Source organism: Psychrobacter sp., from assembly GCF_041554015.1.
Lineage (GTDB): Bacteria > Pseudomonadota > Gammaproteobacteria > Pseudomonadales > Moraxellaceae > Psychrobacter.
In genome coordinates, this window is sequence record NZ_JBFFMS010000009.1 from 1 (window position 1) to 57,671 (window position 57,671).

Consider the following 57,671-nt stretch of genomic DNA (forward strand, 5'->3'; position numbering starts at 1 on the left):
CTATACTTATTAAAATTTCTGTTAATATAAAATAATAATTTTAAAAAATAAGTTTACAGCAACTTATTATTAATATTCCATACGGAATTAAATTACTAACATGATATAATGTATTAAATAATTTAGAGCCTTGCTAGAATAGCTGAGAAATAATACAAAATATTTAATTAAAATCAATATTTATCTGCATTAAAGTATACCATCGTAGATAGTTGACCCAACGCCAAACCTTAGTATCGAATTTACGTTCCCCTGCAACTACCTGCTCAAACTCCCTTAAAAAATCCTCTTTATTGATAAAAGGAATGTCTGGCGCATCGTTTATCCAAGTCTCAATAGCGTCACTCATACGTACTAACCATTCTGCTTCTGGAGTTTCAAAACCAATCTTATCCTTTCTGTCCAAATGGCTATCGGGAACTATGCCACGCATAGCTTCACGAAAGACATGCTTGGTTACACCTTTGTTGGAGATCAAATACTCCTCAGGTAGGCTTAATAAAAACTCAGCCATAGGCAACGTTAGGAAAGGAACACGGCTTTCAATAGAGAAAGCCATTGAGTTACGATCACCGTGACGCAATAATGAAGGAAGACCCTTGCTTTTAATAGCATCAGCCAAAGCTTCTCTAACTCGCTTTCCTTTGTTATCATCAGATAGATTCGCTCTAGCGATTTCGAGATTAACACCTCTATGCGCTAGGTAATCTAACTTTAACCCTGATAAATAAATATCACGACCAGCAGTTTTTTGAGCCAGATTATATAACCAATCAGGAAGTTTTAGACCTGCAAGGTTCTTCCATGCAGTATTATAACTCCTCCCAGGAAAGGTAGCCCAATTCCTCAAAAAAGAGTTTGCTTTAATTAAATTGCCAGTTTCTAAAATACTTAATAGCCTTCTACCTGGATAGCCATTGTAACCAGCTAGCAATTCATCTGCACCTTGACCATCTAAAGTGACTGTTATACCACTTTCTTTTGCTAACTTAAATACACGATATTGTGCATAGATACTTGTACCGCCAAAAGGCTCACCCTGCATCAGTAACATATTATCTAAATCTTTTTGCATTTCTGCTGAGTCTGAAACGACTTTATGTTCTATTGCTTTAACATCTGTGTTAATTAGATCCACCCATATTTCCTCAGAGATACGACTATCAGAGGCAATATAACTAAATGTATGAATTGGTATATTTGGTTCAAGATGACGAACTGCACACACAACAGCTGAAGAGTCTACGCCACCCGAAAGAGCGATACCTAATGGGACATCACTACGTAAATGTAGCTTTACACTATCTAAAAATAGTGTGCGTAATTTATCTTTTGCTTCATTAAAACTAAGCGTAGAAGTGTAACTTAGATCGGGGTGCCACCAAGTTTTAGGTTCAGTCATATTGCCAGTAGTTAGATTAAACTCCAAATAATGCCCTGGCATTACATGTTTGACTCCTTCAACAAACGTAATCTCAGTAGAGTCATAATCACCATGTACTAAATAATCATAAGCTCTTTGCAAATTAGGCTCGAAAGTAGTATTACGAAGTTTAAGTAATCCACGTATGTCAGAACCAAAGAAAACTTTTTTATCTTGGGGTGAGGTATAGAAAAAAGGCTTAATGCCAAAAGCATCTCTAACTAGAACTAATTTTTTAGCAGCCTTGTCAAACATAACAAATGAAAACATGCCAATGAATTTGGGTAAAGCTTCTAACCCCCAAGCTATCCAAGCATTTAAAAGCACCTCGGTATCAGAGTCAGTATTAAAATCAAATCCTAATATCAATAACTCATTTCGCAATTCTTTATAATTATAAATTTCACCATTGAAAACAAGGTGATAACGACCACATTTTGATATGAATGGTTGAGAAGCTTCATCACTTAAATCAATAATTGAAAGACGAGCATGACCTAAACCAACATAATAACTTTCAGATTGCTGCACAATAGTTAATTGCTTATCTGGTCCACGATACTTAATAGTATCAAGAGCATCAACTAAAAGTGCCTCATAATTACTTTCTGAAATAAATCCTAGAAATCCACACATCAATAATGCACCTTAATTTATGTATATAACTATCTATTTTAAGATATTTTTTTTATATTAGTGTTATGAGCTAATACGTTTTCATATAAGTTAAAAATTTGACTAGCTATAGCTTTTCTTGAGAATCGCTCCTCAAAATCTTCACGTATTATTTTCGGGTCGTAAGCTTCTAAGTTATTAGACATTTCGCGCATAGTGTTACTTAGGTCTTGTATATTACCAATATCAACAAGCTTTCCATTATTTTCATTTACTATAGATTCTGGCCCCCCACACCTAGTAGCAATTATTGGCTTTCCACATGCGATGGCTTCAGCGTAAACAACACCAAATGTTTCATGTCGCGAAGGCATTACATAAATATGGCATTGTTGAAAAAGATTTGGTACATCTACTCTATTTATATGGCCCAGCCATTTTATAAGCTTACATATACCTAATTCTTTGGCTTGAGCTTGATAAGTATGTAACATGGGACCTGACCCCCCTATGCGAAATTCAAAATGTTCTGCTGACGGATTCCATAAAGCAATAGCTTCAAGAAGATGATCGATTCCCTTTTGTGCGGTGATGCCACAAAGCGTGAAGAAAATAGTCTTTTTGGAAGTAGGCTTTTCTAAATTAAAGATTCGCTCATCAACTAGGTTAGGAATAACTTGGGGTCTTAAATAGCCAAATGATGCTATTCTATCTGCCAAGGATTTGCTTACAGCTATAGTAGTAGAAGCTTGATTAAAAGCTTGACTAATTTCAGGTATTGGGTAGTCGTTTTTCATTAAACTTGGAAAAGGAAAAGGACCCATATGTTCTGTAATGATATATGGTACATTGAACTCTCTAGATAAAATCGAAGCAATATAACCGGCCGGATAACTAACATGAGCATGTATTAAATCAATTTTTCCAAATTTTTTCTGTATTAGATCAAAGTTACGATGATTGACTTCAATTAATTGCTGAATTCCACCTAAAGGTAAACTTTTACTCCAATTCAATTTGGCATTAAATACTTCGTAAACATTATTCCGTTTGTTAATCAGATTTTTACGCTCAGTCCAAGCCCACCAAATCTTCTTAGGCCATTGCCAAGTTTCACGAACCGATAAAGCAGAAAATTCATGACCCCACTTGCTAACGAACAAGTTCACTTCTGGCTTAATAGCTACAATAGCTTCAGCTTGCTCTTGAGTGAAAATACCTGATAACGGGCTAGCTTTGTTCGGATACCAAGATGGAATAATCAATACATTCATAATTAATCTTTTAATTTGTACCAAGCTAAAGCTTGATATGAGGTTGTTTGAATAACTTCAAATACTACAAATAGTATTAGCCCTAAAAAAATATCATTCGTTAAAAATCCATAGTACAAACTTGCAGATCGCGTGATAAGCGAAAAAACACTAAATATTAGATTAAACTTATGCAATCCTAAAACTAAATAAGTCCCAGAGGTTGGAGATGAAACAAACATAAATAAAACCATAATAGCCAAAACAGAGGAGATACGACCAGCTTCTGACCAATTAGCGCCTAGTACTAAATTAAAAATATCATCGCCAAAAAATAAGATTATTGAGAGTGGAGGTATGCCTAAAACTAATAATATGGACCATGTTCTTATTAGTAAGCTTCTCGCTTCTTTTTTATTCGCTATAGCTATTGCGAAACGTTGTAGAAAAACCTGTCCAATAGCACTACCTATTAAGCTCATAGGCATCATTAGAAGCTTCCATGCCATACTAAATTGGCCCGCTAGTGCTTGTCCAAACCATATCGCAATAAGCAAAACAGGAAGCTGTAATGTTATAACATCAATTGCAGATGCAGGGAGTAAGTATTTTGGAACATCCCTATATTTATTCGCAACGAATTTTAAATATTTTTTATCCCAAATTTTTATTGCTGTACGGCCCAGTAGAAATGAGATCATACCAATTATCACAACGCCTAATATTTGCGACAAAATTAAACCGTTAGAATAGCCATTTAATGAAAACATTATTGCTAAGCCAGCTATTAAAAAACTTTGTGCTGATCTAACAAGAGCCATATAACTGTAGAGTTTATTTCTATTTAGCCAGTTCTGATTAATTGTAATTACTGAAAACACACCACCTAGTAGTAATGCTAGAGTATAAAAGATATTTTTACCATCTATACCTACTAAATTATAAATACTTACTGGTATTAATATACTAACAAGCGTAAAAAATAACGAAAATACTACAGCTAGCAATAAGCTTAATAAAACCAGTATTGCTGCTTCTTTTTCTTTTTTTGGAATTAGAATAGCTGTCTCATAACGCAAAGTTACAATTGTTGCTGTTATTCCTGAGATAGCGGAGAAAGTAGCTAGTAAACCAAAATCTTCAGGATCATAAAGACGCGATAAAATTGGTGTAGTCACAATCATGATTATTTGAGCAATAGCTGTCCCAATAGTTAAAACTATAACACTATGACTATAGCTACCTTTAGTGAACTTACTTGTTATTCTATCTACTTGAGTCTTAATCTGCAAAAACATAAATTTAGCTCTTCTTCATAAAACAACTCTATTTTAACTAGATATTATTGCTTTACAGATTTCTTTTTGGTTCTCGTATGTTATATAAGGATGCATAGGCAAACTCATTACCCGCTCAGCGACCGCATCACCTACTGGTAGTATTGCATTGCTATTCGCAACGGCAGGCTGTTTATTCAATGGAATAGGATAGTGTACGGCTGTAGGTATGCCTTGCTCTTTCAGCTTAGCTTGTATCTCGTCACGATTATCAACTTGAATCGTATATTGCGCCCACGCACTCTGATTGTATGCTTCGATAAAGGGCATCGTAGTAATACCAACATCAGTAAAAAGCTGATTGTACGTCTCCGCCACACGCTGACGTGCTTGCATCTCATCATCCAAGATTTCAAGCTTAGGAAGTAGTATCGCTGCTTGTAAGGTATCTAGCCGACTATTCACACCAATTCGGATATGGTGATAACGGCGATCTTGACCATGACGTGCTATTTGGCGTATTGCGGTCGCCAGCGTGTCATCATTGGTAAAGATAGCACCACCATCACCGTAGCAACCTAGCGGCTTACTAGGGAAAAAGCTGGTACAGGCAACTGTCGTTAAATTACAAGATTTTTTACCTTTATAGCTAGCGCCAAAGCTTTGTGCAGCGTCTTCAATGACCGGAATATTATGTTTCGCTGCGATAGCATTAATAGTGTCAAAATCTGCACACTGACCATAGAGGCTAACCCCAATAATGGCTTTGGTACGCAGCGTGATAGCTGTTTCAAGTTGCTTGACATCTAGATTATAAGTCTTTGGATTGATATCTACATAGATAGGTTTGGCACCTAGTACCGCGACCGTCTCTGCTGTCGCAATATAAGTAAATCCTGGCGTGATGACTTCGTCTCCAGGACCGATACCAAATGCCATTTGGGCGATTTGTAGCGCATCAGTACCATTGGCACAAGTAATACAGTACTTAGCACCTGTATATGCCGCTAGCTTTTCTTCAAGCTCATGTACTTCAGGACCTAAAATATACTGACCATGAGCTAATACCTTTTGGATATTGGCATTTAGTTTGTCTTTTATTCTGTCTTGTTGTGCGACCAGATCAATAAACTGCATAATAATCACCTGCTTGCGTTGAATTTTTCTTGTATGGAAGTCATGGTATGTTCATCAAGTCCGCTTTTCTCAACGCCTCTATCATTCTTTCCTATTTTCTTTGCTGGGTTGCCAGCATATATAGAGAAAGGCTCAACAACCAGCTTTTTAGTTATAACTGCCCCCATACCAATCATACAATAAGGCCAAATCTTTTGACGCTGATGAACAATACAGCCCATACCTAAGTTAGAGCCCTCCATGACCTCTACATGGCCTCCAAGCATTACGTGGCTAGATAGCGTGACTTTGTTCCCAATAATGACATCATGCGCCACATAAGCACCTTTCATCAAAAAACAGTCACTTCCAATATATGTGTTCCTGATAGTTCCAGCATCAATAGTCACATTTCCAGTAACTTTTGTACCTGAACCTATATGAACGGTATAAGGCGTTTCAGGAAACACAGATTTATCTTCGGGTGGATAGCCTATAATACAGTTAGGCCCTATATAAACATCATCTTCAATGACAACATCATCATGAATGACTGCTGAAGGATGTATGTGCACATTATTGTTCATCTTACTATCCTATCAATAGTTTTTTGACATTCGGATGTAGTCTAGACTCATCTGTAGTAGAATCTTTGGCATAACGGATATTTTCAACCGTTTTCACACCAAACCGTGCATCTTCTAAGCCATAGCCACGCCCTGCGAGGATTTCCTGATAAGAAATAGTATGCAAATCAGTAAAACCACCTGAAAACTCTATCTCATCCCCTTCAATATCAATGGAGCGATAAGTAGGTTGCTTTCCTTTAACACTTTCAGGTAAATCATTGGCATCAATCGACAAGAACCAACGTACACGAGCTTTGTCATACTCTAAATAGCCACCAGCTTTAGTCTCATCTGTATAGTAGACTTCACTCTCTACTAAATCACCGAATATAAAATGTAGCATGTCGAAGAAGTGCACGCCAATGTTCGTCGCTATACCGAAAGATTTATTTAAGTCACCTTTCCAACTTTCCAGATACCACTTACCTCTAGAAGTAATATACGTCAGCTCTACTTCATACTTTTCAGCACGATTTTCATTAGCGATTTTATCTTTTAATTCCAATATCGCATCATGATGACGAAGCTGTAGTATGTTATAGACTTTATGCCCTGTTTCTTTTTCAACAGCTATTAACTCATCAAGAGCCGCTTCAGTAGGTACCAATGGTTTTTCACATATCACATCTGCCCCCATTCTAAGACCAGCAGCAATATGCGAATAATGCAGATAATTGGGAGAACAAATTGAAACGATGTCAATTTTTTTGTCAGTATCGCGCTTAAGCTGATAACAATAATCGCTAAAACGTTCAAACTCTGTAAAGAACTCACTACTAGGAGAGATACTATCGATAATACCAACAGAATCATTGATATCATAAGCGACAGATAACTCATTATCAGTTTCTTTGATAGCTTTCATATGACGTGGAGCGATATAACCAGCTGCGCCTATCAGTGCAAATTTTTTCATTGTAATGTCCTTAAGTTTTTATAAGCGAATATCTGTTTCGCCTTCTTGGAATACATGCTTAACGTCGTAGACAACATGATTTGGTTTAGCTAACGCTCTAATTGCATCCACACCCATCTGCTTATATTTACTATGATCAACTGCAACCACGACGCCATCATAATAGCCCTTTTGCAATTCATCGATCAATTCAATACTGTAATGGTCACTTACTTCTTGCTTATCCGCCCAATCATCATAGACATCAACATTAATATTAAAGCTGTTTAGCTCTTTGATAATATCAATGACTTTGGTATTACGGGTATCAGGACAATCGCCTTTAAAGGTAAAACCAAGTACTAATACTTTTGCTTCATCGATGTGTATTTTACTACGCGCCAGTTTTTTGACCATTTGTGTAGCCACATACTGCCCCATACCGTCATTGATACGTCTACCAGCGAGAATAACTTCTGGTCGATAACCAACTTCTTGGGCTTTATGAGTCAGATAATAGGGATCCACACTAATACAGTGCCCACCAACCAAACCTGGCTTAAATTTAAGAAAATTCCATTTGCTACCTGCAGCATCCAATACCGCTTGCGTATCTATACCAATGATATTAAAGATTTTAGCAAACTCATTAACGATAGCGATATTTAAGTCGCGCTGCGTATTTTCAATGACCTTTGCAGCTTCAGCAACTTTAATGGATGTTGCGCGATAAGTACCAGCCGTAATAATAGAAGCATAAAGACTATCAATCAAATCAGCCGCCTCTGGTGTTGAGCCTGAAGTAATCTTAGTAATTTTAGTTAAGGTATTTACCTTATCTCCTGGATTGATACGTTCTGGGCTATATCCAACATGAAAGTCTTGATTAAATGTCAAACCAGATATTCTTTCTATGATAGGGATACAAACTTCTTCTGTCGCACCAGGATAAACCGTAGATTCGTAAACCACGATATCGCCAGCTTTTATGACTTTTCCTACCGCTTCCGAAGCACTTTCTAACGGCGTGAGATCTGGCGCGTTATTCTCATCAATCGGCGTCGGTACGGTGACAATGTAGAAGTTATAATCAGTAATATCATTTAATTCAGTAGTGAATTTTAATGAGCTAGCGGATTTGAGCTCTTCACTATTTACTTCAAGCGTCACATCAAAGCCATCTCTTAACTCTTGCACACGTTTAGTATTAATATCGAAACCAATCACTGGGCGATGCTTACCAAACTCAACCGCTAATGGCAAACCAACATAGCCAAGCCCAATAACTGCGATTTTTATATTCTTAATATCTAGCATAATTTTCCTTTGTTCTTCTAACTAATTTCAGTTGAAGAGTAGTATTTAGAGTGCTTATTAACAGCTATGCAGCTTTAGTTCCTTCTTTATATCCATCTACAAACTGTCTAAACTGCTGCTTTAGCCAAACAACATCAAATTGTTTTTGCTTTTCAGTCAGCTCAAACAGTACTGCTTCAATATCAGCTAATGGGAAGCTATGCTCTATCGCTTGCATGATAAGAGGATGATCAGTAGATTCAACATTATCTTCACCGATGATCAGCTCTTCATAGAGCTTTTCGCCAGCTCTGAGGCCAGTAAAAATTACCTCTATATCACCATTTGGATGTGCAGAATCCTTAACATCAAAACCACTTAAATGTATCATTCTATGCGCAAGATCAACAATCTTGACGGGCTCACCCATATCTAATACAAAGACTTCACCGCCAGATGCCATCGCGCCTGCTTGAATCACTAAATTCGCCGCCTCTGGGATGGTCATAAAGTAGCGAGTAACATCAGGATGGGTTACGGTGATAGGCAGACCTTTTTGGATTTGTTTGGTAAACACTGGTACGACAGAACCAGATGAACCCAATACATTGCCAAAGCGCACCATACTGATACAGGTTTGGCTATTTGTCTGACTTAGCGCTTGACAGACTAACTCTGCCAAGCGCTTGGAAGCACCCATAACATTGGTCGGGCGCACTGCTTTATCGGTCGAGATTAAAACAAACGTCTCAACATTTGCTTTGATGGCAGCGCGGGCACAATGATAGGTACCTTTGGTATTATTGATAACACCCTCAAAAGGATTATGCTCTACCATCGGGACGTGTTTATAAGCAGCCGCATGGTAGACTGTCTGTATACTATATAGCTTAAATATTCTTAGCAAATTGTCTTCATTTGTCACACTACCGATGACAGCGACAATTTCAAGGTTTTGATAAATGGGATCATTGGCTTGTTTTGCTATTAGCTCCTGATGAATACTGTAGAGTGCAAATTCAGATAGCTCATAAAGTACGATACATTTTGGCTGGTTCTTGATTACTTGCCGACATAATTCGCTACCAATAGAGCCACCAGCGCCCGTCACTAGTATGCACTTATCTTTAATATTCATCTGCAGTAGCTTTGCGTCTGGCTCGACGGTTTGCCTATCTAATACATCTAAGATATCGACTTTACGCATGCTGCTGACAGTGACTTTTTCATCAGCAATTTCTTCTAAGCTTGGTAGCTCTTTTATTTTAATAGCAATACCAGATAATTTATCGATAATCTGCCTTTTTTGCCCACGGCTTATAGAAGGAATCGCCAAAAAAACCTGCGCAATATCAAGCTCATCGACCAAACTGACCAACCTATCAGCAGGATAAATCTTTTTACCAAGTAAATAAGCGCCGGTGAGCTGCGGATCATCGTCAATATAGGCCACGACATTATACTTATGGGAGTTTTTCAGACCCTCTAACAGCTCTTTTCCTGCTTCCCCTGCCCCATAAATAACGACGTTATCATAGTCATCATACTTATGCTGTAGCCTTTGACCTTGCCATCTTGCTAGCAGCTCTCTAATCGTTAAGCGGCTATTCCATAGCCATATAAAAAACAGAAACAAATATAATATCGGCACTGCACGAGGGATGCCAGGTAGCAATTTAAAATATAAAACGGTTTGGGCAATGATGATGAGCACAAAGAAAAGCTGTAAGACGCTACCCATCATCGCATCAAAGAACCCTCTTGCCACGCCATTGTAAAACCCAATAGCATATAGGCATAATACGGGAACTAATGCACTGATACTTAATAACCACAAACTCACATTATGGTCTAGATATCCGTAGCGCGCAGCAATAGCAAAGAATAGACAAACCACTGACATAATAAAATCAGCTGTCATCAGTATACTGCGCTTGATACTTCGGGGTAGACCCAACAATATACTGGCAGTACGCTCGGCAAAATTATCAGACTGTACAGAAGAGACTTTATTTTTTTTCGTGATAGTTTTTGAATCTATTGGCATAACAGGCAACTATTTTGTTTAAATACTAATAAGCAAAGTAATATAATTTGATCTAAATACATCAGTTATTATTGCCATAAGCATAGCTATAGTGATAACTATATTTGCTCAAAATGCCTTGTTGTACATCATTTAAGACAATGCCATCTACTTTAATATTGGCTTTATTCATCTGATTGACAGCATATACCAATTGTCCCTCTATAGAGTCATCATATCGTGTCACCATCAGCACTTTATCAGCATGCTGCGCTAATATCATGGCGTCAGAGGCTGCTAATATCGGTGGTGAGTCGATAACGATATAATCATAATGAAGATTTAACTCTTTCATTAAGTGATCGAAGCTACCATTGGCTAATAGCGAAGCCGGATTGCGCGGATGTTCGCCCCGAGGCATAAAGTCAATATTATCAATACCTGTTGCATGGATAAAGCTTGCTAGATAACCAGACTCTTGGACAACATCGACTTTTACTAGCTGAGTCGTATCTCTCGATAGATGAGTCGTATCTTGGGTTAAATAATCGGCCAAACCGTTGTGTTGGTCCATATTAAATACTTTATGCAACTCACCCAGACGCATATCCGCATCTATGATTAAAGTTTTTTTATCCAACTGCGCAAATACTTCTGTTAAGTTAGACGAGATAAAAGACTTACCGACCCCCGGACTTTCACCAGTAATCAAGATAACTTTGGCACGCTGACCAGCTCGCCCTTTGCTTGGCATCCCAAACATCAGATTGGTTCTTAAACTCTTAATGGCTTCATAACTTAAGCTATTATTGTCCGCATAAGCGAGTAGCCGATTGGGTGATTTTTTCTTACCAAACCTTGTAAGCACTGGAGAACGAGGAATGGTTGCAATCACAGGTACACCTGTCTTAGCCTCAAGACGCTCAGGGTCTTTGACCACATTTCGAAGCATATTTTTAATAAGCACTAGCATCGTACCAAGCATCGTACCTAATAAAGTAGCCAATACCCAAATCAGCAGTTTTTTCGGCGCAATCGCTTTGAAGGTATTAATCGGTAGATCAATAATACGTGCATAACCAATTTGCCCAGCTCGAACAATTTTTAACTGTTCATAGTTTTTTAGTAAAGTTAAATATATTTCTCTATTAATAGCGGTATCAGCAGAGAGCTGTAAAAACTCTCTTTGTATTTCGGGCAACCCTAAAATAGTATCATCTATATCTTGCTTTCTATCGTTAAGCACTTTGAGCTGTTCATTGATCTGGATAACCAATGGATGCTCTTCGGTATAGTACGTAGTCAAATCAGCTTTTTTAAGCTTAAGCTCATTCAGCTGGACATCGATTTGCGAGTTTTCTGTTAACAATAACTCAGCTTCTTTACTAACATCAATCGTGCCATATTTTTTACGGAATCTATTAAATACTTCTTCAGACTCTTCCAATTTTTTCTTTAAAGTTGGAATCTGAGTTTCCATAAAATTAATAGTTTGAGTGGTTTCCTCAGAGCCGCGCGATTGGTTTTGATCTACATAAGATACAATAATTTGTTTTAATATTGATGTCACTTGCTGCTGATTAGGGCCTGTCATCGACATCTCAATGATGCCAGTTTGCTTACCTTTTTCAACTACAGAAAGCGCATTATTAATATCATTTGTTGTATTATGTAATGACTGCTTAGTAATATGAATAGGATATCCATCGGCTGGCAGATCATTTACTGTAATATGAATTTGGCCTTCTGTGCCTCTAAACTGATGCGCTTGACCAATCTTACCTTTAAAATCATCAAAGCCATTACTTAAGACAAACCCTGTCGCAGAGCGCGTTAAGGTAAATGTTTGATTTAGATAATCTTGTGAGACATTAAACTGACTGACTTGTATTTGACCGTCTTCTGTTTTAAGTGAAACCCCTTCAGGTTTATTGATCTGGGTAGGATTACTCCCTCTGGTCACCCGATCCATAAACCCAATATTAGGATCAGAAAGCTTAATACGCAGATGCAATAAATTGACAACGGGCTCTAATATCATACGAGATCTAATGAGCTCTGCCTCTGTTTGGGCTTTACTAGCTTCTGATCCTATTAGCTCAGAGATATCTGAGCCTAACGCTGAAATACCCTTTGACTGCTCATCTATTTGGATCAATGCATCTGATTGAAAAGTAGGGTTTACATACCGACTATACAAGATACCGACTATCAAACCCAAAACAGCAAAAAAGATGATTGTTTTCCAGCCACGCAAAATGGCAAAAAGTAGCGCCATTAAGTCGATTTCATCATTGTCTTCTTTAGCGGCAGAGTTTGATACATTCTTTGAATCTGTATTCATAACGGTATATTCATCACTTAAGGTAATCGTTTAGTATTGATCTTTTATAATAATTATTTATTTTCAGCAGTCATTTAGCTAATTTTGTCGGCCCATTGTTTTATACCTTCAACAATATCCTGATGTGCAGTCTCGAATGCACTCAGCTCATGCTGATAAGGATCGGCAATGTCTTTATTCATCCAATGACCAAGCTTAAAGGTTTTACCGCGGCAAAAAGGCCAGCGCTCTTCAATCCACTTGGTTTGACCGTCTGACATAGTAAAAATAAGATCCACTTTTTTCGCCAGTTGCTCATCAATTTGCTTCGCAATATGACTGGTAATATCAATCTGCTGCTTTGCCATAATTTCTATGGCTGCAGGATCAGCAGCATGCCCAACCAAAGCACCCACCCCAGCAGAGTCAATCGTTTTATTAGGAAAACGTTGCTTTAGAAGGGCTTCTGCCATTGGACTACGACAAATATTACCCACACATACAACAAGAATATGATCAAATGCCATGATAGTTATTACCTATTATTTATAAGCCCGAAAGAACACTAACTGCAGAAGTTGATGGTAATAACGCACTGATAACACGATTCCAACGCGTTAAGCCAGTAGGATCTACATAGATAATATCGTTGGCACGCATCTCAAAACGATTGGCAAGCGCAAAACTGGTAATCGTCTGCATATCCACATAGTAAATATCGGTTGTTCTTGTATTGAGGTTATCGCGGACGACATATACTTTAGCAGCATTTGCGGTATTAGAATCAAGACCTTTTGATTCGCCCAATACCTGTGCCAAACTAATGCCCTGCTCGCGGATAGGTACCGGCTCTACCTTGCCAAATTCTCCTAGAACATAGACTTTGTTACGGTCTTGACTATTAACGTGGATTGAATCGCCATCTTGAAGATAGATTTGGTTGGCAGAACTGCCTAGTTGACGTAAAGATTGTAAGCCAAGATTGTAGCTTACACCTCTACGGTTAAACACGATATTGTTTGAATCAGCGGTCGGTGTTGCACCACCAGCCATAGAAATCGCACTGTATAACGAAACTGGTGCATCATTAATTGCAAATTCACCAGGCTGCTTAACTTCACCATCAATAAAAAACTTGTTACCACGGTAGTTAACAATCTTAACTTGTGGATCTGAATATTTAAGATAACGCTGTAACTGTTTTTGTAAATTGGCCGTAAATTGCGGCACACTCATACCACTGGCTTTAATACGTCCAACCAGTGGAAATTGAACAAATCCTTGCTGATCAACAGGAAAGCCTGATGCATAAGGATTACTACTATCTCCAGAGGCAGCAGGAGCTATGTTAGGATAGCCAGTAAGTACAATACTTAAAATATCTCCTTCAGAGATACGATATTCTGCTCGACTAGAGTTCCTTATTAGCTGATTTAAATTGCTGCTTGGCAGTACTGCTTGTTTTGGAGGTAACGTCGCTAGGTTTAGCGGCTGAATATTAAAATGCAGACCATTTTCAGCGATAAATGTACCACTTGGTGGCAGCTCACCTGCTTGCAGCCCAGCATTGATACTAGAGCACCCTGAAACCATACTAACTATCAATAGACACGTTATACCTAGTAACTTTGATGGATTAAAAAACATAAAAAGACCTTTATAAATCATAGATATAAGGAGTGTCTAGCATTGCAGAATCAGACAGCCATACTAAAAAGATACATCATGTATAAAAAAACAAAACCATAATAACATAGGTGGTTAAATTTTGAACCAAAATGATATGTTTTCAATAAAAATCTCGTTTAACTGATGAACAGTATATATGGCAAATTCCTTATACTCATTAGTATTTGCAGCATATTCATTGGCCATATAGATTATAAAAAAACATCTTCTCAATTATTTGAATAAGCGATTTGGGTCGACAAATGATATGAAAATTATTCAACTTATATAGATATGAAATTAAGAATAATCGTAACATAATCTCTATCACTGTTATAAATAGCGTATAATATGCAGTCCAATTTTATACATTGAGAAATGTAAAGCCACCGATTCAAGGAAATCGTTATGAAAGATGAAAAATTACAGAAAGCACTGGCCCGTATGGGACTTGGTTCGCGTCGTCAGATGGAAGAAGTGATTAAGGCAGGTCGTGTCACGGTCAATAATGGTCCAGCGACTATCGGTGATCGCGTTGAGCAAGGCGATGAGATTCGTGTTGATGGTCGTCAGATCAAATATACCGCTGAAAATGAAAAACGTCGCCGTGTTTTGGCTTATTATAAGCCTGAAGGTGAGGTCTGCTCAGCGAATGATCCAGAAGGTCGTCCGACTGTATTTGAGCGTTTGCCAAAGCTCACTCATGACCGCTGGGTAATGGTTGGACGTTTGGATATTAATTCGACAGGTCTATTATTATTTACCAACGATGGCGAGATGGCGCATCGCTTGATGCATCCATCTAGCGAAGTCACTCGTGAATATGCCGTACGTGTATTGGGTGAAGTTACCCCAGATATGGCACGCGCGATGACCACAGGTGTCATGTTAGAAGATGGTTTGGCCAAATTCGATGATATCAAAGAAGGCGGCGGCGAAGGGGTGAACAAGTGGCATCATGTGCAGCTTAAAGAAGGTCGTAACCGAGAAGTTCGTCGTTTATTTGAATCTCAAGGTCTTAAAGTCAGCCGCCTGTTACGTACGAGCTATGGCAATATTGCACTACCAAAAGAGCTACGTACAGGTCGCTTTTTAGAGCTTGATAGAAAAGATATTAACACCTTAACAGACCTAGTGAACTTGCGCCCGCGTTATGTTACAGGTCTACATGGCGCTGCTAAAGAAAAGCAAGAGCGTATCAAGAATAAACCGCTAAAAGCACGTCGTACTACTGACAGTCGTAGCGATAACCGCAGTGGTAGCGACAATCGTAATAGTAGTGCCAAACCAAAAACTAGTGGTAGTCCTGCTAGTCGCGGCACCCGTAATACTCGTGACCGCAGCGATAAGCGCTAATCTGTTTTAGATTTAGTGTCATCAATAAAAAGCTGCCAATGATATATAATCATTGGCAGCTTTTTATTGACTGGTATTAGTTCATATTTTCTAATGACTGACATCTTAGCGATTATGACTATCCATATAGCGCTTCATCACCCGCATATCTTGTAATTGCTGCTGCTCTAGTTGCTCTGACAAACTGTTTAAACGCTGTTCAATAGTATCTAATACCTCTTGCAGCAACTTGCCGGCCTCATCCCGTGATTGATTATTAACGCTTTTAGCATTTGACTTGATAATTGTCAGTTGATAATAACTGCTGAGTAGTTCAGGCAACCGTGTCTGTAGCATTTTATGCAATACGAACTGTGCTTCGCTAATTGCAGGCGTCTTTTCTTGTGATTTTAGCTCTAGCTGATAGCAATAATAATTGGCTACCTTTTCATCGATACACTGCAGCTGGCGCAGCTGACTATCGGCTAAAGTATTAAGATGCTTTTTATTAAGATCTAGTCGTTGCCAGCTAATGCTTGCTAGCGATAATGGTGCATTGACATCTTGATAAACAAGTACGCCTGGCGTAATGCCAACCGCTTTATGAAAAGCATGCCAGCCTTTTCTACCTAGATAGAAGATGCTCACTGACGTTATGATACCAACGCCTATTAATACACTCATAGCCATTTACTCTTAATTGTTCAGCCGTCATGGATTCTCTTAATTATTCACGACTGTCTATCTAATCTCTTTATCAACCATATCGTCCGCAAGATTTTCAATTATCTCTATTTTATCAGCATGGTCAAGTAACTGCGTCTCTGTATCTATGTCAGGGTTGTCAAAACGCTGCTGTAGATATCGATTGGTTGCTAAGAGCTTTTGTCCATCTTGATGGTATGAAGCATTAAGTAATGCATCAAACTGGGTATTGATAGTGGCCAATATGTCCAACAGTGCTTCTTTGCCCGTGACATCAGAATGTTTAATTTTTGTGGTATCAGCAAGCGCGCTATCCCCCACATCTAAGTCATGTAAGCGGCGATAATCGGCTACTGCCTGCGGTACATGTTTATCCATCAGATTTTGAATGGTGATATAGGTTTCACTCACTGTATCTTTATCATCTATCTTGCCATCATTATTGGTATCACCATACATAAGGCGTAGCTTTTCACCTTTTGCATTAATTTGGCTAAGGGCAGCTTTGACGTCAGCAGGCAAGCTTTTCTCAGGAATATAACCCAATTGCGGCAGCGCTTTATAGGCTAGCATTTTAGGTGCGGTTACTTTTTTGATGCCACGGTAGCCTAAATACAGACCCGCTGCGGGGAGTACCCCATATAAAACAAACATGACAAGCATGGCAGTGATTTGGGTCATAACATCCTCCTTCCTATCCAATCTTATTCATTGGCAAATTTATTATTGTTCTAGATAATACTTAAGGGTTATTAAACAAAAAAATAGGGCTCTATTAAAGCCCTATATTGTTAGTCGCTGCTAAATAATATGGATATATTATCTGACAACGTGGAGCTTGCCTCTAATTTTGTGTACGGCTTTTGACATAACGATGGGTTGAGGCCAGACGATTCATCACTATTTGATGCAGCTCCTCTAACAATTCATCAAGCTCATAATCAATCTCTAAAAACAGATCTGTGAGCATATCACCTGCGGTCATTTTACCCTGTACCACATTGTTCTTCGTGCGATGGGGACTAAAGCGCTGCAACTGCTCGTAATGATGTAAGGCTTCAGGGATACTCTCTGATATCAGCTTATCAATGACAAATTGACGCTCATTATGTTGCTGCTGCTGCTCCTCATTAAGCTCGCTACTCCATTCACGGTAACGTTTTAATTTGCCATTGATTCTATCTAAAATAGCAACTGCTTCAATGGGCATGGCATTTAGCGTGGCGTCATCAACCACATTCACAAGCTCAGTCATAATCGGACAGCGTCCATGTTTAAGATACCATAAGGTATCTGGGTCAAAAGGTGGTCTGTTACTCGGTCGCATGTGGGCACGATTGGACAAATAACGATCAGTCAATGGGGTTGGCGTGCGAATATCAGACACTTGCGCTAAGGCATCACAAATACGCTCGGTACGCTGTGGCTCACTGAGGGTAGAGCTGTTATCTGTAGAGGCATTAGCGGATTGATGGTTATTTTTGCTAGCCGTATTTGTGGTAGTCGTAAGTTTATTGGCAGCCGCCTGCTGAGCATTTTTGGCAGCAGCAGCTGGCATATCATCTTGTGCTTGCCCAAATGACTGTAGCATTCTTGTCAAACTTATGACCATGACTTACTGTGCTCCTCGCCCATTTACCGATTGCATTCGACCATTCAATCCCTTATCTTAACAGCTTTTTGCGGCGCTGCCAGTAAGCAAACGTCAGCGTTTCCTAAAGGTTAAAATCATCATTATGAATATCGCCGATTACAGTTCTGGTTTTTTACTTGGCTTATCCCTGATTATCGCTATTGGTTCACAAAACGCCTTTGTCCTTAAACAAGGGTTAAAACGCGAGCACATATTTTTTGTCTGCCTATTCTGCGCAGTCAGTGATGCGTTATTGATTTCAGCGGGGGTGGGTGGTTTTGGGGCAGTAACGGCACGCTACCCGCAAGTGGTCAATATGGCAAAGGTCGCAGGCGTCATATTCTTATTGGGTTATGGACTACAAAGCTTATATGCCAGTGTACGTTTCTCGCATGCGCTCACGGTCGACGGACACGTCGTCACCAGTCTAAAAAAGGCGTTGTTGCTATGCTTTGGTTTTACGTGGCTCAATCCACATGTCTACTTAGATACCTTGGTGCTGGTCGGTATGGTTTCAACGGGTGCGAGTAGTAAGCTTGCATTTACAGTCGGAGCAGTCAGCGCTTCATTCTTTTTCTTTTTTGCGCTCGGCTATGGTGCACGGTTACTCAAGCCCTTATTTGCCAAACCAAAAGCGTGGAATATCCTTGATGCTTTGGTCGGCATATTGATGCTCTATTTGGCTTGGCATTTATACCAAAGCTAAACTACAAATTTCTACTTAAGAGCCTTTAAGTAAAATAAATACGCTACTTAAAAAACAGAAAACCCAAATCCTTTTAAAAGTATTTGGGTTTTTGAGCAATGATATAGCTGTTACAGTCTGAATATAATATAAAAACTAAATCAAATTAGGGAATAAGGTGCGCAGACCATTAACGATAATCTCGATAGAAACTGCCGCCAGCAACATCCCCATGATTCGACTCATAATATTAAGCCCTGTATCACCCAATAAGCGGCTGATACGACCGGCTGCCATCAATGCTAAGTAGCAAAATAGACTGATAAACAAACCTGCAATGAGGATGGCCGATACTTGCAAAATACCGGAAACTTGTGAGGAATAAATAATGACGGTTGAGATACCACCCGGTCCAATCATCATCGGAATAGCAATCGGTACCACCGCTGCTGCCATCGTTGGCGGCGCACCTTGCAGATGGTCGACATCGAAGTTTTCTTGGTCGGGCTTAACCGGATTGCCCTCGCCATTCATCATATTCAAGGCGATTAAAAATACCAAGATACCACCGGCTAGCTGAAACGAGCCGATTGAAATACCCAAAACTTTAAGCAGGGTTTCGCCTGCTAAAGTGAAGAAACTGATGGTGATAAAAATTGTCAGACAAGCAACGCGCGCCACTTTACGTCGATTATTCATCGAATAACCACGCGTTGAATCTAAAAACAACGTCAATGCGCTAAAGGGGTTAATCAGTACCATAAAGGCCAGGATTATCTTAATAATTTCAGTATTCACTGAGCGCTCGCTTGTCTATTAGTCAAATCGGGCAAAAATAGGGTCATCGTGCAAGTGCATCAATGACCTAATAGTCGGTAGCAGCGGCATTGTAGCATAGGCAGATAAGCCAATTAAATCATTAACTTCGCTTAATTCTCACGTCTTACCAAATCCATAGCATATCGATACAAATCTGACCTTTCAATAGAAGCTTAACCCTTTATCTAACCCTCTCAAAACAAGTCTATGCATAGCATAAACATTGAGACTAGGCACTAAAATCCAAACCTATATCTAATGCGCTAGTGCTATGCGTCAAATAACCCATTGCGATAAAATCAACACCCGTTTGTGCAACAGCTTGTACGGTTTCAGGGATAATACCGCCTGATGCCTCGGTCTTAGCGCGACCTTGACACATGGCGACCGCCTTCGACAGTATCTCAGGCGACATATTATCTAATAGCACCAAACTCACACCAGCATCAAGCGCTTGCTTTAACTGCTCAAGGGTATCGACCTCAACTTCGATCGGAATCAGATGTCCAGCAAATTCTTGGGCTTTCTTAATCGCTGTTTTGATATCACCTACGATGGCAATATGATTGTCTTTAATTAAAATCGCATCGTCCAAGCCCAAACGATGATTGCGTCCGCCGCCGCAGCGTACCGCATATTTTTGTACGATACGTAGGCCTGGAATGGTTTTACGGGTACAGGTAATTTGCGCCGGATATTCTGCAACGCTATCGACAATCTTCTTTGTATCGGTCGCAATACCGCTAAGATGGGTCATAAAGTTAAGCGCCGTACGCTCTGCGGTCAGCAAATTTCGCGCATTGCCGCGCACAGTGGCTAAAACTGTACCAGCTTCGACCCGTTCACCATCATGCACTTGCGCGACAAACTCTATCTCTCCATCAATCAAAGCAAAAGATAAGCGTGCTAAATCCATACCGCATATGACGCCAGATTGGCGCGCTCTGATTTGCAACTGTGCTTGCATATCAGCTGGAATGGTCGCTTGTGAGGTAATATCACCGCGTCTGCACAGATCTTCTGTTAATGCTGCTTCGACCAAGGGTTTAAGTAATACCTCAGCCAATGCTGGCTCTCGTCTGATTGTCATTATTAGCCCTTATTATGCGTATCGTCTAGAAAATCTTATTTAAACTCAAAATGAGCATAAATATAACGTAAAGTTAATAGGCTCGCAAGGAAATATAACAGATTGAAAGTTTCAATAAGTTTATAGGTTCTGAATAACTTCTAAAAGTGATAATGACTTTGCATCTATTTACGCTTTGGCAATTTGCTATCCATCAGTAAACTTTGCAGTTCAATATCATGGCGAAAACGATAAAGCTTGGCTGGACGACCACGCTGAGCGCTGCTACTCTGCCCGGTTTCTAGTACCAGATTCTGTGACTCTAGCAGCCGGCGAAAGTTTTGCTTATGTAAGCGCACACCCGATAGTGCTTCAACGCTTTGTTGTAACTGCGATAAAGTAAAGACATCTGGCATCAAACCAAAAATCAGCGGTCGATATTCAATTTTTGCACGCAGTCGTGAAATAGCCATCGCAATCACGCGGCGATGGTCATAATACATCGGCGCGCCTATCAGCTGCGACCAGTTATCAGGCAACTTAAACGCTTCAGTCGCTTCCCCATTACCAGATTGAGTGTTGGACAAATAACTTGCTGGATAGGTCGGTGCTTCTACAATAAGACCTGCTTCATAGAGCATCTCATAGCGCAGAAGCACATGTTCTGCAATCCACTCTCTACTCTCGTATTCTTCGTTAAGTATCGGTTGCTTATTGCTCTTTGTATTTGAAAGCAGGCTTTTATTCTTAGAAGGACTATTAAAAACCGTCTCGCTAACACCCCAACATAAACCAATACGCTGACGGCGACGCTGCTGCACATCAGGATCTTTTGTATCATCTGCCCAGCGTAATAATGCTGGTACGATATAGTCCATAATGATAGTTGGCATACCATCTATGTGATTTTCCCATGGAAAATAATCATACCAATCACGCCATAATGCTTGGCTTTGTAGCTGCGTTTGTGTTTCTTGTACCAATCCTAGATAGCTGACATAGACCAGCGCATGGCCATCATTATTACGCCTATTGGTATCGACAAAGGTATATAGCTGTTCCAAATAACCAAGTGGCTGCTGCGTTTGCTCTTCAACCCATTGACGCACGCCCGCTTGTAGTGAGCGATGCAATGGCATAAGTGGGCCATTGGGCAACAGCTTACCTTGGTCAACAGTTAAAACGCGCGCCGTATGCTCAGTAATCGCAACCAGTACTGCGACGACCTCAGTCGTGCCGCTACCCTGCTGATGAGCGTGTGAATAAGATAACGTCATGACGTTAGTGATTACCTTTTATTTTAATTGTTAAATATAGCTCAAATAATAAGCCACTGACCATATGCTCAGTATAGCTTGAATAGATGGTTATCATAGTTTGCAGTTGTAATTATACAAAATGTGTTCTACAGAAATAATAAACGTATAAAAAATTTCTTGTATTTATGCTCAAAATGAGCATAATTAAAACAGTGTATTTTTTAGCGCTATTTACTTGACTTACTTTTAGCGGCAATTGATGTGTCGTTATTGCATGAAAGGTTTGCACTTATGAAAACGTATCCGTATGACGCGCCGATTATGAGTACTGATAATCGCATTGCTACTCAAATGAATATTGAATATGCCAAAGCAAAGATGCCAGCAGATTTGCCGCGTAGTGAGCGATTGAAAGTTGAAGAAAACATTAAGCAGCTATTGAAGGATAATAACGCCGTCTTAGTGGCGCATTATTATGTCGATCCCTTTATTCAAGATTTGGCCTTGGCAACGGGCGGCTGTGTTGGTGATTCGCTTGAGATGGCGCGCTTTGGCCAGGCGCATAGTGCGCAGACACTGGTCGTAGCAGGTGTGCGCTTTATGGGTGAGTCAGCAAAGATACTTAGTATGGAAAAAACTGTCCTGATGCCAGACTTGGAGGCGGAATGTTCACTTGACTTGGGCTGCCCTGCCGATGAGTTTTCTGCCTTTTGTGATGCGCATCCCGAGCGTACCGTGGTGGTTTATGCTAATACCAGTGCGGCAGTAAAAGCACGAGCCGATTGGGTGGTCACCTCCTCAGTCGGCATTGATATCGTTCGTCATTTGCATGAACAAGGTGAGCCTATCATTTGGGGTCCTGATAGACACTTAGGTAAATACATTGCCCGTGAGACTGGAGCAGATATGCTGCTCTGGCAAGGCTCATGTATGGTACATAATGAGTTTAAAGCCACTGAGCTTATGCAACTAAAAGAACAGCATCCTAATGCAAAAGTATTGGTACATCCTGAATCTCCTGACAGTGTGGTGGCACTTGCTGACGTGGTTGGCTCGACCAGTAAGCTGCTGCAATCCACCTATGAGATGGATGCCGATACCTTTATTGTCGCAACGGACTTGGGTATCTTGCATGAGATGCAAAAGCGCTCACCGAACAAGCGTTTTTTGGCTGCGCCTACCGCTGGTGAAAGTGCCAGCTGCAAAAGCTGTGCGTTTTGTCCATGGATGGCGATGAATGCTCTACAAGGTATCGAGCAGTGCCTGATCCATAATAGCGGTGAAGTACTAATGACGCCTGAGCTGGCAGCCGCAGCTAGAAAGCCACTACAACGTATGCTTGATTTTGCAGAATCACAAAAACAGCGCGTAGCAGCAAGTGGCGATATCGTCAAAGACCGCGCGCTATTCGCCAATGTTGGGGCGGCGTAATATGAGCGCGATCTGCTCAAATGCTAAAGGCAACCGTGCTGTGTCTCAAAGCCCTGATGCTGTCGTAGAGACAGAGGTACTTATTATTGGCGCTGGCCTTGCAGGATTGAGTACTGCTCTTGCCTTGCCTAAGTCGCTGCATATTACGATATTAAGTAAAGCAGCACTGGACGTTTGCTCAAGCCATTATGCCCAAGGCGGTATCGCCGCAAGCTTAGATAAAGATGATTCGGTAGCTGACCATATCAGCGATACCCTTATCGCTGGTGCAGGATTATGTGCAGCGGATAACACTGCCAGCATCTTAAACGCAGGGCAGCAAGCGGTTCAATGGCTATGTGAGCAAGGCGTACCCTTTACCCAGATTACGCAAGAAAGTAAAGGTAAAAACCACAGTGCAAAACCTGTCACTGAACTACGAACTGACGATTTGCATCTAACCAAGGAAGGTGGTCATGGTTGTAGACGTGTTGCTCATGCTGATGATGCTACAGGTCGCTATATCATGGAAGCCTTGACTATAAACGCGCAAGCTGCTTCTAATATCACTATCTTGCCCTACCATGAAGCGCTAAATATTATAAAAAACAGCGACGGGCGATGCCAAGGCGCGCTGGTTTTTGACCATGTTAATCAGTGCCAAACTACCTTTCATAGCCGAGCGGTGGTACTAGCCAGTGGCGGCTTAGGGCAATTGTTTAAGCGTGCTAGCGCCCCCAATGTCTGTGTCGGTGATGGCGTCATCATGGCATGGCAGGCAGGTTGCCGCTTGGCAAATTTGGAATTTATTCAATTTCATCCGACGGGACTGGCACTGGGTGATAGCAGCTTTTTGATATCAGAAGCGCTGCGCGGCGAAGGTGGTCGGCTTTATTGTCCAAAGACTAGCAACCGCTTTATGCTAGATATTGATGCGCGTGCAGAACTGGCACCACGAGACATCGTTGCTCGTGCTATCGCTGAGCAAGCTAGTATAAATGGTCTTGGCTATGTACATCTGGATATCAGTCACCTGCCAGCGACATTCTTGTGCGAGCACTTTCCGCAGATTTATCAGACGCTATTGGCGCTTGGTATTGATATGACCAAAGAGCCTATTCCGGTTGCTCCTACGGCTCACTATAGCTGTGGTGGGGTGGTTACTGATGCTAATGGCGCAACCGATATAGCAGGTCTGTATGCTGCTGGTGAAGTCGCTTATACAGGCTTACATGGAGCAAACCGTTTGGCCAGTAATTCACTGTTGGAATGCGTGGTCGTTGGGCGTAATATCGCTACTGACTTACCGCGCTATTTAAAAGCAGTAGAGCATCTAGAAACTAACGCTATTTATAGGAACATAAATAAGATCATAGATTTACCAACATTTCCCATTTGGGCAGCCCCAACGCTTAAAGACAGTCACTCTATTACGCTCCCCTCTTTTACTGATGTGCCCTCTACTTCATATCACTATGATAAAGCGGATAGCAATATAGATATGACCAATCAAGCTCGCAAAATAACTACAGAGCTAAAAACGTTAATGACCTCATATATGGGTATTACTCGTGATGCTCAGTCATTAGAACAAGCGTTTGTACAAATACAGCAATGGCAACAGTGGCTTAAAAAAACTGAGCTTCATCAGACTAATGCACCCACTTCAGATGAAGTTATAACAGCTGATAGCCTAGTAGTTTTTCAACTGGCCAAACAATTGCAATTAGCAACTTTGATCATTCAGTCTGCTTATCAGCGCCTTGAAAGTCGCGGTGGCCATTATCGAACAGACTATCCTAATTTAGCCGCAACGCCCCGTATCAGTGTGATTGAGCCATTAGCAAACCAAGCTATTTGCCCATTAAGTAGTCTCAGTAACCTCACGTCAGACATGCAAAAGCATCATGAATCTGTCAAATATAAGCAAGCGGGATAGCTGCGTTATATTCAATTAATATCGCGCTGCTGTTCAGCACATAGGGATACTCATAAAAGACGCTTAGAACAGCAGCAATTCAATGAATTTTATCTGCTTATGTCAGTATTGTTACTCTGATATGTTACAATCTTCGACTTCTTAAAAACCCCTTCTAAAAAGACTTTGTTAAAACGCCTTTTAAAAAATGCCGCGAGCCCTTTACCATGCAAAGCTTAGTTACCCTTGTCTTGGTTTTAATGCCAATGTTTATTGGCTTTGCCATTCCATCCAATCCTACCCTCACCAAAGTTGCCGATAAAGGCTTGTCTTATTTGGTCTTTATTATTTTGGGCCTTATCGGTATTGAGCTGGCGCAAGTTGAGGGCCTTGGCAGTCAAGTAGGTGAGATTGCGCTATATGTCACGATATTATCGATACTGACCATCGGATCGGGTTTATTTGGCTTGATGCTGTTTGACCGTTTGCGTCCGTGGCATGCCAAAAAGCCTAGTATTAAATCTAAAGAGCATCGCGTCAGTATTCGCGGCAGCCTGACTCAAGTCATCTGCGTGGTAATAGGTTTTGTGATTGGTTATTTCTTGCCAGCCGACTATATACCGCCTGAAAACACCATGACCGTCATGTTAATGATACTCATATTATTGGTTGGTATTGGATTAAAGGGCTCAGGTATCACCTTAAAGGAAGTGCTGCTCAATAAGCGCGGCGTTGAAATGAGCATTATTTTTACGTTATCGGTATTGGTTGGCGGACTTATTTTTGCGCTGATGTTTAGTGATGTCTCTTGGACAAAAGGCTTGGCACTGGCATCAGGGTTTGGCTGGTATTCGCTATCAGCGATTGTGATGACCGATGCTTATGGGGCGATTTGGGGTAGTGTGGCGTTGTTTAATGACTTAATACGTGAGTTCTTTGCATTGATATTTATACCCGTCTTTATGCGTAAATATCCATCAGCCTCAGTTGGACTTGGTGGTGCAACCAGTTTAGATTTTACGTTGCCAATCATTCAGCAATCAGGTGGTCTAAAAGTCGTGCCATTAGCAATCAGCTTTGGTTTTATTATTAATATCGTCGCACCAGTGCTAATGGTATTGTTTTCGTCTTTGGGGTAAGGTTAAATTTTTGCGGTTTATCAGAATTTGCCATTATTCAAATAGCTCGCAATGCTTGGCGTATTTACCATATCTTTGAACATCAGACTTATATTTAAGACTCATTAAATCATTAACTGAACTACTTGCCATCAACGTTGCGCGGCGCTGTTTTGCCTCAAGACCTTTCATATTAAGTGCTTTAAAACTAGGATTTATATAATCTGTCTCTCTAACCAATAATTTATTTGAACACTCATAAGTACGGATACGCTTAGCATCAATATGATGCTGCAAGACTAATGTATCTTTGATACTAAGGGCGCGATTGCGTGATAAAGAATGAAAACCAAGCGTCGCTAAATCTTCATCAATTTCATTTGTGGCTGCATGACCGAAAATAAAAACACTGGCTTCTGGATACTCATTGATTTTTTCTGCTATTTTCACAAATTCTGCATTATAAATATCAGGTAATTGACTGCTCATTAATGGAAAAAACCCAGCAAACTCCATTTCCAGTGCATCACCTCCCTCAATTATTATTTGACAGCCTTTAGCATCAACCACTACGTTAGATGGCGTTTCAGGGCATTCGTCTATAGCATCAAGCACACCGTCACCATCTGAATCAATCTCTACTTGCATCGTCCTGATGTTTTCATGTTGAGGTAACTCTTTAGACAGCGCAGTTACAGTGGTTTGGCAGCCAGCTAACGCTATAGATATTGCTAACAGCAATAAAGTGCTACAGTTTTTCATTCGCATTGTTACCCTCTTTGAATACCTTCAAAAACAACTTTACATTTATATTGAGTTGATAGCTATTAGACCTCTTGCAAAAGTAGTTGTAAGACACAACGTATATTATTGAACTCTACTTACTTAATAGATATGCCAAACATAGATAAGCTACTCAAACAAAGTGACGCTGGTTTTAAACGCTACACTGGCATTCATAAAGCCACCTTTTAAGACATGCTTGAGGCCATGCAAGAGCATGAAGCATCTAAGACCAAATCAGGTAGACCAAGTGTGCTCAGTCTTAAGGAGCAGATACTACTAGCCCTGACTTATTGGCGTGAATACCGCACGCTTTATCATATCAGTATGGACTTTGGTATTCATGAGTCTTCTGCTAGCCGTATCATTCGTAAAGTAGAAGACACACTGATTGACTCTGGCAAGTTTGAATTGCCTAAAAAGCTGCCTAGTCGTGTCGATGAGGACATCAATTGGTCAGTCGTCATTGTCGATGCCACCGAAACCCCAATTGAGCGTCCAAAAAAAACCAAAGAGACTACTACAGCGGCAAGAAAAAACAACACACCTTAAAAGCGCAGGTTATCGTCCATTGGCAAACTGGTTTGATACTTGATGTGCAAACCTGTAAAGGGTCAATCCACGATTTTAAGCTGTATAAAGATACTTGTCCTGACTGGTTACCTGAGAACACTAACTATCTAGCAGACAGTGGTTATCAAGGGTTAGCAAAGCTACATAACCAAACTTTCATACCATTTAAGAAACCTCGTGGTGGTCAGTTATTGGAGATATGCAAACAGGCCAATCACTATCTGGCAAAGTTCCGTATTGTGGTTGAGCACAAAATAGGCTTAATCAAGTTGTTTAAAATCGTGGCTCATAAATATCGCAACCGTCGTCAGCGCTATGATCTTAGAATGAAGCTGTTTGCTGGTATCATTAATTCCGAGCTTAACCTATGAGTTTTGCAAGAGGTCTATTTATCAAAAAATACTATTTAAAACTCAACGCAGATGCCTGTTTTTAAATTGATAGGATAGTCATTATCAGGCTCAGTTAATAAACCATAGACCCGACGATTAAAAGCTCTGCCCTCCTCAGTATCATTAGGAGCGATGGGCGCTTTAGTCTCACAATTTAAAGTCATTAATCGATTAGATTCTATACCATGCTTTAATAGAAGATGGTTTTTGATTATCAGTGCTCTATTTTTAGGTAATGAGTTTAACTCTTTACTAATTTCATCCTCTGAAATATGCCCCTCAATCTTAAAAATAGCGGTATCATACTCTTTCATTCTTGCCGCTACTTTATCCAGTTCAACCTGATATTTAGATGTTAGCTCACTACTACCTTTAGCAAAAAAGGCACGGTATTCCATTTGCAAACCCGTTCCAATAGTGGTGAGAGGACAACCATACTCCTCCGTCACCACACCCTTAGGAGTATTCGGGCAATTATCTATAATGTCAGGGACACTATCATTGTCTGTATCTGCAAGTGGCTCTATCATGGCTTTAGGTGTGTTATATGACTCTTTGCGGCTTAAGTCTTTTATTGGTACAGACTGGCAGGAAGCTAATGTAAAACTAGCTATTACCACGCCTATCATCATCCATGAATGAGTTTTCATACACCATCCTTAGTTCATATAAAACGTTCAGTTTAAACCCTCAAACCCCGCTCGCCTGCTTGGCAAACAGGCGCATCAGCGGTTTAATTTTACCCACGCGGTACATGCCTTCATTACGAAGTTGCTGAATCGGACGCATCTGCGCAAGCGAGCCTGCAAACAGCCAGTTAAGCGCAGAAAAGCTGTGCATCATCAGACTATTATGCGGTCGACGCAGACGCTCATAGCTACGTAAGGTTTGATTGGTACCCCAAAGCGACCCGCCACTACGGTTATAATCATGCGCCAATTGTTTGCTTAATGCTTTTACATCGAGCATACCTAGATTGAGACCTTGTCCAGCAAGCGGATGTACACCATGCGCGGCGTCACCAATTAATACTAAGTTATCCGCGACATAAGTCTTTGCTTGCTGCGCCGCTAACGGAAAGCTGGCGATTGATTCAATCTGCTGGATAGCGCCAAGCTCATAATGACTGGCAGCAGCGAGTTTATCAGCGATATAGCGCGGTGTTTCTTCTATCAAAGCCAATGCTTGGTTGCGTGGCAGTGTCCATACAATCGACTGCCAATGTTGCGGGTTGGCTTTATCTTCATCAGTGATATCAGCGAGCGGCAATAATGCCAATGTACCTGTCGGTAGCATAGCTTGACGAGCAGTTGCTAGATGCGGCTTTTCAGTTTGAATGGCGCAGCAAATCGCCGTTTGACTATAATCGAGCACATCAAGCTCAATGCCTGCCTGCTTACGCACGAATGAGCCACGACCATCAGCACCAACCAATAAATTTGCATCAATGACGGTATCGTTATCTAAAGTCACGCGATAACCTTGTGTCGCACCCAGCCAGTCCATATCGACAACCTTTTGCCCATCGATGACGGTTAGATACTGCCTGACATCAGGCGCTGTTAAACGCTGCCATAAGGCATATTCAATAACTACTGGCTCAACCATACTACCGAGTAAGTTTGGTGACAAATTTTGATTACTTTTATCACTGCTATTGTCATCATCCTTACTATCGCCAAACAGCAGCTCGCCCCTACCATTTAGCTGCCAAACCTGCATTTGACAATAATCAGCCTTACGCTCTGACGCTGCTATCTTTTGCCAAGCACCAACCTCTTCTAACAAATTAATGCTGGCAAGACTCAGCGCATACACGCGCGCATCCCGCTTGCCAAGGATTTGCTGCCAATCAGCCTCATCACGCTTTGGGCGCGCGTCGATGAGCGTCACCGGCTTATTATCTTGTGCCAGTTTTAGCGCAAGGGTTGCACCGACGATACCGCCGCCAATAATCAGCGTGTGGTTATTTTTCATAAAATATCCTTTGTGTCGCTATTTGAATGATCCGCTGATATTTTTAATAATTAGCAGCATTTAGATTTTTGAAGTTTTTTGATGGCTTAGCAATACTAAGATTTTAGACCCATCGCATAATTGGCAATTAACGGCTTAATATTCGGGAATCTATCAAAGGCAACTAAGGCGACATTACGCGCCAGTTTTATCACTGGGTTAGGATGCGTAAAGCCATGTACCACCGCATCACAAAAACGTATGACCCGCTTTTGGTCGGTTTGACGGGCTTTTTCATAGCGTTTTAGCAGGGTTGGATCACCGATATCTTCACCTTTAAGTACTTGCGCGCTCATCATTTGTGCCAATACATGGGCATCACGCATACACAGATTAAAACCTTGTCCTGCGACCGGATGCAAGGTGTGCGCGGCATTACCCATAATGACGCAGCGACCATCGACTTGCTTATTTGCCAATACTCGCGTCAATGGATAAGCGCCGCGGCGACCAGCGGTCTTAAACGTGCCAGCACGCTCGCCAAATGCCTGCTGCAAAGTCGCTAAGAAATGCGCATCATCTTCTAAGTATTGCGTCTCTTCACCCGTTGGGCAGACCCAAACGACCGAGCGTCTATAACCAGCCTGATAGTCATCATTGCCATCACCTTCTGGGTCAGTTAATGGCAATACTGCCAGTGGTCCTGCTGGGCTAAAACGCTCAATCGCGTTATGCTCATGAGGTTTATCGGTTTCTACCACGCCGACGATAGCCGTTTGCTTATAATCGTAAGTGCTGATGCCAATATCTAATAACTGACGCACGGTAGAATCGCGACCGTCACAGGCAACCAAAACGCTGGCTTGCAATTGCTGCTCATGCTCTTCTTCACCGTAATAGCTAAAGCTTAGCGTCACGCTGTCGCTTTGTTGGTCAAGGGCTATCACATTGGCGTTATCAATCAAGGTGATCAGCGGCTCTTGTTGGGCTGCCAACAATAGCTTGCGACCAAGCCAAGCGTTTTCCATCACTTGCCCAAATGACTCAACCTGCTCATCGGCTTTATTTAACTGCGCGCGCCCAAAACTGCCCTGCTCACTAATCTGTACCGCATCAATGCGGCAGGCATGGCTTTGCAGCTCATCCCACAGCCCAATCTCTTGATAAATCTGTACCGTACGCCGTGACAGCGCGGTATTGCGACTGTCTAGATAATGACTACGTGTGCGGTCATCGTTTGGACTGATGGTTGGATAGCTGTTTTTCTCTAGCAGCGTACTGGCGATACCGTGATGCGCTAGTAATAACGCAAACGATAAACCCACATGACCGCCACCAGCGATCAGTAATTGCTGTTCAGTCATCGCAGCGTGGTGAGCATGATTAGATTTTGGCAAATTTTCTTTGGTCGTTTGCATCGTTATTATTCCTAATTATTTCTATAGCTGCCCATTTAGCAGGCTTTTATATATGATGAGTACTTATACAAAATATTATAATGTTAAAAACATCCTATGCTCTTTTTCCGATTTAAGAGCCGTTTTTATACTGCTATTATCTAAGCCATAGATTACCACAAATCCCCTATCATTCTGTGGTCTTGACAGTATCTATACTGGCGATAGATAGTTGCTAGGATGTATAGTCAGCTCAATAGAAAAAAGCGATAGTGAAAACAGAGTGAATTTTTGTAGCCTCTAGCGTTTATTGATTATCGTTGCAATCACCATACAAAAACAAAGCGCTGCCTAACTTGATATGGCTTGAAATTTAAAATCTATCTACCATAATGAAGGTAGGTTATTCATTAAACTTACTACCAAACTTATTACCAATTAAACCAACCGTTATTTTCTATTATCTAAAAGCCGTACATTAAAAGCTATAAATTACTTATAACTACTTTATCTCTGAAGCCCGACTGTCTATGCAGCATAGAAGCAATAACCATAGCAGCGGGCTACCAATACAAGGATAATCGCTTGACTGATTCCATGAGCCGCCGTATCAAATTTGAATCCTTGACCCCAGCACAGCTCAAAACCGTGCTGGGCGAATACAACAACCACATGAAATACATTCAACAACGTCTTGATATTAAAATCAGCCAGCGCCAAGGAGACTTCTGCCTGAGTGGCGACATATTAGGGGTCGAGCGCGGCGAACGTATTATTTATAAAATGGTCGATGAAGCGCAAAATACTAAAGACATCAGCGCAGAAGAGCTGCATCTTATCATCCAATCTAGTCTCGCTCGCGATGAGGACATCGAAGAGGACGAAGCGCTATCGGCAGAGGACGAAGAAGATGTAAACGCGCCAAGCGATTTTACGCCCATTAGTCTGCGTACCCGTAAAGGTAACATCATTCCACGCGGTGGCAATCAGCAGCGTTATGTCAGAGATATTTTATCCTCTGATGTGTCGTTTGGTATTGGACCTGCCGGTACTGGTAAGACTTACCTTGCGGTTGCCTGTGCGGTCGATATGATTGAACGTAATGAGATTGAACGTATTTTACTCGTCCGCCCTGCGGTAGAAGCTGGTGAAAAACTGGGCTTCTTACCCGGTGATTTAACGCAAAAAATTGACCCTTATTTGCGCCCTTTATATGATGCGCTATATGAGATGATTGGGTTTGAGAAAGTCGGTAAAATGATTGAAAAACAAATTATTGAGATCGCCCCGCTTGCTTATATGCGTGGTCGTACGCTAAATAACTCCTTTGTGATTTTGGATGAAGCGCAAAATACCACGCCTGAACAAATGAAAATGTTTTTGACGCGCTTAGGTTTTGGCTCGCGGGCGGTCGTTACGGGTGATATTACGCAGGTCGATTTACCACGCGGTAGCAAGTCAGGATTGGCGCAAGCGATGGAGATCTTAAGTGGTATCGAAGAGATACGTATCACAAAATTTGACTCAAAAGACGTCGTGCGCCATCAGTTAGTACAAAAAATCGTCGAGGCTTATGATGTTTTTGATGATGAACAATTGGCTTTGCAAGAAAAACGCAAGTTTGAGCGGCTTAAAGAGCAAGAGCGCAAACAGACCATGACGGATGCGGCGGCCAAACTCTAATCTTTCTTAATACACTTAAAAAAGAAACCGGATTTGATATCCGGTTTTTTACTGTTAGATATTTTTTATTGATATAAAAAAGGATTAAAGCATGAGCCAAAACAGCAGTCATAATACTCATAACACTATTGATGATAATTTGACTAACGCTTTTAACAATAGTGACAGCCTAGACGCGCTTGATATCAGTGCAGCAGACAGTATCCATGACGATATATTGCAGACGTTTTATAATCGCGAAAATGTAGCGAAAATTATGATGGCGACACTCGATTATATCGACAAGCAGGTAAAAGAGGGTGTGATACTGCCCTATTTTGACGATATCGATGCTGAGCAGTGGCAAGAAAAGACCAAGGCGCTGGATATTTACATTACGGACGAGGATGAAGGTCGCGAGCTAAATTTAGAAGCACGTCGAAAGGATTATGCAACCAATATCCTCTCATATCCAAGTGACTTACCAGCAGCGATCATCGGACTGATGCCCACATTGCCCCTCGGCGAGCTTATTATTTGTCATGCGGTTATGCTACGTGAAGCGACTGAGCAAAATAAAGAAGCGTTGCAGCATATCAGCCACTTATTAATACATGGTATCTTGCATCTACTTGGTTTTGACCATGAACTTGGGCAAGTAGAGCAAGATGAGATGGAGCGCTTTGAGATTGAAATTTTGTCAGGGCTCAATATCCCAAATCCCTATTATTAATCATTAGCCACTAATCATTAATCTTTTTTTGTCAGCAGTTTTTGGGCTTGATCCATCTGATTAATCATCTGGTCAAGTCCTTTTACATGGACATTGCGCTGCGGGAAGGGAATATCAATCTGATTATCATCCAGCGCATATTTAAACTGCTCAAGTAATTCGCACTGCATTGACCACCAATCATCATTGGTGGTCCAGACATTTAAGGTCAAATCAACGGAGTTATCGCCTAAGTTGGTGACGCGGATAACCGGTGCCGGATCCGTAAATGCCTTTGGATTGCTGATGGCTAAATTTAGCATGACATCCTTGGCAGTCTTGATATCAGCATCATAACCGATACCAACGGTGATATCGACGCGGCGATTGGGCAATGAAGTATAATTGGTAACTGCTGAAGTGGTGATATCGCTATTGGGAATGATGACATCATGATTGTTAATCGTCGTTAGATGGGTATTCACCAAAGTAATCTCTGTCACGGTACCGGTGTAACTGCTGATTTGCACATAGTCGCCGCGTACAAATGGGCGAAAAGTGACAATCATAATGCCCGCTGCAAAGTTTGACAGCTGATCTTTAAGCGACAAACCTATTGCAACCGCTGCACCGCCTAGGATAGCAACGACAGAGGTGGTCTGCACGCCAACTTTACTCAAGGCTGCCAAAACGACCACAACCAATAGCACACCATAAATCAAGCGGCCTACAAAGCTAGCGACCGTCTCATCTAAACGGCCACGTAACATCATACCGTGAGCAAAGGTGACGGCTTTTTTGGCAAGCCAGCGCCCTATGATAAATATCAGCAGCGCTAGTGCAACTTTGGCCGCAATACTCAAAGCGTTATTGGTTAGCGTAGCAACATTAAGGGTAAAACCTAAAAATTCCATATAAACTCTTTATTCTATATCAGGGTTTCATCTGTTTAATACTTTAAGATACAGGGCTACTGGTGCTAATACGTCACCTCTACCGTATCACTATAACGATAGGTACGTATCAGACGCAGCTCAACGATGTCTTTCATGTCCGCGGTAAATTTGCCAAATGGCGCGGCTTGCCTGACTGACTGTTTGGCTGCTTCATCTAAGATAGTTGAATTTGAGCTCTCAAGCAAACGGATGGCTTTGATATTACCGTTATTGGCGATAATGGCCATTAAACGCACTTCGCCCGTGATACCTTGTGCCCGTGCTTGGGCAGGATATTGCAGATTACCAACGCGTTCGACGTGTTCACGAAAAGTATTAATATAAACTGCTGCAGCACCATGTGTCGTTGAGTTACTGTCCATGGTCACAACTTTTGACTTGGTGGCATAGGTTTGTTGACGCTGAGACAATTGAGCTTCCAAAGTAGCGATTTGCTTACGTAGGCGCTCTTCTTGCACTCTCATATCATCTTGCGCTTGCTTACTATCTTTGTCAGACTCTACGCTTGCATGACGCCAGCTTAGCGTGGTACGTAGGTAGCTTTCTTGATAGCGCTGCTGGCGTACTTGGCGCTGCAAGCGAATCACATCTTGCGTCTCACTCATTTGCTCAGCTGATAACGGGCTGCTTTGGTCAGTTTCTTGACGCAATTGCTCTTGCACCGTACCGCCGCCTTGTTGTGATGCATTGGCAATAAACTGCGCATCTTCATTGGGCTGCATATTGTCCGTTAGCGCTTTGGCAACGTCTTGCATCAATCCGGCAGGATCTTGTCCCATCGAAAAACTGACGCCAAAAATTGTCACCGCATGCACGCTAACTGCAATGACAATCGCCATCGGCAAGCTGATATTGCGCTTGGGTGCTTGCGCTGAAAAATGGTAGCTTTGTGAATCTTTAATATACACCGCAGTTGGTCTCAGCTTATGAAATAAAGGCGGTCATCATTGACTTCCTCCCCTCCCTAAAGTGAAGGGATTCCTACCGCTAGACGCTCAAGCCCGAGCGCGAGAATGTTTTTTGCCGCATTAATATCGCGTTGATGAGTGACACCGCACTCGCAAAGCCATTCTCTGATTCCAAGACCTGCTCTACCTTTCGGACTGTTTTGGCGTGAGCCGCAACACGAGCAGGTTTGGGTGGTGTAACTTTCATTTACCTCATCATAATGGCAACCTGCGTTCTCGCATTTGTAGGTCAGTTGCCGCTTAACTTCAAACCAACCAGCGTCATAGACGGATTTGGCGAGTTTGCTTGAGGTGAATGATTTTGAGTGAAGCTTACCTACTATGATCGCATTATTATCTTTGACAAGTTTCGATGTAAACTTATGGATCAGGTCTTGGCGGGTGTTTTTAATCTTGGCATGAATTGCGCGAGCTCGCTTTTTATTGTTAGCCCTTTGAGCAATCCCTAGTTTTGGTGCGTATTTATGGGTTAATTTAGTTTGTAGCTTGACGCTATCACTGGTTGTCGCTGAATCCTTGCAACCCAAGTCAATACCAACCTGACTATCACCACACGCAGTTTTTGGGTATTCTTTAACGGTGACGCACGCATACCAAAGACCACGACTGTCCTGTACAAGCTCACAGGTATTAATGGTGTAGAGTGCTAAATTGTAGCTATCCCAAACGTCGATGGTCAGCTTTTTGCCTTTAGCAAGGCTAAATTGAATGATGGATTTGAGGCTTTTCTTTCCTGCCTTTTTGACGCCTAAATATTTTATCGCGGTATTTTTAAAAGGAATCCAACCAAGTGACTTGCGCTTAGCTTTGGGGTGGTTGGTACGCCAATTTAGCTTAGCTTTCTTGAATTGCTTTCGAGATTTAGCGTGGGTTTCGGTGATGGCTTGCAAGGTTTGACTGTGCAAATTCAAAAACTCACCACTGCCTTTTACATAAGTTGCAATATCATAAGCTGAAAAGAATTTGCCTGTTCGTTGCAAGTATTTGAAACTCAAATCATTGACGTAATTCCATACAAAGTTAACTGCGCCAGCCAATTTATTCAGCTGGTTTGCATGTTTGTCTTTGATGCGTAACTTGAGAGTTTTCATAGGATAGATTATAATTATTTATCTTATTCTACATTTGGTCTAATGTTATGTCAAACACATTAAGGCTTGGCAGACAGGTTGTTTACAATATCCATGTTCATTTGGTCTTTGTCACTAAATACAGAGGAAAAGTTTTTACCAAAGAGATATTGGACGAGCTGAGGTTGATATTAAATCAAGTCTGTCAGGATTTTGATGCGGAGCTAGTGGAATTTAATGGTGAGCAGGATCATGTTTACCTTTTGGTAAATTACCCGCCAAAAATCAGTGTTTCAGCGCTAGTAAATAGCTTGAAAGGTGTGTCCAGCAGAATGATTCGTAAAAAGAATTACGCATCCATCAATCAGCAGCTTTGGGGTGGCGCTCTGTGGTCGCCTAGTTATTTTGCATCAAGTTGTGGTGGTGCTTCAATTGATATCGTTAGGCAGTACATTGAACATCAGCAAGAAGTGCCTAGCTAAAAATGCCTTACATCCACGCCCTATAAGGACGTGGATGTAAGGCATTTTTTGATAAACGGCTTTGTCGACGCTTTAGGATGGATTGCCGTTATAGTGATACTTATATTAATATTTTGATACACCACCAATATTTTAAGTAACAATCTTGATATAGGCAGTCAGTGCAAAATAAAAAAGAGAATTTAAATTAAGCCGTGCTATTACGAGCAACGTATTTTTTTACAGCAACCATAAAGATAAGCTGATGAGTTATTGACGTTCATTTAGCCCGCCTCGTTTTTGCTATATACTGCTTGGTATCGGTCACGCTTTTATAACGATAAGGATAATAAGTTTGAGTAGCTTTAATAATATGAGTGACAACATTGATCATTCAGACAATTTTGATGACTTTTTTGAGAATCTCGGCTACCGCTTTGATGAATCATTCAGCGATGGTTGGGAGCGCCTGACCCAGTCTATTAAAGACTTATATAACCGTGCAACCGATAAGCTAGAAGATGAGCTGGCACTACCGCTGACCCAAGCCTATGTCAATGATGCGCTCAAAACCTATGTCACAGATAATGTCAAAGCCATCTTAGAGCTGCGTGTTGAGATACATGAAGAGTGGTTTCGCTTGTATTGCACGGTCGATACCGGTGGCATTTATGCCGAGGTAGCGAGTAACTTTCGTCTGGTACATGCGCAGCTCGATCGCAATGTACAGCGCTTTGTCTTTGGGCAACTGACCTATACCGATATCCTAAATTTGCGCTGCGAGTCCTTTCTTAAGCGTCAAGGTATCAAGCTGTTTATATGGTTCTGCCACCGCATCCTAAAAAAAGACCCACTGGGTTTTATCCTATCTTATATCGATGTTGCACGCGCAAAAAGCGAGATCATCTATATTGATATCAATCGTTGGCTAAAGAGTAATAAGAAAATCATCGGCATGCTACATAAGGCTCAAGTTAACTACGGTGAGCTTGAAGAAGAACAATTGATCTTAAAAGCGCAGATTAATTACCGTGATTTATTATCCTCAAACAGTAATGAAGATATTATCAGCGAAAAGGATGAGCCAGTACAATTTCAAGGTCCTATCCAACCGTCAGAGGAAACGAATGTTGCGAGCAATATTTAGGACGCCCTACGCTTTTGGCTGTAGATATCCAATCGCTTATAACTATCCTCTCATATAAAAAATGCTGTCTCCTATCAGACGGGAGTCTTCAAAAGACAGCATTTTTTTAAAATATCCGAAGATATGCAATTTAGGCACACTTTATAAGATTCGTTACCAGTAGTTTTCTACCGCAATATTGCCCTCTCCGCGCCGGTTCATCACCAGTCCTAAAGACTTTAACGTCTCTTTGGTATCTTCTACCATCTCTGGATTACCGCAGAGCATAACGTGCGTACTCTCAACATCTAAAGCTATACCCGCACGCTCTTGTAGCGTTCCATCTAACAGCAGTTTTGGCAGACGTTCTGTTAGTGCGCCCTCAACAGGCTCACGCGTAACAATCGGTATAAAGATTAATTTTGCCGGATGCTCAACCAAAGTACCAAAATTTTCTTGCAGATTTTTTATGGTATCAAGGTATGCAAGCTCCTCTATCGAGCGCGCGCTATATGCCAAGATAATATGCTCGTAATCTTCCCAAGTCTTCAAATCTTGTAGCATTGACAAGAAAGGCGCAAGACCCGTGCCAGTAGCAAGCAGCCATAAATCTTTTGGCAGTGGCTTTTGATAGCGCGCCAAGGTCAAAAAGCCAAATGGCATGGTATTGAGTAGCAGCTCATCGCCTACTTCTAAATGTTGCAGCTGTGAAGTAAACGCGCCATCAGGAATGACGATAGAGAAGAATTCTAATACCTCATCAAAGGGTGATGAGACAATCGAGTAAGCACGAAAGATATCTTCGTTTGGTGCTTCATTAGCGTTAATGTGATTCGCTTCATTCTGCTTATAGTAGTGTAACTGACTGGGGTTGACGCCCAAACGCACAAACTGCCCTGCAGTAAATTTAAAGCTACCAGGGCGGCTAACGGTAAAGCTAAACAAGTTTGGTGTCCAAGTGGTTTTGCTCAGCACGGTTACGGTTTGAATATTGTCGCTCATAGTAATGAATCACTTATATTTTATTAGCATTTGTCTTTATAAAAATGGGCCAACATAAAAAAGATGCGCCAAGCTTATCACAAAGCAGGCGCATCTTGTTTTTCCAACCGTAACAAGCAATAAGTAGTATGGATATAGCACTACTTATTTCAGCTTTTACTTTTTAGTGTTACCAAATACGAGCCAAGCTTGCCCATTCAATCATACTGTTTGGTAATACGCCAAAGAATAAGATGATCGCTGTGACGGCGATGACCATGATACCACCGGTACGTAGACCCCACTGTTTTGAGACGTCAAATTCAATAAACTGTTTTGGACGCTTAAATAATGTGAGTAAAACGCGCAAGTAATAAAACAAGCCAATCGCACTACCGAGGATAATCATCGCTGCCAAGAACCAGTTGGTACCCTGTACCGCCGCAAGAATAGCAAACAGCTTGGTGATAAAGCCTGCGGTTAATGGGATACCGGCTAGAGACAGCATCATGATGGTCATGACACCAGTCAATACCGGACGACGCCAAAACAGCCCTTGATAATGGGTCAATTCATCGGCTTCACCAGACAGACGATACGGGCTCGACATCAAAGTGACTACACCAAAGGCACCAATAGAGGTAAAGGCATAAATCGCCATATACATGCTAGAGATACTATCAGCGGCGGAACCAATGCTTACGATAACAATTAACACATAACCCATATGGGCAATCGATGAATAACCAAGTAAGCGTTTGAGACTGGTTTGGCGTACCGCAAGTAAGTTACCCAGCAAGATCGACAAGGTTGCCATAACCATTAGCAGCATTTGTACGGATGGCAATGCCAGTAGCGAGGTATCGATTAAGAAGCGTACGGCCAGTGCCATCATCGCCACTTTTGATACGGACGCTAAAAAGGTCGCGATAGGAGCAGGTGCGCCTTCATAGACATCGGGCGTCCAGATATGAAACGGAGCTGCCGAGAGCTTAAAGGCGATACCAAACATCATCATCGCCGCGCCAAGGATCAATAATGGCGACTCAAACGTATCGCCCAAGGTTAAGCTAATAGGCTTAAATGCCAACGAGCCAACTTCGGCATAAATAAATGCCATACCCATCAGCAGCGTTGCTGACGCTGTCGCTGATAGCACCAAGTACTTCAGCCCCGACTCAAGCGACTGGTTGCGCATATAGGTATATGCCAGCATGCCATATAGCGGTATTGATAGCATTTCAAGACTCATAAAGAACGATGCCAAGTGCTGGGCGCAAACCATAAGTAGCGCACCAACTGTTGATAGCAGCATCAGTAAATACAGCTCTTCTTTATGATCTTTTAAGTCAGCCAAATAAGCATAAGACAACGTACAACATGCCAAGGCACAGATAAAGACAATCACCATATTAAACTGAGCAAAGTTATCAATGACAAATAACTGCTCAGCGGCTGGCACCAGCGTGCCACTATCGATGATACCTGCCATTTGCCCAAGCAAAATAAACAGACCGATATTGAGACCGATGACCGAAATCGTACCGGTCACCATATGTGAGCGCTTCATCGTGATGGCAATCATCACCACCAATACTGTAATAACTACCGCAATGATTGGTGCATAAGGCAGTAGCCCCATCAAATCATTCATCGTAAAATCGTTCATGACTTAACGTGCCTCCATTGCATCAAGCAGCTGCGAGGCATCTACTTGGGTTACTTGACTATATAAATAAGCGTTATTGATCCACTGCATCGCATGACTTGAGGTATCAAGGAATGGCTGTGGATACAGTCCAAGCCAGACCAAGCCTGCCGCTAGCATCAATAGTAATGACAGCTCACGCTTGCCCAAATCCTTTAATGGACGCGTCGGCAGACCATGAGACTTGGTTTCTTTTAATGCCACTTCTTTAATATTATTGGTCCCAAATAATGCTTTATGAATCAAAATAAGAGAGTATAAACCCGCCAATACCAAGCTAAAGGTAGCTAAGACTACAAATACCGGATAATCAGCAAAAGCGCCAAATAAGATTAAAAACTCACCAATAAAGTTACCTGTACCCGGAATACCCAGTAAGGCGGCACAGAAGAACATCAAGATCGGCGCGTAATAGCGGAACTGACCCCACATACCACCCATCAAGGTCAAATCACGTGTGTGCAGACGCTCATATAACTGCCCTGCCATAATAAACAGTGCCGCTGAGCTTAGACCATGGGCCAACATCTGAATCATCAAACCTTGCAAGCTGAGTAAGGTTCCTGCATAAATGGCCAAGACCACAAAGCCCATGTGCGAGATACTGGTGTAAGCAAGCAAGCGCTTCATATCGGTTTGCATAAAGGCAAGCCATGCACCATAGAAGATACCAATGGTACCCAAGGTCATAGCAATCGGCGCAAAATCTTGTGACGCTGCTGGAAATAATGGCAAGACGAAACGAATCAAGCCGTAAGCGGCAGTCTTAATCAAAACCCCTGCTAAATCCACTGAACCTGCGGTTGGTGCTTGCGCATGCGCATCAGGTAACCAGCCATGGAATGGAATAATTGGTAACTTCACGGCAAAGCCAATAAAGAAGCACAGCATGATCGGATATTCCCAGCCACCAAGTGAGGTGCCGAGTAAGTCATTATAATTAAAGCTGACCACCCCTTTTTGGGCATAGCTAATAATGACCAATATCAAAATACCAACGAGCATGATTAGCCCAGATGCTTGGGTATAAATAAAGAACTTGGTCGCTGCGTATTCTTTGGTTTTGCCAACCACATCATGACCCCAAAGTGCGATCAAGAAATAGATAGGAACCAGCATCATCTCCCAAAAGAAGAAGAATAAGAACAAATCAATGGCGAGGAAAACCCCAATGACGCCGCCCAAGCTCCAGAGCAAGTTTAGATGGAAGAAACCAACGCGGCGCTGAATCTCATTCCACGAACAAGCGACGGCAGCAATACCGAGTAGCCCTGTTAAGGCAACCATCATCAGTGATAAACCATCTAACGCTAAGTGGAAGCTGATACCAAAGCTCGGTATCCACGGCACACTAAATTCAGCGACCCAAGGTGCATTTGCGTCTGGCGCAATGACTTGCTGACTCATGCCACTAAAGTCACCCTGCTGCCAAAGTACCAATGACAAAGCAAAGGTCAACGTCATACCAAGCAAAGCAATCCAGCGCGGCAAGCGTTTATTAAAGCGTTCAACCAGCCAACATAGCAATCCTGCAATAAAAGGAATGGCGATTAATGCTGGTAGCATCCACGTTTGTTGTAACTCAATCATCTTATACCACCGTCATCATTACCAGCACGAGTAACACAGCCATACCCAAGCCAAAGCTTGCAGCATAACCTCGAAGTGACCCTGTTTGCGTCGCAGACAATACCTTATTGCCCGCTGATGCCAGCTTAGGCAATAACAGCCACGTTTTATCGATAGGGTCGGCTTTAAATAAGCGGCCGATGAACAAAAAGGGTTTTACAAAAACTATATCGTATAGCGCGTCAAAGCCCATACCGTGATAGCACCAATGATATAGCGCCCCGCCAATACGTGTACGCTTAAAGCTGGTCAGCAGTCGACCTTTATTAACGACATATAATAGCGCCGCGAGGATCAAACCTGCTGCCATCGCACCCATGGCGATAAACTCAGCGGTATGCTTACCATGTGCTTGACCAGCCACTTCTAATAAGTGCCCAACGCTCTCCGGCAATACGCCTTGCAATGGCGGCGTGATAAATGCGCCCACTGCGGTTGATAAGACTAGCAACACACTAAGTGGCAGCCAGTAAGACACGCCAGATAATTTGTGTGCATGGGTTTTTTCTTCACCAAAGAAGATAATCCAAATCATACGGAAGGTATAAATCGCAGTTAAGAAAGCACCGAAGACGCCCATATAAAATAAGACCATATGACCGGTTGCATAACTTTCCCACAGAATCGCTTCTTTTGAATAAAAACCAACGGTGACCCAAGGTATCGCAGCAAGCGCGCCGCCACCAACGATATAACACCAAAATACCAAAGGAATCTTTTTGCGCAAGCCGCCCATTTTAAAGATGTTTTGCTCATGATGTACCGCAAGTATCACCGCACCTGATGATAAGAATAGCAAGGCTTTAAAGAAAGCATGCGTCATCAGATGGAAGATAGCCCCTTGCCAGGCACCAACGCCGAGTGCTAAGAACATATAGCCGATTTGGCTCATGGTCGAATAAGCAAGGATACGTTTGATATCTGTTTGTACCAGCGCACAAAATCCAGCAACGACGAGCGTCAATGCACCCACTGCCCCAACCCAGTACAACAATACGCCAGGTGTCAGGATAAACAATGGATGCAGACGGGCAATCAGATAAACACCAGCGGTAACCATAGTCGCTGCGTGAATCAATGCCGATACGGGTGTTGGACCTGCCATTGCATCCGCAAGCCACGTATGTAATGGTAGCTGCGCTGATTTACCCATCGCACCACCAACGAGCATCATAGTAGTCAAAATCATCGTTGGGTTATTAATATCAAATATTTCCGGGGCACGGGCAATAATCTCTTGAATATTAAGGGTGCCAAATTCGCGGAATAATAAAAATAAACCAAAGGCTAAGAACACATCACCAACGCGGGTGACGGTAAAGGCTTTAATCGCCGCCCGACCATTAGCGCGGTCTTGATAATAAAAACCAATCAAAAGGTACGAACAGATACCGACGCCTTCCCAGCCAAGATAGAGCAAGAACAAGTTATCCGCTAATACCAGTAATAGCATACTGGCGACAAATAAGTTCATATAGCTAAAGAAGCGTGCAAAGCCCGTCTCACCTTTCATATACCATGCGGCAAACAGGTGAATTAAAAAGCCGATACCGGTAATCACACCCGTCATCGTCAATGCTAAGCCATCAAAGCTTAAGCCAAAACTTGGCGCGAAATCCCCAACTTGGAACCATGTCCATAGTGGCATCTCGATGACCGTACCAGCAGGGTTGCTGGTTAAAAAGGTATAGCTGACAATCAGCGTACAAAGTGCTGATAGCAGCATGCTACCGACACCGACAATCGCTGCTACCTGCTCGCTTAACTTATCGCGCATAAAGGCTAAAATCAAAAAGCCAACGAGCGGGAATATAAAGGTTAATGGTAATAAACTCATGACATCATCCTTTCATCTCATTGGCGCTATCGACATCGAGATGCCCACGCTGATGATAAAACCGCAATAATATTGCCAAACCAATGGCTGCCTCTGCTGCTGCTAGGGTCAAGATAAAGATAAACATAATCTGCCCATCTGGATCGACCCAGCGGCTACCTGCGACCACAAATGCCAGTGCCGCCGCATTCATCATGATCTCAAGGCTCATGAGCATAAATAAGAAATTACGCCGTACCATGACACCGCACAGACCAATAGCAAATAAGATACCTGCCAATATCAGTCCATGACTCATGGGTATCAGACCCAGTACATTTTGCGCCTCAGCAACTGGCTGCACTAAGCCTGCTACTTCATGGGCAAACGGCACATTGGCAACCTCTTGTGCCACGCTTGCTGCTAGTACCATCAGTCTGACTCCTTGCGCGTGACTTTATTCATACCTGCTTTCATACCAACATAGTCAAGCGGGTCGACGTCGTTATATTCGTATGGTTTTGCCATCTTTACTGCATCGTGACTGGTATGCGGGCTATCGTTTTCATAGAGCTCAATACTGCCGACATTTGGATTGGCGACTAAGCTGTCGTTACCGACAATCTCATCATCGATAGCTTCTTTACCTAAATGGTAAGCCGCAACCAAGGCCGCAAGTAGTAGCAATGCTGCCACTTCTATCAACATAATATATTTGGTAAATAAAACCGTACCTACGGCTTTGGCCGAAATCGTCGTACCGCCTATCATGGCCGCCTCATTATGACCCATACCAATCATCGCATATAGCACGACCGCGATGATAATCGTTAGCCCCGTCGGTATCGCCCAAGTACCCGCATCAAGCCAGCGCTCTTCACGCTCATCATTACGCATGCCTAAATTTAGCATCATGATAACGAAAACGAATAGCACCATAATGGCACCGGCGTAAACGACGATTTCGAGCGCTCCAGCGAACGGCGCACCCAAGATAAAAAATATGCCAGCGATTGCCAATAGCGACACAATCATCGATAAAATAGCGTGTACCGGATTGGCTTGGGTTACCACGCGCAAGCTAGCAAATATTGCCACCGCTGCCAGTGAGTAAAACCCTGCCAATTCAGGATGGTTCAAAATATTCATCATGGTAGCAAACTCCTTAGATCAATCGGTGCCGCTTCATTTTGCGCCGCGCCTTTTGGTTTATCTGCTACCGCCATTCCTGACACGCGATAATAGTTATAATCAGGATATTTACCCGGTCCTGAAATCAGCAAATGCTCTTTCTCATAAACCAAGTCTTGACGTACGTACTCGCCCATCTCAAAGTCAGGCGTCATCTGAATCGCCGTCGTTGGACACGCTTCTTCACACAAGCCACAAAAGATACAGCGCGAAAAGTTAATACGGAAAAACTCTGGATACCAGCGCCCATCTTCGCGCTCTGCTTTTTGCAGTGAGATACAACCAACCGGACAAGCGACCGCACACAAGTTACAAGCAACGCAGCGCTCATCACCGTCAGGGTCACGCGACAATATAATGCGTCCACGAAAGCGCGGCGGTACAGGAACAGGTTCCTCAGGATAAAGAATGGTATCGCGCGGTCTGATGGCGTGGCTATTGACCATCCACATACTGCGGACAATGGTAAAAATACCAATGACCGTCTTTTTTATAGTAGTAAACATGGATTATTATCCTTATCAGCTTTACTCTCGTTCATCAGTGATGGCTAGTAACGATTATAACGTTGGAGAAAAAATCAAAATGACCGCAGCAGTAACTAGAAGATTAATCAAGGTTACCGGCAGACAGACTTTCCAGCCAAAGTTCATCACCTGATCATAGCGCGGACGCATGAGTGAGCCTCGAGCCAAAATAAACATGGTCATAAAGAATAACGTCTTAATCATGAACCAAAAAGCTGGTGGAATAAATGGAATATCTAAATTAAACGGCGCAAGCCAACCACCAAAAAACAGGCAGGTCATCAAGGCAGAAATCAATACGACGTTGACGTATTCCCCGATAAAGAACATACCGAACTTCATACCAGAATATTCAACATGATAGCCTTCAGCAAGCTCTTGCTCGGCTTCTGGCTGATCAAATGGATGCCTATGGGTAACCGCAACACCAGCAACGACAAAGGTTAAAAAGCCAAAGAACTGCGGGATAATATACCAGCCGTCAATTTGCGCCTCGACAATGGCGCGTAGATTAAATGAGCCGGTTAAGGCAACCACACCCATTAATGACAAACCTAAAAACACTTCATAACTGATGGTTTGCGCCGCAGAACGAAGGCCGCCGAGTAGCGAAAACTTATTAGCAGACGCCCAGCCACCAAACATCACCGCATAAACCGCAATACCTGCCATGGCAAAGAAGAATAAAATACCGATATCCCAATCAGCAACGCCAAGGGATGGCGAGATAGGAATAATGGCAAATGACGCCAGTGCGGTAAACATCGCCACCGCTGGCGCCAAGGTAAACATAAACTTATCGGTAAAGTTTGGTGTCCAATCTTCTTTAAAGAAGATTTTGAGCATATCGGCAACCAACTGCAGCGAACCAAACGGTCCGACACGGTTTGGACCATAACGGTCTTGCCAAAGTGCGAGCATCCGGCGCTCATAAACAATCATCAAAGCGGCGACAATAACCACCACCAAAAAGATAACCAGCGATTGTACGACCATAAAAAGTATTGACCAAGTATCAAAGGTCATCATACCAGCCAAAAAGCTTGGCACATCAGGGATAATACGAGTCACTTGCATATTACACCTCCTGTATGGTCGGCGCGCTGCTTACGGGCGCTGCGTGATTATTGTTATTTTCAGCATTATTTGAAGCGCTGTCAGTTGCCATGCTACCCATCATTGTCACTGGTGCATCGACTTTTCGTACCGACGCGGGCATTGATGGATGGATGATGCTTACCTGACCAACCGGATAACCAATACAGCCTTCTGCTAAGTAACCAACAAGCTCAACGGGCAGCGTGATTTGCTGCTTATCAATCTCAATCGCCAGATAATCACCGGCAGCGATATTCCACTCTTTGGCATCATCAACCCCCACGCGCCATGCAGCGATAGGTAATTGCTCCGCAACGATTGGACTACGCGATGCCATCATTGAGCTGGCATAGATATTATAGATAGGTACTAGCTTAGCTTGTCCTTGCTGCATATCTGTCGTGGCTGTAGACATCGCTTCTGGAGCAATATATTGACGCGTTGGCAAGCGCTCTAGCTGATCAAATAAGCGTATACCCGGATCACCGTTGACTAGATGTCCACCGACTTTATCTTGGTATTTATTCCACGCTTGCGGTGAGTTCCAACCAGCAGATTGCGCAAAAGGAATCATCGAGCTTGGCGTTTGCTTACCGCTATAGCCTTCCATTGAAAAAGTTAAGCCAGTATCCAAATCTTTTGGCTGCATCGGCTCATGGACAGAGATTGGCGCGCGCATCGCGGTACGACCTGAGTAACGACGTGGCTGACGGGCAATTTTTAGACCCGTCATCCGGTAATCGGCTTCAGGTGCTGCTTCTTTAATACCCGCAAGCTTAGGATGGGTCGCGATCAGTGCGTTGATCACATCATCAAGCTGTGTCCAGTCAACATCACGCCCTTCTAAACTACTGTGCACAGCATGCAACCAGCGCCAGCCTTCTTTGATGCTACTTAGCGGATGATAGTATTCGTTATCATAAACTTGGAAGAAGCGCTGCGCACGACCTTCGCTTGAGACAAGCGTCCCATCGGCTTCAGCAAAGCTTGCCGCTGGCAATACGATATCGACATCTTTATGCCAATCAAGTAATTGATGGTCTAACGCAATGACGGTTTTATCGGTCAATAACTGCGTTAATTTATGCGCATCAATCGCATCGGTTAGCTGATTTTCAGCGACGATAACCACATCAAAATCCGTCGCTAATAACTCTTCGACCGATTGACCACCAAGCATACAGACCCCGATACTATTGGCATCTGTCACTGCTAGATAAATACCCGCTTGTGCATGGTACTGTTTATCCACTTCTTTTAGCTCAAGTTTGCTTGCAGGCTCGCGCTCGACATCGTCTTGTGCTTCAGTATTGACACCTGTTTCAGGCTTGTTCGGTTTGGCTGACAGATCTTTATCTTCTGTTTGCCGCGCTGTTGCTGCTTGCGCTTCGGCTGCTGCTACCTTGGCGTTATGCGCCTCAACTTGATATTGCTCAGTGGCTTTGATCGCAGTACGTTTGTGACTCAATGCTTGAGTAATTTGCGCCGCAGCTTCTATTAAAGCTGTTGATGATAAGCTACTGCCTGAGACGACTAATGGTTTATCCGCTTGGATTAAATCATAAGCAATCTGCTTTGCCAACGCTTGCATAGGGTCAGTATTAACATTGGTATCAGAATCTTGCTCACTAGTTTGCGGGTCAATAATTTTGCTTAAATCATCAGCAAAATTAGCAATCTCGTCCGCAACTTTAAAACCAAGCTTCGTGATATCTTCCGGTGTCGCAACGACGCTTACTTTACTAATATCTTCCAGTTTGGTCTGAGTCACATCGATGATATAGACGGGGCTTTGTACACCTTGACCAATACGTTTAACAGGCTCAGCCAACCAAGGCTGCGTTTTGGTCGCCGCCGCCATTTTAAGTGCTTCATTTTTTGCCGCTTGACGGATAGAAAGTGCCACGCGTGATGAGGTTTGAGTGATATCTTCACCCAAAATCAATACCGCATCATGGCTTTCGATATCAGTCATACTTGGGTTATAAATACCTTCCGTGCTCAGCACTTCGATACATTTATTGACCAGTGTTTGCTGCTGATGATTGAGACCAGTTGAGAAATTCTCAAAGCCGACCATGTTTTTTAGCGCAAAGTTAGTCTCAAGGCTGGCACGTGGTGAGCCGATACCGATGACTTTTTTATCTTTGATACGCTTGATGGTTTCATCAAGAGCATAATCGATATTAATTTTGACATGTTTATCATTGATACGTTCAAGCGCTTGGGTTGGACGATCTTCACGATTGACATAGCCATAACCAAAACGACCACGGTCACATAAGAAGTAGCGGTTGACTTCACCGTTATAGCGGTTTTCGATACGGCGCAGCTCACCATAGCGCTCACCAGCTGAGATATTACAACCCGCTGAGCAGCCATGACAGATACTAGGCGCATACTGCATATCCCACTTACGGTTATAGCGATCTGAGTGGGTCTTGTCCGTAAACACACCGGTTGGACAGACTTCGGTTAAGTTACCTGAGAACTCACTTTCAAACTGACCGTCTTTATCACGACCGAAATAGACGCGATTATTAGAACCATAGACGCCTAAATCTTCACCGCCAGCATAGTCTTTATAAAAACGCACGCAGCGATAACAAGCGATACAGCGGTTCATCTCATGGGCGATAAAAGGCCCAAGCTCTTGGTTATGATGGGTACGCTTGGTAAAGCGATAGCGACGGCGGCTATGACCTGACATATAAGTCATGTCCTGCAAATGACAATGGCCACCCTCTTCACAGGTTGGACAGTCATGTGGATGGTTAGTCATGAGTAGCTCAACCATCGACTTACGGAAGGCTTTTGCTTCATCATCGGTGACCGAGATGTACATATCATCGCCTGGGGCAACCATACATGACATCACCAGACGACCGCGACCCGCTTCCATATCTTCTTTAGACTGGTATTGCTTAACCGCGCACTGACGGCAAGAGCCGACCGAACCTAAGGCGGGGTGATAACAAAAATACGGCACATCAATGCCGAGTGACAAACATGCTTGTAGCAAGTTGTCCGCGCTATCTACTTCGACAGTGGTTCCATCAATATGTATGACTGCCATGCCGCTCTCCTTATTTCACGTCTAGCTGTTGACTGGCTGCCGCATCAATGACATCTTCACCGACCGCCTGCGCAATTTTTTGATCAAACTCAGGGCGAAAATATTTTATCGCACTCATCAGTGGTTCCATCGCACCGGGCGCATGGGCACAGAAAGTTTTACCAATCCATAAATCTCGGGTTAAGCCTTCTAGTTTTTCAACATCGCCAATCTGCCCTTCACCATCATTGATAGCGGTCAGCAATTTAACGCCCCACGGCAGGCCATCACGGCAAGGGGTACAAAAACCACAGGACTCACGTTGGAAGAAAATCTCAAGGTTACGTACGAGTGGCACCATATCTTGCTCTTCATCGACCACCATTAAAAGACCTGTACCCATACGGCTACCGGATTTTTGAATGGTGTCAAAGTCAACGACGGTATCTAAGTGCTCAGCGGTTAAAAAGTCAGTAGAGGCACCACCTGGTAGCCACGCCTTGAGAGTGCGCCCTTCCTGCATACCACCGGCGAAATCTTCGATAATCTCGCGTGCGGTATAACCAAATGGTAACTCCCATAGACCTGGGTCATTGACCAGACCTGAGCACCCAAATAGCTTAGTACCTGGGGTTTCGACCACGCCTTTAGCTTTTGGCAGGTCTTGATACCACTTGCTACCATGCAAGATAATCGCTGAAACGTTATGTAAGGTCTCAACGTTATTGACAACTGTTGGACGACCCCATGCGCCAGCCACCTGTGGAAACGGTGGTTTGGTACGCGGATTAGCTCGGCGACCTTCTAGGCAGTTAATCAATGCAGTCTCTTCACCGCAAATATAACGACCAGCGCCGGTATGCACATGCAAATCAAAACTAAAATCTGTGCCTAAGATATTGTCGCCGACCAAATTATTGGCACGTAGCTCTTCAAGAGCCGCGCTTAAACGCTCGGCTGCTAAAATATATTCACCGCGGATAAAGATATAACCAGCGGTTGCACCGATGGCGTAAGCAGAAATCAGCATACCTTCGATAAGTTGTAGCGGCAAACGCTCCATCAAGAGACGGTCTTTAAAAGTGCCCGGCTCCATCTCATCAGCATTACAGACGAGATAACGTGGTCCACCATCGGGCTGTGCCATCAATGACCATTTGATACCGGCTGGGAAACCTGCGCCGCCGCGACCTTTGACCACTGCTTCTTTGATGGTATTTAAGGTAGCATCTGGTGACTGGTTTAAAGCTATTTTTAGCGCTTCAAAACCGCGTAGTGATTCATAAGTAGCCAAATCAAGCACTGCATCATGATGCGCTAGGCGCCATGTTAAAGGCTTGGTTTCACTAGTCGCTGTGGCTTTGTCACCATAGATAGGAATACGCTGCTCATTGAGCTGACTTGGCGCTTGACCTTGGTTACGACAAGCAATCTGCTCTGAAATACTTAAACTCATGGATATGCCTCCAGCAATTGAGCAACATCGGTCGGCTGCACAGGACCATAAGTGTGCTCATCAATCAATACCGCCGGACCCTTGTCGCAGTTACCCAAACAGCAGATCGGCAATAGAGTAAAACGACCATCAGCCGTTGTTTGACCATAGTCGATACCGAGCTGCGCTTTTAATTCAGCTGCCAGCGCTTCATAGCCTGTCAAATAACAAGCGACCGAATCACAAACAAGAATCACATGGCGACCGACCGGTTGACGATAAATACGGTTAAAGAAGGTGGCTACCCCATCCATATCAGTCATTGGCACATTAAGGATATTGGCAATGGCATTGACCTGCGCATCATCGACCCAGCCGTTACGCTTTTGCACAATTTTTAGGGCATCGAGTGACGCTGCCCGTGGATGCGGATAATGATGCATATACTCATGGATAGCCGCAATTTCTTCAGCGGTTAAGATACTTGCCACATCTACTTTTGGCATTTTATCGGAAACAATTTTCATAATCTTTTTCTTTCCTCACTCAGCCCACTGTTTAAGCTTATGGCGTAATAACAGCGTTTTGGTGTGCCAGTTTGGCAATAATATATGAATAAACTTGTATTACTTTTAACATCTATGGCGTTAGCGATCACAATCCGCCATCACAATATCAATCGATGCCAAATACATAATGGCATCGGATACCAGTGAGCCATTAATGACCGATGGCATCTGCTGCAGGTGGGCAAATGTCGGCGTACGGATACGGGTACGATAACTCATTGTCGCTTTGTCTGAGGTAATGTAATAGCTGTTAAGACCTTTGGTCGCCTCCACAATCGTCGTACATTCGCCCGCTGGCATGACAGGACCCCAAGAGACAGAGAGGAAGTGATTAATCAAGGTCTCAATATCGTTCAAGGTACGGTCTTTTGGTGGCGGTACGGCCAATGGGTGATCGGCCTTATAAGGACCTTGCGGCATATTATCCATACACTGACGGATAATACGTAACGACTGGCGCATCTCTTCAACTTTTACCATACAGCGATCATAAGCATCGCCGTTGTAGCCGACTGGCACTTCAAAATCGTAGTTCTCATAGCCCATATACGGGCGCGCTTTACGTAAATCAAAATCCAAACCTGTGGCACGTAAGCCTGCGCCAGTAACGCCCCAAGCAAGTGCTTGCTTGGTATTATATTGTGCAACACCTTGAGTACGACCTTTAAGCACGCTGTTTTGTAGTGCCGCTTTGACATACTCATCCAAGCGTTTTGGCATCCAATCTAAGAACTCGCGAACCAGACGCTGCCAGCCGCGTGGCAGATCAGCCGCCGTACCGCCGATACGGAACCAAGCAGGATGCATACGATAGCCAGTGACGGCTTCGATAACGTCATAGGCTTTTTGACGATCGGTAAACATATAGAATACTGGCGTCATACCGCCAGCATCCTGAATAAAGGTACCGACAAACAGCAAGTTATTGGTAATACGGAAGAACTCGCTCATCATCACGCGAATGGTTTCAGCACGCGGTGGAATGGTGATACCGGCAAGCTTTTCAACCGACATGATATACGGTAGCTCATTCATCACACCGCCGAGATAATCGATACGGTCGGTATAAGGAATAAATGAGTGCCACGTTTGGCGCTCAGCCATCTTTTCGGCGCCGCGATGGTGATAGCCGATATCTGGGATACAGTCGACAACTTCTTCACCATCAAGCTGCAAGACCAAACGGAATGCACCGTGAGCAGATGGATGGTTAGGACCGATGTTCAAGAACATAAAGTCTTCGTCACGACCCGAGCGTTTCATGCCCCACTCTTCAGGGACAAAGCGCAGGTTTTCTTGCTCATATTGCTGCTTAGCCGTATTCAAAAAATACGGGGTAAACTCAGTCGCCCGCGCATGATATTCTTTACGTAGCGGATGCCCTTCCCAGTATTTTGGTAATAAAATACGGGTTAAATGCGGATGTCCGCTAAAAGCAATACCAAACATATCCCACACTTCACGCTCATACCAGTTGGCATTTGGCCAAATTTTGGTCGCGCTTGGCACATTGAGATCGTCTTCACTTAGTGCCACCTTGATACGCACATCGCTATTACGCTCAAGCGACATCAAGTGATAAAACACCGTAAAGTCACTGTCAGGCAAACCTTGGCGATGCTGGCGCAGGCGCTCATCTATCGCTGATAAGTCAAAGAGCATGACATAAGGCTTTGGCAATTTGCGCAGGTATAAGAGAACGTCTAATAAATCAGCACGCGCCACCCACACCGTTGGAATCTCATCAACCGTGTGCTGCACCACAAACTTACCAGCATATTTTTCTTCCAGCTCTTTGATAACTGCTGGGATAGGCTTGATCTTATCCATGTTGTTAGGATCTGTGTTTTCAACTACCGTGACCATGAATGATGTCTTCCTTCATTAATCATAACTGAGCTATAGTAAATATAACTGAGCAATGATAAGCGTACGTGCACTTCTAAGAGTTATGAACCACTAAACCAAACCGCTTAACTAAATACTATCTGGGCTACGTAAGTTTTTCACAGCGATACGATCTGCTTGCTTACGGTCACGTTCAGGCGTCATTTGCGGCTGATAGATACCCTGCTCATTGACATGAATACCCAGCGGACGACGCTCTTTCGTAATCGACTCTTGCAGTAGCATCAAACCTTGAATCAAGGCTTCTGGACGCGGCGGACAACCGGGTACATAAACATCAACAGGGATAATTTTATCCACGCCTTGCACCACTGAGTAGATGTCATACATACCGCCCGAATTGGCACAAGCACCCATAGAGATGACCCATTTTGGCTCAAGCATCTGCTCATATAAGCGCTGAATAACCGGTGCCATTTTGACAAAACAAGTACCAGCGACAATCATCACATCTGCCTGACGAGGCGAGGCGCGAATAACTTCGGCACCAAAGCGTGATAAATCATGAACGGCAGTTAAGGTAGTGGCATATTCGACATAACAGCATGAGGTACCAAAGTTAAATGGCCACAGTGAGTGCTTGCGTCCCCAGTTTGCTGTTGAATGAACAAGGTCTTCAAGACGACCCATAAAGACGCTTTTATTGACTTCGTCTTCAAGCGGATCATTGACCGTTTGAGTGGTCTGTGCAGGATAGACATCTGCATCAGGGTTGGCTTTTGTTAATGTGTATTTCATAACATACAACCTTTATTTTAAGCGACACATGGCAGTCAAATTGCCATTAAGCGCGCCATAACTTCCATTATGAATAAGTGATCATGCTCAAATCAGGCTATAACAATATAGCGATAGCGAGCAGCAATTAGCGTTCTACCCTACTGTTTTGTGCAGACGTAGCAAAATCCACAGAAGTAACATTACCTGTGGTATTAATATGATCGATATTCTGCAAATGACGACGATTGGTCTCAATATTGTTTGAGACATTGATCTGACCTGATGACTGCGCAGGCACCTTACCTGTTGGGTCAACCATCAGCTCATCAACGCCATCAAATCTCGTGATATCTGCCAAATTAAAGCCTGCCGGAGCCGCATGTATGCGAGGTTTTCTGCGGCGTTTATCAGCAGGTGCCCAGTTCATCGCGCCCAGACTAAGCTCGTATATTAAACCAATAATCAAGATGGTGATAAATATCGCAGCGGCAGCAAAGCCAAGCCAGCCTGCTTCACGAACAGAGACAGCATAAGCGTATAAATATAGGGCTTCTAAATCAAAAATAACGAAGAAGATTGCCACCAAATAGAATTTGGCAGACAAACGAATACGGGCGCTGCCAGCTCCGACAACACCCGCTTCAAATATCTCTTCTTTTTGTGAGCCTTGAGAGCGACCGCCAAGTAAACGCGGAACGACCAGCATAAATACAACTAGCCCAATGGCGGCTAAAATAAAAGCGATTGCTGACCAATTAAAAGCAGACATGATAATACGTGCTCCTCACCCAATCGAGTGTCAAGCGCACCGCACATAATCACAATAGTGACAATGGCGACAGGCACAATGCAGACGAAAACACAAAGCAACTGTCATTGAGTCACTTTAGTTGAGTAAATTTGTTTAAATAACTCAGTGATTAGGACAAATCAGTGACTATTACAGCTACTGTGCTGGTAATAACCAATTATCAAGCTTATTGACGACGATGTCAGACGTGACCAACTGCAGATTGCGCCATGCGGCGGCTAATGGCTGGTCGCCTAACGCATCTTCTAACAACGTAAGATCAACGTATTAAATCAATATCATATTTGAGTGGTTATTTAATTGATTTAATAGCTCATTACACGTGGTCAACAATGACGTGACAACTGGCATAAATTATTTACGTACTATACGCATATCGGCAATCAAAAGCTAGTTTTTAACTGCATTGAACGGTCATTTTCTCTGCAAAAAAAGGATGTTTTTTTTAATATAAACTATGATATAGACGTTACCTTATATTAAGCCCAAATCCGCATTTCAAAATAGGCGCTGGGATATATAGTGTAAGTCACGAAAACCAAACGCTTTTTTACTCAGTATCCCTCTTTCAACTCCTCACCCAAAGATAGGGTTTTTGCTTTATAATGACCCACCGAATTCTATGGTCGTTTTGATGACGGCACTTATGATTAATTGTCACAAAATATTAACTGCTATAAGCTTAGCTAGCGGATGGATTGAATAGTCCTATCAACGCCAGCTTTTTTTGCTTTTTGTCTTATGTCTTACAGGTCACCTTATGAGTCAACTTAATCCCAAACAAACCGAGGCCATGCTCTACGTATCCGGTCCATTGCTTGTGCTAGCAGGTGCCGGCTCCGGTAAGACGTCGGTGATTACCCGTAAGATTGCCTATCTCATCGAAGAATGTAACATGCCAGCTGAGCGCATCACCGCAGTAACCTTTACCAACAAAGCGGCACGTGAGATGAAGGCGCGGGTCAGTAAACTGTTGCCGAGTGAAAAAACTCGCGGGCTCACGGTCTCGACCTTCCACCAATTTGGGCTACAGTTTTTACGTTATGAGCTGATACATACGCCATTGAAAGGCAACTTCTCCATCATGGACAGCGATGATAGCAAGCGTTTGCTGATGGAGCTGATGATGCGTGACAACTTAAGCGGCGCTGAAAGCCGAGAGCTGGTCGGCAAAGCAATCAAGATGATCTCTGATTGGAAAAACGATCTGATTGAACCTGATAAGGCGATGGAGACGTTGGACGATCCAGAAGAGATGATTTTTGCCACCCTCTATGCACTATATGAGCGCAATTTGCGTGCTTATAACGCCGTTGATTTTGATGATTTGATTGTATTGCCGACCAAAATATTACGTGAAAATAGAGAGCTGCGTGATAAATGGCAAAACCGTATTCGTTATTTACTGGTCGATGAATACCAAGATACCAATACCGCCCAGTACGAGATGATTAAGTATCTGGTCGGTCCACAAGGGCGCTTTACCGTCGTAGGCGATGACGACCAATCTATCTATGCGTGGCGCGGTGCTAAGCCTGAAAACATGGCGCTGCTCAAAGAAGATTTTCCAAAACTTAAAATCGTCATGCTTGAGCAAAATTACCGCTCAACCACCCGTATCTTGACCTCTGCCAACGCCGTTATCACCAACAATGAGCATTTATTTGAAAAGAAGCTTTGGTCAGATAAGGGTCA

General features: G+C 42.7%; 49 protein-coding genes and 1 pseudogene (1 of these 50 running past the window's edge). 12 read left to right on the forward strand and 38 right to left on the reverse strand.

From position 1 onward, the window contains the following. Window positions 1–163: 163 nt before the first annotated feature. The 11 genes from asnB to ABYU67_RS04290 all read right to left on the reverse strand — a co-directional run bounded on the left by asnB (window position 164) and on the right by ABYU67_RS04290 (window position 14,500). Window positions 164–2,059, reverse strand: a complete 1,896-nt coding sequence (gene asnB, locus ABYU67_RS04240) for an asparagine synthase (glutamine-hydrolyzing) (RefSeq protein ID WP_372843766.1) — start codon at window positions 2,057–2,059, stop codon at window positions 164–166. A gap of 38 nt (window positions 2,060–2,097) precedes the next feature. After that, window positions 2,098–3,312: a glycosyltransferase gene (locus ABYU67_RS04245; protein WP_372843767.1), complete on the reverse strand. Its 1,215-nt coding sequence runs from the start codon at window positions 3,310–3,312 to the stop codon at window positions 2,098–2,100. Between the two features lie 2 nt (window positions 3,313–3,314). Then, the gene (locus ABYU67_RS04250) at window positions 3,315–4,589 is read right to left on the reverse strand and encodes a lipopolysaccharide biosynthesis protein (protein ID WP_372843768.1); all 1,275 of its coding nucleotides are present in this window, start codon (window positions 4,587–4,589) and stop codon (window positions 3,315–3,317) included. A 33-nt stretch (window positions 4,590–4,622) separates the two neighbouring features. Next, entirely contained in the window at window positions 4,623–5,708 is a 1,086-nt protein-coding gene (locus ABYU67_RS04255) for a DegT/DnrJ/EryC1/StrS family aminotransferase (RefSeq protein WP_372843821.1), read from the reverse strand. A gap of 2 nt (window positions 5,709–5,710) precedes the next feature. Next, entirely contained in the window at window positions 5,711–6,271 is a 561-nt protein-coding gene (locus tag ABYU67_RS04260; RefSeq protein WP_372843769.1) for a hypothetical protein, read from the reverse strand. 4 nt (window positions 6,272–6,275) lie between these two features. Next, window positions 6,276–7,229 (reverse strand): Gfo/Idh/MocA family protein, encoded by a 954-nt coding sequence (locus tag ABYU67_RS04265; protein WP_372843770.1) that lies wholly within the window; start codon window positions 7,227–7,229, stop codon window positions 6,276–6,278. 18 nt (window positions 7,230–7,247) lie between these two features. Beyond that, window positions 7,248–8,525, reverse strand: coding sequence for a Vi polysaccharide biosynthesis UDP-N-acetylglucosamine C-6 dehydrogenase TviB (gene tviB, locus ABYU67_RS04270; protein WP_372843771.1), 1,278 nt, complete (start codon window positions 8,523–8,525; stop codon window positions 7,248–7,250). Window positions 8,526–8,589: 64 nt separating this feature from the next. Continuing rightward, on the reverse strand, window positions 8,590–10,551 hold the full coding sequence (locus tag ABYU67_RS04275) for a polysaccharide biosynthesis protein (RefSeq protein ID WP_372843772.1): 1,962 nt from the start codon (window positions 10,549–10,551) through the stop codon (window positions 8,590–8,592). A gap of 61 nt (window positions 10,552–10,612) precedes the next feature. Next, window positions 10,613–12,874: a polysaccharide biosynthesis tyrosine autokinase gene (locus tag ABYU67_RS04280; RefSeq protein WP_372843773.1), complete on the reverse strand. Its 2,262-nt coding sequence runs from the start codon at window positions 12,872–12,874 to the stop codon at window positions 10,613–10,615. Between the two features lie 74 nt (window positions 12,875–12,948). Then, on the reverse strand, window positions 12,949–13,380 hold the full coding sequence (locus ABYU67_RS04285) for a low molecular weight protein-tyrosine-phosphatase (RefSeq protein WP_372843774.1): 432 nt from the start codon (window positions 13,378–13,380) through the stop codon (window positions 12,949–12,951). 19 nt (window positions 13,381–13,399) lie between these two features. After that, a complete protein-coding gene (locus tag ABYU67_RS04290; protein ID WP_372843775.1) occupies window positions 13,400–14,500 on the reverse strand; it encodes a polysaccharide biosynthesis/export family protein in 1,101 nt (366 codons plus the stop codon). Window positions 14,501–14,929: 429 nt separating this feature from the next. Between ABYU67_RS04290 and rluB the strand changes: the two genes are divergently transcribed. Beyond that, window positions 14,930–15,877, forward strand: a complete 948-nt coding sequence (gene rluB / locus ABYU67_RS04295; RefSeq protein ID WP_372843776.1) for a 23S rRNA pseudouridine(2605) synthase RluB — start codon at window positions 14,930–14,932, stop codon at window positions 15,875–15,877. Between the two features lie 105 nt (window positions 15,878–15,982). On the opposite strand, the gene ABYU67_RS04300 is transcribed toward rluB, so the two are convergent. The 3 genes from ABYU67_RS04300 to ABYU67_RS04310 form a co-directional block, all read right to left on the reverse strand. Beyond that, window positions 15,983–16,540 carry a hypothetical protein gene (locus tag ABYU67_RS04300; protein WP_372843777.1) on the reverse strand — a complete coding sequence of 186 codons (558 nt, stop codon included), beginning with the start codon at window positions 16,538–16,540 and terminating at the stop codon, window positions 15,983–15,985. A gap of 57 nt (window positions 16,541–16,597) precedes the next feature. Further along, window positions 16,598–17,242, reverse strand: coding sequence for a hypothetical protein (locus ABYU67_RS04305; RefSeq protein WP_372843778.1), 645 nt, complete (start codon window positions 17,240–17,242; stop codon window positions 16,598–16,600). A 163-nt stretch (window positions 17,243–17,405) separates the two neighbouring features. Further along, window positions 17,406–18,152, reverse strand: coding sequence for a hypothetical protein (locus tag ABYU67_RS04310; protein WP_372843822.1), 747 nt, complete (start codon window positions 18,150–18,152; stop codon window positions 17,406–17,408). 145 nt (window positions 18,153–18,297) lie between these two features. Between ABYU67_RS04310 and ABYU67_RS04315 the strand changes: the two genes are divergently transcribed. Continuing rightward, window positions 18,298–18,900, forward strand: a complete 603-nt coding sequence (locus tag ABYU67_RS04315; RefSeq protein WP_372843779.1) for a LysE/ArgO family amino acid transporter — start codon at window positions 18,298–18,300, stop codon at window positions 18,898–18,900. Window positions 18,901–19,035: 135 nt separating this feature from the next. Here the strand turns inward: ABYU67_RS04315 and ABYU67_RS04320 are convergent, their stop codons facing one another. From ABYU67_RS04320 to ABYU67_RS04330, 3 genes are all read right to left on the reverse strand, one after another. Next, on the reverse strand, window positions 19,036–19,677 hold the full coding sequence (locus ABYU67_RS04320; RefSeq protein WP_372843780.1) for a MarC family protein: 642 nt from the start codon (window positions 19,675–19,677) through the stop codon (window positions 19,036–19,038). A 250-nt stretch (window positions 19,678–19,927) separates the two neighbouring features. Continuing rightward, entirely contained in the window at window positions 19,928–20,788 is an 861-nt protein-coding gene (gene nadC, locus ABYU67_RS04325; RefSeq protein WP_372843781.1) for a carboxylating nicotinate-nucleotide diphosphorylase, read from the reverse strand. A gap of 164 nt (window positions 20,789–20,952) precedes the next feature. Further along, a complete protein-coding gene (locus ABYU67_RS04330; protein ID WP_372843782.1) occupies window positions 20,953–22,044 on the reverse strand; it encodes a hypothetical protein in 1,092 nt (363 codons plus the stop codon). Window positions 22,045–22,317: 273 nt separating this feature from the next. On the opposite strand from ABYU67_RS04330, the gene nadA reads away from it, so the two are divergent. The 3 genes from nadA to ABYU67_RS04345 all read left to right on the forward strand — a co-directional run bounded on the left by nadA (window position 22,318) and on the right by ABYU67_RS04345 (window position 26,493). Then, the gene (nadA, locus tag ABYU67_RS04335; RefSeq protein WP_372843783.1) at window positions 22,318–23,457 is read left to right on the forward strand and encodes a quinolinate synthase NadA; all 1,140 of its coding nucleotides are present in this window, start codon (window positions 22,318–22,320) and stop codon (window positions 23,455–23,457) included. A 1-nt stretch (window position 23,458) separates the two neighbouring features. Continuing rightward, the gene (nadB, locus tag ABYU67_RS04340) at window positions 23,459–25,375 is read left to right on the forward strand and encodes an L-aspartate oxidase (RefSeq protein ID WP_372843784.1); all 1,917 of its coding nucleotides are present in this window, start codon (window positions 23,459–23,461) and stop codon (window positions 25,373–25,375) included. Between the two features lie 206 nt (window positions 25,376–25,581). After that, the gene (locus ABYU67_RS04345) at window positions 25,582–26,493 is read left to right on the forward strand and encodes a lysine exporter LysO family protein (RefSeq protein WP_372843785.1); all 912 of its coding nucleotides are present in this window, start codon (window positions 25,582–25,584) and stop codon (window positions 26,491–26,493) included. 33 nt (window positions 26,494–26,526) lie between these two features. Here the strand turns inward: ABYU67_RS04345 and ABYU67_RS04350 are convergent, their stop codons facing one another. Continuing rightward, window positions 26,527–27,240: an OmpA family protein gene (locus ABYU67_RS04350; RefSeq protein ID WP_372843786.1), complete on the reverse strand. Its 714-nt coding sequence runs from the start codon at window positions 27,238–27,240 to the stop codon at window positions 26,527–26,529. A gap of 222 nt (window positions 27,241–27,462) precedes the next feature. On the opposite strand from ABYU67_RS04350, the gene ABYU67_RS04355 reads away from it, so the two are divergent. Further along, complete coding sequence (locus tag ABYU67_RS04355) at window positions 27,463–27,807, forward strand: transposase family protein (RefSeq protein WP_372843787.1); 345 nt, start codon at window positions 27,463–27,465, stop codon at window positions 27,805–27,807. 8 nt (window positions 27,808–27,815) lie between these two features. Continuing rightward, window positions 27,816–28,199, forward strand: a pseudogene (locus ABYU67_RS04360) (transposase family protein); the annotation flags it as partial. A gap of 35 nt (window positions 28,200–28,234) precedes the next feature. On the opposite strand, the gene ABYU67_RS04365 reads toward ABYU67_RS04360, so the two are convergent. From ABYU67_RS04365 to ABYU67_RS04375, 3 genes are all read right to left on the reverse strand, one after another. Then, complete coding sequence (locus ABYU67_RS04365; RefSeq protein ID WP_372843788.1) at window positions 28,235–28,870, reverse strand: OmpA family protein; 636 nt, start codon at window positions 28,868–28,870, stop codon at window positions 28,235–28,237. 40 nt (window positions 28,871–28,910) lie between these two features. Then, the gene (locus ABYU67_RS04370; protein WP_372843789.1) at window positions 28,911–30,197 is read right to left on the reverse strand and encodes an FAD-dependent monooxygenase; all 1,287 of its coding nucleotides are present in this window, start codon (window positions 30,195–30,197) and stop codon (window positions 28,911–28,913) included. A 95-nt stretch (window positions 30,198–30,292) separates the two neighbouring features. Then, window positions 30,293–31,594 (reverse strand): FAD-dependent monooxygenase, encoded by a 1,302-nt coding sequence (locus ABYU67_RS04375; RefSeq protein ID WP_372843790.1) that lies wholly within the window; start codon window positions 31,592–31,594, stop codon window positions 30,293–30,295. Between the two features lie 564 nt (window positions 31,595–32,158). Here ABYU67_RS04375 and ABYU67_RS04380 point away from each other — a divergent pair. Continuing rightward, window positions 32,159–33,256, forward strand: coding sequence for a PhoH family protein (locus ABYU67_RS04380; protein ID WP_372843791.1), 1,098 nt, complete (start codon window positions 32,159–32,161; stop codon window positions 33,254–33,256). Window positions 33,257–33,347: 91 nt separating this feature from the next. Further along, window positions 33,348–33,968, forward strand: a complete 621-nt coding sequence (ybeY, locus tag ABYU67_RS04385; protein ID WP_372843792.1) for an rRNA maturation RNase YbeY — start codon at window positions 33,348–33,350, stop codon at window positions 33,966–33,968. A 17-nt stretch (window positions 33,969–33,985) separates the two neighbouring features. On the opposite strand, the gene ABYU67_RS04390 is transcribed toward ybeY, so the two are convergent. The 3 genes from ABYU67_RS04390 to ABYU67_RS04400 all read right to left on the reverse strand — a co-directional run bounded on the left by ABYU67_RS04390 (window position 33,986) and on the right by ABYU67_RS04400 (window position 36,962). Continuing rightward, window positions 33,986–34,861, reverse strand: coding sequence for a mechanosensitive ion channel family protein (locus ABYU67_RS04390; RefSeq protein WP_372843793.1), 876 nt, complete (start codon window positions 34,859–34,861; stop codon window positions 33,986–33,988). Between the two features lie 65 nt (window positions 34,862–34,926). Continuing rightward, a complete protein-coding gene (locus tag ABYU67_RS04395; protein WP_372843794.1) occupies window positions 34,927–35,811 on the reverse strand; it encodes an energy transducer TonB in 885 nt (294 codons plus the stop codon). 56 nt (window positions 35,812–35,867) lie between these two features. Next, a complete protein-coding gene (locus tag ABYU67_RS04400; RefSeq protein WP_372843795.1) occupies window positions 35,868–36,962 on the reverse strand; it encodes an RNA-guided endonuclease InsQ/TnpB family protein in 1,095 nt (364 codons plus the stop codon). Between the two features lie 47 nt (window positions 36,963–37,009). Here ABYU67_RS04400 and tnpA point away from each other — a divergent pair, with 47 nt between their 5' ends. Both tnpA and ABYU67_RS04410 read left to right on the forward strand, forming a co-directional pair. Then, window positions 37,010–37,423 carry an IS200/IS605 family transposase gene (gene tnpA, locus ABYU67_RS04405; RefSeq protein WP_149493037.1) on the forward strand — a complete coding sequence of 138 codons (414 nt, stop codon included), beginning with the start codon at window positions 37,010–37,012 and terminating at the stop codon, window positions 37,421–37,423. Between the two features lie 352 nt (window positions 37,424–37,775). Then, complete coding sequence (locus ABYU67_RS04410) at window positions 37,776–38,549, forward strand: hypothetical protein (protein WP_372843823.1); 774 nt, start codon at window positions 37,776–37,778, stop codon at window positions 38,547–38,549. 153 nt (window positions 38,550–38,702) lie between these two features. Here ABYU67_RS04410 and ABYU67_RS04415 read toward each other — a convergent pair whose 3' ends face one another. The 14 genes from ABYU67_RS04415 to ndhC all read right to left on the reverse strand — a co-directional run bounded on the left by ABYU67_RS04415 (window position 38,703) and on the right by ndhC (window position 55,934). Then, window positions 38,703–39,530 carry a ferredoxin--NADP reductase gene (locus ABYU67_RS04415; RefSeq protein ID WP_372843796.1) on the reverse strand — a complete coding sequence of 276 codons (828 nt, stop codon included), beginning with the start codon at window positions 39,528–39,530 and terminating at the stop codon, window positions 38,703–38,705. A 169-nt stretch (window positions 39,531–39,699) separates the two neighbouring features. After that, window positions 39,700–41,178 (reverse strand): NADH-quinone oxidoreductase subunit N, encoded by a 1,479-nt coding sequence (locus ABYU67_RS04420; RefSeq protein ID WP_372843797.1) that lies wholly within the window; start codon window positions 41,176–41,178, stop codon window positions 39,700–39,702. 3 nt (window positions 41,179–41,181) lie between these two features. Then, the gene (gene nuoM, locus ABYU67_RS04425) at window positions 41,182–42,807 is read right to left on the reverse strand and encodes an NADH-quinone oxidoreductase subunit M (protein ID WP_372843798.1); all 1,626 of its coding nucleotides are present in this window, start codon (window positions 42,805–42,807) and stop codon (window positions 41,182–41,184) included. Between the two features lies 1 nt (window position 42,808). Further along, on the reverse strand, window positions 42,809–44,683 hold the full coding sequence (nuoL, locus tag ABYU67_RS04430) for an NADH-quinone oxidoreductase subunit L (protein WP_372843800.1): 1,875 nt from the start codon (window positions 44,681–44,683) through the stop codon (window positions 42,809–42,811). A gap of 4 nt (window positions 44,684–44,687) precedes the next feature. Further along, entirely contained in the window at window positions 44,688–44,996 is a 309-nt protein-coding gene (gene nuoK / locus ABYU67_RS04435; RefSeq protein ID WP_041753378.1) for an NADH-quinone oxidoreductase subunit NuoK, read from the reverse strand. A 98-nt stretch (window positions 44,997–45,094) separates the two neighbouring features. After that, window positions 45,095–45,814, reverse strand: coding sequence for an NADH-quinone oxidoreductase subunit J (nuoJ, locus tag ABYU67_RS04440; RefSeq protein WP_372843801.1), 720 nt, complete (start codon window positions 45,812–45,814; stop codon window positions 45,095–45,097). Continuing rightward, window positions 45,811–46,359 (reverse strand): NADH-quinone oxidoreductase subunit NuoI, encoded by a 549-nt coding sequence (gene nuoI, locus ABYU67_RS04445; RefSeq protein WP_372843802.1) that lies wholly within the window; start codon window positions 46,357–46,359, stop codon window positions 45,811–45,813. Before nuoI ends, nuoJ begins: the two co-directional genes overlap by 4 nt. A gap of 54 nt (window positions 46,360–46,413) precedes the next feature. Next, window positions 46,414–47,409 carry an NADH-quinone oxidoreductase subunit NuoH gene (gene nuoH, locus ABYU67_RS04450; protein WP_372843824.1) on the reverse strand — a complete coding sequence of 332 codons (996 nt, stop codon included), beginning with the start codon at window positions 47,407–47,409 and terminating at the stop codon, window positions 46,414–46,416. A gap of 49 nt (window positions 47,410–47,458) precedes the next feature. After that, on the reverse strand, window positions 47,459–50,554 hold the full coding sequence (gene nuoG / locus ABYU67_RS04455; RefSeq protein WP_372843803.1) for an NADH-quinone oxidoreductase subunit NuoG: 3,096 nt from the start codon (window positions 50,552–50,554) through the stop codon (window positions 47,459–47,461). A gap of 10 nt (window positions 50,555–50,564) precedes the next feature. Continuing rightward, window positions 50,565–51,989 (reverse strand): NADH-quinone oxidoreductase subunit NuoF, encoded by a 1,425-nt coding sequence (gene nuoF, locus ABYU67_RS04460; RefSeq protein ID WP_372843804.1) that lies wholly within the window; start codon window positions 51,987–51,989, stop codon window positions 50,565–50,567. Next, the gene (gene nuoE / locus ABYU67_RS04465; protein WP_372843805.1) at window positions 51,986–52,495 is read right to left on the reverse strand and encodes an NADH-quinone oxidoreductase subunit NuoE; all 510 of its coding nucleotides are present in this window, start codon (window positions 52,493–52,495) and stop codon (window positions 51,986–51,988) included. The genes nuoF and nuoE overlap by 4 nt, the downstream gene beginning before the upstream one ends. A gap of 120 nt (window positions 52,496–52,615) precedes the next feature. Next, window positions 52,616–54,403: an NADH-quinone oxidoreductase subunit C/D gene (gene nuoC, locus ABYU67_RS04470; protein WP_372843806.1), complete on the reverse strand. Its 1,788-nt coding sequence runs from the start codon at window positions 54,401–54,403 to the stop codon at window positions 52,616–52,618. A 111-nt stretch (window positions 54,404–54,514) separates the two neighbouring features. After that, the gene (locus ABYU67_RS04475; RefSeq protein ID WP_372843807.1) at window positions 54,515–55,183 is read right to left on the reverse strand and encodes an NADH-quinone oxidoreductase subunit B; all 669 of its coding nucleotides are present in this window, start codon (window positions 55,181–55,183) and stop codon (window positions 54,515–54,517) included. Between the two features lie 127 nt (window positions 55,184–55,310). Beyond that, window positions 55,311–55,934, reverse strand: coding sequence for an NADH-quinone oxidoreductase subunit A (ndhC, locus tag ABYU67_RS04480; protein WP_372843808.1), 624 nt, complete (start codon window positions 55,932–55,934; stop codon window positions 55,311–55,313). Between the two features lie 802 nt (window positions 55,935–56,736). Between ndhC and ABYU67_RS04485 the strand changes: the two genes are divergently transcribed. Beyond that, window positions 56,737–57,671 carry the 5' portion of a UvrD-helicase domain-containing protein gene (locus ABYU67_RS04485; RefSeq protein ID WP_372843809.1) on the forward strand. Its footprint extends 1,099 nt past the window's final position, so the window shows 935 of its 2,034 coding nt (coding positions 1–935); the start codon lies at window positions 56,737–56,739; its stop codon lies off the right edge, out of view.

Bases quoted from the DNA above. Each gene is read 5' to 3' on its own strand.
- asnB (WP_372843766.1), bottom strand. From the start codon at position 2,059: ATGTGTGGATTTCTAGGATTTATTTCAGAAAGTAATTATGAGGCACTT.
- ABYU67_RS04245 (WP_372843767.1), bottom strand. From the start codon at position 3,312: ATGAATGTATTGATTATTCCATCTTGGTATCCGAACAAAGCTAGCCCG.
- ABYU67_RS04250 (WP_372843768.1), bottom strand. From the start codon at position 4,589: ATGTTTTTGCAGATTAAGACTCAAGTAGATAGAATAACAAGTAAGTTC.
- ABYU67_RS04260 (WP_372843769.1), bottom strand. From the start codon at position 6,271: ATGAACAATAATGTGCACATACATCCTTCAGCAGTCATTCATGATGAT.
- ABYU67_RS04265 (WP_372843770.1), bottom strand. From the start codon at position 7,229: ATGAAAAAATTTGCACTGATAGGCGCAGCTGGTTATATCGCTCCACGT.
- tviB (WP_372843771.1), bottom strand. From the start codon at position 8,525: ATGCTAGATATTAAGAATATAAAAATCGCAGTTATTGGGCTTGGCTAT.
- ABYU67_RS04275 (WP_372843772.1), bottom strand. From the start codon at position 10,551: ATGCCAATAGATTCAAAAACTATCACGAAAAAAAATAAAGTCTCTTCT.
- ABYU67_RS04280 (WP_372843773.1), bottom strand. From the start codon at position 12,874: ATGAATACAGATTCAAAGAATGTATCAAACTCTGCCGCTAAAGAAGAC.
- ABYU67_RS04285 (WP_372843774.1), bottom strand. From the start codon at position 13,380: ATGGCATTTGATCATATTCTTGTTGTATGTGTGGGTAATATTTGTCGT.
- ABYU67_RS04290 (WP_372843775.1), bottom strand. From the start codon at position 14,500: ATGTTTTTTAATCCATCAAAGTTACTAGGTATAACGTGTCTATTGATA.
- rluB (WP_372843776.1), top strand. From the start codon at position 14,930: ATGAAAGATGAAAAATTACAGAAAGCACTGGCCCGTATGGGACTTGGT.
- ABYU67_RS04300 (WP_372843777.1), bottom strand. From the start codon at position 16,540: ATGAGTGTATTAATAGGCGTTGGTATCATAACGTCAGTGAGCATCTTC.
- ABYU67_RS04305 (WP_372843778.1), bottom strand. From the start codon at position 17,242: ATGACCCAAATCACTGCCATGCTTGTCATGTTTGTTTTATATGGGGTA.
- ABYU67_RS04310 (WP_372843822.1), bottom strand. From the start codon at position 18,152: ATGCTACAGTCATTTGGGCAAGCACAAGATGATATGCCAGCTGCTGCT.
- ABYU67_RS04315 (WP_372843779.1), top strand. From the start codon at position 18,298: ATGAATATCGCCGATTACAGTTCTGGTTTTTTACTTGGCTTATCCCTG.
- nadC (WP_372843781.1), bottom strand. From the start codon at position 20,788: ATGACAATCAGACGAGAGCCAGCATTGGCTGAGGTATTACTTAAACCC.
- ABYU67_RS04330 (WP_372843782.1), bottom strand. From the start codon at position 22,044: ATGACGTTATCTTATTCACACGCTCATCAGCAGGGTAGCGGCACGACT.
- nadA (WP_372843783.1), top strand. From the start codon at position 22,318: ATGAAAACGTATCCGTATGACGCGCCGATTATGAGTACTGATAATCGC.
- nadB (WP_372843784.1), top strand. From the start codon at position 23,459: ATGAGCGCGATCTGCTCAAATGCTAAAGGCAACCGTGCTGTGTCTCAA.
- ABYU67_RS04345 (WP_372843785.1), top strand. From the start codon at position 25,582: ATGCAAAGCTTAGTTACCCTTGTCTTGGTTTTAATGCCAATGTTTATT.
- ABYU67_RS04350 (WP_372843786.1), bottom strand. From the start codon at position 27,240: ATGCGAATGAAAAACTGTAGCACTTTATTGCTGTTAGCAATATCTATA.
- ABYU67_RS04355 (WP_372843787.1), top strand. From the start codon at position 27,463: ATGCAAGAGCATGAAGCATCTAAGACCAAATCAGGTAGACCAAGTGTG.
- ABYU67_RS04365 (WP_372843788.1), bottom strand. From the start codon at position 28,870: ATGAAAACTCATTCATGGATGATGATAGGCGTGGTAATAGCTAGTTTT.
- ABYU67_RS04370 (WP_372843789.1), bottom strand. From the start codon at position 30,197: ATGAAAAATAACCACACGCTGATTATTGGCGGCGGTATCGTCGGTGCA.
- ABYU67_RS04375 (WP_372843790.1), bottom strand. From the start codon at position 31,594: ATGCAAACGACCAAAGAAAATTTGCCAAAATCTAATCATGCTCACCAC.
- ybeY (WP_372843792.1), top strand. From the start codon at position 33,348: ATGAGCCAAAACAGCAGTCATAATACTCATAACACTATTGATGATAAT.
- ABYU67_RS04390 (WP_372843793.1), bottom strand. From the start codon at position 34,861: ATGGAATTTTTAGGTTTTACCCTTAATGTTGCTACGCTAACCAATAAC.
- ABYU67_RS04400 (WP_372843795.1), bottom strand. From the start codon at position 36,962: ATGAAAACTCTCAAGTTACGCATCAAAGACAAACATGCAAACCAGCTG.
- tnpA (WP_149493037.1), top strand. From the start codon at position 37,010: ATGTCAAACACATTAAGGCTTGGCAGACAGGTTGTTTACAATATCCAT.
- ABYU67_RS04410 (WP_372843823.1), top strand. From the start codon at position 37,776: ATGAGTGACAACATTGATCATTCAGACAATTTTGATGACTTTTTTGAG.
- ABYU67_RS04415 (WP_372843796.1), bottom strand. From the start codon at position 39,530: ATGAGCGACAATATTCAAACCGTAACCGTGCTGAGCAAAACCACTTGG.
- ABYU67_RS04420 (WP_372843797.1), bottom strand. From the start codon at position 41,178: ATGAACGATTTTACGATGAATGATTTGATGGGGCTACTGCCTTATGCA.
- nuoM (WP_372843798.1), bottom strand. From the start codon at position 42,807: ATGATTGAGTTACAACAAACGTGGATGCTACCAGCATTAATCGCCATT.
- nuoL (WP_372843800.1), bottom strand. From the start codon at position 44,683: ATGAGTTTATTACCATTAACCTTTATATTCCCGCTCGTTGGCTTTTTG.
- nuoJ (WP_372843801.1), bottom strand. From the start codon at position 45,814: ATGATGAATATTTTGAACCATCCTGAATTGGCAGGGTTTTACTCACTG.
- nuoI (WP_372843802.1), bottom strand. From the start codon at position 46,359: ATGTTTACTACTATAAAAAAGACGGTCATTGGTATTTTTACCATTGTC.
- nuoH (WP_372843824.1), bottom strand. From the start codon at position 47,409: ATGATGACCTTTGATACTTGGTCAATACTTTTTATGGTCGTACAATCG.
- nuoG (WP_372843803.1), bottom strand. From the start codon at position 50,554: ATGGCAGTCATACATATTGATGGAACCACTGTCGAAGTAGATAGCGCG.
- nuoF (WP_372843804.1), bottom strand. From the start codon at position 51,989: ATGAGTTTAAGTATTTCAGAGCAGATTGCTTGTCGTAACCAAGGTCAA.
- nuoE (WP_372843805.1), bottom strand. From the start codon at position 52,495: ATGAAAATTGTTTCCGATAAAATGCCAAAAGTAGATGTGGCAAGTATC.
- nuoC (WP_372843806.1), bottom strand. From the start codon at position 54,403: ATGGTCACGGTAGTTGAAAACACAGATCCTAACAACATGGATAAGATC.
- ABYU67_RS04475 (WP_372843807.1), bottom strand. From the start codon at position 55,183: ATGAAATACACATTAACAAAAGCCAACCCTGATGCAGATGTCTATCCT.
- ndhC (WP_372843808.1), bottom strand. From the start codon at position 55,934: ATGTCTGCTTTTAATTGGTCAGCAATCGCTTTTATTTTAGCCGCCATT.